The sequence below is a fragment of the Bryocella sp. genome (assembly GCF_058498515.1).
The window spans coordinates 1-56,325 of sequence record NZ_JBMHYI010000066.1 but is presented as its reverse complement, the minus strand read 5'-3'; the positions used below and the strand labels follow the sequence as shown (position 1 = coordinate 56,325).

Genomic DNA, 56,325 nt, shown 5'->3' with positions numbered 1-56,325 from the left:
CGCCGAAGTAGGCCAGAAAGCTGAGCAAGAACTTGGCCTTGAAGAGCAGGAAGAGCCAGCTCTTGGCCTTGAGGAGGAAGAGCGCGATGGGAGCGAAGGGCCCGAGGCGCTTGCTCCACTTGGCCTTCTGCGACTCTTCGGCGGCGAGACGGCTGTCGATCTGCGCGATGTGCTGGCGAATGCTGGCGGCCTGGCGGGTGTCTTCGGGAAGCCACTGCAGGGTGGAGGTCCAGCGCTCGCGGGCTTCCGTCCATTTCTGCGCCTGCTCCAGCTGCTGCGCCTGGGCGGCGACCACCGAAAGATGCGCTCCGTAGGTCAGGGTCTGGCAGTCCGGGCAGGCCAGTGTTCCATCCGACAGCCAGTGGCTGCAGTTGGGGCAGCTATGAATTACCTCCGGCGCAATGTTTTCGTTTCCAACCAACGTGGCAGACATACTCCTGAAGCCCTCGCTCTCTATCTTATTGGACACGAAGCGGCGCGGTTCGATGCGGCGAGGCGGAGGGGCCGCAGGCGGCCGTAACGATCACTCTCCCGGCGGCGAATCGACTAACCTGCACTCTTCATGGTGCTTTCATGGTGGTGTGCGGCGGTGCGGCGGCGGCAAAACCTCAAGCGGCGCTTGAAGCGGGGTTAACTCGCGGGGTTCACGCTGCAAGTGGAAGACTCAAAAGGAGAACCCCCCCTTTTTCCACCGCTCGTCTGCGACGCCACCTATACTTGCGGTGAGACGGATGCCAGCACATAACCCAATCCGGAAGCCCACGGCGAAGACGCCGGAGATCCCCGACAAGCTGTACTTCCGCATCGGGGATGTGGCTCGCATCTGCGAGGTGCCGGCGTATGTGCTTCGGTTCTGGGAGAGTGAGTTCCCGCAGCTGAAGCCGAACAAGGGCGGCACCGGCCAGCGGCTCTATCGCCGCAAGGATGTCGAAGTGGCGCTGCGCATCAAGACGCTGCTCTACGACCAGGGCTATACGATTCCCGGCGCGCGGCAGGTCTTCAAGGCAGAAGGCAAGGCGAAGGAGAGCACAACGTTTGCCGCCGAACCGGCAACGACAGCGACAGCGCCCGCACCTCCTCCCACATTGATGCCCGTGCGCGATGCGCAGCCCAGTGCGCAGGTGGCGTCCATCACGACGCTGCGCCGCGATGCCGCAATGCAGTTGTTGCGTGACGATCTTCGTGCGCTGGCGGCGATTCTCGCGCGACCGGTAAACCTGGAGAACGAGGCTACGCCAACGACCCCCGCCAAGCTGCGCACGATGCGGCCGCGGCTGGTGGAGCGGAGCGGCGAGAAGTCCGACAAGCCCAGCGAGCGGTTCCAGGGCGATCTCTTCACCACCGAATAGAAGCTCGCGCTAGCGGTTTTTCAGCTCCGAAATCTTCTCCGCCATGGCATGTTGCAGCGCGGGGATGTGCCCGACGAGTTCCATGAGCGCATTGCGTGCGCTGCGGAGCAAAGGAGAATCCACGGTCGCAATGCGAGTCATGACATCCGTCATGGAGACGACTCCGCGCGCGATCCTGAGCCGGTCTTTCTCCCACTTGTCGAGGGCTGCTTCATTGCCGGATTGCAGCATTTGCGCCAGAGCCTCTGCCAGCGAGACGGCGTCCTGAATGCCGGTGTTCATGCCTTGTCCACCGGCGGGACTGTGCACATGGGCAGCATCGCCGGCAAGCAGGATGCGACCGCTGCGAAGCTGCTTCGCCACGCGGTGATGGACGTGAAAGCGCGAAGACCATACGAGAGTCTTGACCTGCGCGGGTCGCGCCGACGGGCCGCGCTCCGAGAGGATCTGCTGAAACAGATCTGCCGGAGGATTTTGTGGAGCGTTCGTTTTGACGGTCGCGATGACGCGGAAGCGGTCCGGCGCTTGCGGCAGCGGTACGACGACGACGATGCCTTCGGGTGAGAGGAAGAGCTGCCCTTCGTCGTGACCCAGCGAGCAATCCATGGTCAGGTCGCCAAGGACGAACTCTTCCTCGTAGTCGCCGCCTTCGAAGGGAATTCCTGCAGCCTGGCGAACGATGCTGTGACCACCATCGCAAGCCACGACCCATCCGGCTTCCACGCTTTCGGTACGGTCGTCGTGCTGCAGCGTAAGCCGTACGCTGGCTGAGGCGGGCTCCGCTCTGACGACCTCGGCAGGACGCGTTACCTTGCCGCCGCGAGCTTCGAGCGCATCGAGCAGGAGAGCTTCGGTGCGGTCCTGCGGGATGATGAGCGCGAAGGGATACTTCGTCTCGCCGGCGAGGAGGCTGAGGTCAAACGAGGCGATCTCGCGATCGCGTTCGCGCACGTGAAACTGGTCTGCGCGAATGCCTTCAGCGAGAAGCTTCACCGTGACGCCGGAGGGCTCCAGCACCTCCAGCGTACGAGCATGCACCACCACGGCACGCGAGGTGTTCTGCTGGGCTGCGAGGCGGTCATAGACCGCCGGCCGGATGCCACGGCGAAGCAGTTCTTCCGCCAGTGCGAGGCCGGTGGGCCCAGCGCCCACGATGACGATGTCTTCCATTGGTGCTCCTGTTCTTCGCTCGACAACCCTACACGCCGGAGAGTCTACGGCATCAACATTAGAATGGAGAGACGCATGAGCGCATCTCCCACCGGGCAAAATCAGGCTGTAGCCTCAGCGCTTCCCGCGGAGAAGAAGACCCATACCGCGGGCTCGGCGGCGATGCTGCTGATGGCGAGTGCGCTGCTCTCCGGGTTGCTGGGGCTGGTGCGCATCAAGTATGTGAACTTCCTGTTTGGCGCAGGGCCCGCACAGGACGCGTACCGCGCGGCGTTCGCGCTGCCGGATCTGCTGGCCTACTTCCTCATCGGCGGCGCGGCGTCGATCTCGGTCATCACGATTCTGAACCGCTATCTTTCAGCGGGCGATGAGGAGGGCGCGGACCACGCGCTCTCGGTGATCCTGAACAACATGCTCGTGGTGCTGGGCGTGGGTGTGCTTCTGGCCGAGATCTTTGCGCCGCAGTTCATCTGGCTTGCGAACAAGGGCTTTCGCGGCGACGAGCTGCGCAGCGGTCTCGCGACCACGATGACGAGGATCATTCTTCCGGGGCAGGTGTTCTTCTTCTTCGGCAGCGTGATGGGCTCGCGCCTGCAGGTGCGGAAGATCTTCGTCTACCAGGCGATTGCTCCGCTGCTCTATAACCTGGGAATCCTTGCAGGTGCGTTCTTCCTGCATAAGCAGCTGGGGGTGGTGTCGCTCGCCGTGGGCGTTACGGGCGGCTTCCTCTTCGGCAACGCGCTGCTGAATTCGGTTGGTGCGTTCCGCTCCGGGCTGCGCTATACGCCGGTGGTGCGATTCAGCGACCCCGCTTTCAAGGAGTGGCTGCAGCTTTCGCTGCCGCTGATGATCGGTGTGTCGCTGGTGATGTTCGACCGCCAGTTCCTGAACTACTTCGCGTCGACGCGCGAGGGGGGGATCACGCTGATTGGCAATGCGAAGGACCTGTTCAACGCACCATTCAATGTGATCGGCCCCGCGGCGGGAGCGGCTTCGCTTCCCTTCTTCGCGTCGCTCTATCAACGCAAGATGGCGTGGGAGTTTTCGGCGTCGGTGACACGTGCGGTGTCGCGGCTGGCCTGCGTCGGCTTCCTCGTCTCGGCATGGATGATCGCCGTCGCACCGTGGCTGATGGACCTGTTCCGCGGAGGAAAATTCAACCGCGCGAATGCTGGCGCGACGACCCACCTGTTCGTATTGCTGGCGTTCACGCTGAGTATCTGGGCGGTGCAGGGTATCTACGCGCGTGCGTTCTACGCAGCGAGCGACACGAAGACGCCGGCGATCATTGGCACGGTGGTGACGGTGCTCTCGGCTCCGCTCTACTGGGCTCTCTTCCACACGCTCGATCTGACGGGCCTGGCGCTGGCTTCGGATCTCGGCATCCTCGTGCAGACGGGGACGCTGGCGGTTCTGCTGCATAAAAAGCGGCTGGTCTCGATTGCGCAGCTGGAGTTTGGAGAGATGGGGCGATCCGCGCTGGCTGCGCTGCTGGCCTTCGGTGCGGCTTACGCGGCAGCCCATGCGATGCCGTCCACCACCACGCATCCGGGCGACCTGATCACGATCATCATAGGCTCACTGGCTTGGGCGGTGGTGGCGTTCGTGGTGCTTACGGTGACGGGGTCGAAATTGCCGAAGCAGTTGGTGAGAAGCAAGTGAGTAGTGAATAGTGAGTAGTGAAGAAGGGCAAACGGCCAGCTTCAAGCCCCGATAGCTTCGTGGTGATTCGTTTCTCACTATTCACTGTTGTTCCACTATTGACTGTCTTTTATTGACTGTCTTTCGCTTCCTCATACTCTTCATGCCAGGCGAGCTGGATGGCTTCGAGGGTCTTCTCGTTGGACTTGGCGGGGTCGCCGACGAAGCCGGGGAGCTGGGTGACCCACTTGTGCAGGTCAGTGAAGCGGACGGAGTAGGGGTCGGTGTCGGGGAACATTTCCTGCAGTTGAATTCCAATTTCCAGTACGTCGGACCAGTCGATCTCGTGCGGCATAATTTCTCCTCGAGCTTCAGTCTACCGAAGGCTGCACGGGCCACTGGAGGGTGATGCCGTGGCCGTCTGGATCGCGGAAGCTGAGGGTGCGAAAGCCATACTTGGCGAGGCTGGGCGGATCGCAGGCGATGCCGGCGGCCTGGAGCTGTTGGTACGCTGCATCGACGTCGGGGCAACCGAAGAACAGCCACGCGCCGAAGCGCTGCTCGGGGCCGGCAGGGCGTTGGGGTGGGCGCTCGCCGGTGTCGTACTCGGTGTTGAGCATGAGGCGGACGTCGCGCTGACCGAGCATGCACCAGTGGAAGTGCTCGACGCCGTCGATGACTTCATAGGTGGGTGAGCGCGAGAGGACTTCCAGGCCTAGCAGCCCGGTGTAGAAGCGGACGGAGGTGGGCATATCGTAGACGCTGAGCAGCGTTTGGACATTCTGAACTGGGATGGACATGGCGGGGTCCTCGGAGTGGGAGTCTCGAAGTCTCAATATGCCGTCCGCGATAGAATAAATCCTGCGATGTCGACCGAAACCCAGCCCGTCCCTCCGGCCTCTCCGAGCTCGTCGCGCTTTGTTCCGCCGCCCGCGAGCGCGCGTCGGATGACCGCGAAGCGCCGTCTCATTGCGGCCTCGCGACGCATGCGCGAGCTCGCGTCCATTGGCTGGGCGCTTGCCGATACGGCGCACCCGTACATGGCGCAGATCGTGCCGATGCGGCGCTGCAACCTGGCCTGTACGTACTGCAACGAGTACGACGACCACTCCAAGCCTGTGGACCTGACCGAGATGGAGCGCCGCGTTGCGCACCTGGGTAAGCTGGGCACGTCGGTCATCACCATCTCCGGCGGCGAGCCATTGCTGCACCCTGAGATCGAAGGCGTGATCCGTGCGATCCGCAAGACCGGCGCGATTGCCGGCATGATCACGAACGGCTACCTGCTGATGCCGGAGAAGATCAAGGCGCTGAACGAGGCGGGGCTCGATCACCTGCAGATCTCGATCGACAACGTGATGCCGGATGAGGTCTCGAAGAAGTCGCTGAAGGTGCTGGACGCCAAGCTGCGCATGCTGGCCGAGCATGCCGACTTCCACGTGAACATCAACAGCGTGGTGGGCGGCGGTATTGCCGACCCGAACGATGCGTACGTCGTCTCCACGCGGGCGCTGGATCTGGGCTTCAGCTCGACCATCGGCATCATTCACGATGGGTCCGGGCAGCTGAAGGCGCTGGGAGCCGAGGAGCGCAAGACCTGGGACGCGGTGCGCAAGCTCACGCGACGCAGCTACTCGCGCTTCAACCACTTCCAGGAAGCCATCGCCAATGGCAAGCCGAACGACTGGCGCTGCCGCGCGGGCTCGCGCTACCTGTACGTGTGCGAGAACGGCCTGATTCACTATTGCTCGCAGCAGCGCGGCTACCCGGGCGTGCCGATTGCGGAGTACTCCGCTGAGGACGTGAAGCGGGAGTTCCTGACGGAGAAGTCCTGCGCGCCCAACTGCACCATCAGCTGCGTGCACCAGGTGAGTTACATCGACCACTGGCGGGGTGAGCAGTCGAATGCGATCACGCCGGGTGGCGCGGGGCATGGTGCTGATTCGGGGCTGGTGCAGATTCAGTAGGGCCGACTTATCGCACGCGGTCAAGAGCTAACGACAAATGCCGAACCCATTGGGTTCGGCCTTTGTGCTGACCGCGTGAGCGGCTGGCGATCCTCGCTGACGAGAAGCGCGCCTAACGCGCCACGTTCTTGTGCGCGGCCGGGGCTCCGCCTTCGTGGGCGGCTTCGGCCTGGGCCTGGTCGATGGCGGTGTAGAGCTGCATCACGTCCTTGACCTGGATCCAGTGGTGATTGGTGACGACGAGGATGGTGGGGGTCTCGCGGAGGCCTAGTTTGTCGCCGAGGGCGGAGTCAGCCTCGACTTCGCGGGTGAACTTACCGGTGGGGTCGACGACGAAGGGCAGCGACTTGCCGCCATGGTTCTTGAGGTAGGCTTCGGTGAACTGCTTCAGGTCGTCCTGGCTGGCGATGCGGAACTGCGAGGCGAAGACCTGGCGGCGGTAGTCGGTCGCGGCGTCGAAGCTGATGGTGTCCTGGATCCAGCGGGCGTAGATCGCCGCGGTGCGGCTCCAGATGTGGCCGGGGATGAGGAAGTCATGCCGCTCGAGCGGGATGTGATACTTCGCCACGGCCTCATGCACGATGGGGAAGGCGTGCGCGCACGCCGGGCACTCGAGGTCTTCCCACTCGATGACCGCGACCTTGGCGCCGGCCGGCGGCTTGAGCATCGAGGTGTCCTTGTAAGGCGACACCTGGTTGGGAGGGACAGAGGTCTGGGCAGCTGCGATTCCGCAGCCCGTTGCCAACGCTACAGCCAAAGCCAATGCACGATTCATACCCATGTGACGCAAGTGCCAGTCCTTTGCGAGCAAGCGTGCTCTCTGTGCATATTTGAACACAGGAGTGGCGGCCACTTCTCAGCGGCAAGCTAGAACCTGATGCGCGGCAAGTCCCGCGCGCCGTGCAGGACCCGACGGATCGAAACCGAGCTTTCGCCGATCCGGAAGAGGATCAGATATCGGCCAAACACGGCGACGCGAATTCCCGGGGCGATATCCGGGCGGGCTTCGTAGGCGAATGGATGCTGAGCGATCTCGTGGAATTCTTCCCGCAGCTCTCGGAGAAAGCTGGTGGCGCGGATCGGGCTGTCCCGCGCGATGTAATCTCCAATGTCAATGAGATCCCTTTCGACAGCCGGGGCGACCGTCAGTCGCATTTTCCGGGTGCATTCGAGGAGGAATAGCGGCTCTGGAGGCGGTCGAACATGGCATCGACATCGTCGATATCTTCGCCTGATTCGTCGGCTTCCCGCACCGCTCGCCGAAGTTCGATGGCGCTTGCCTCGCGTGAGGCCGTCCAGAGCGAGAGCGCATCGGCGACTGCCTCATCCGCGGAACGATACTCGCCTTCCTTGACTGCGAGACGAAGCTGGGAGGCCAGGTCTTCTGGGACAGAAACCGTAAGCGGCTCAGCCATAGGAGTTCTCCTGAGATCAATGTACTCCTGCGGTGCCTCAAGATTCGAGGGGTGCTATTCTCCCAGACAGCGAAGCGAAGGAAAACCGAAATGCTACCCGTACTGATTTCCCTCCAGATTGTTACCCTGCTGGCCCTCGTCGGGCTTTGGATCGCCTCGCGAAAGCCTGCGGCGAGTGTCCACGATCCACGGTTGGAGCAGATGCTGGGCGGGGATCTGCCTTCGCGGCTGACGCGGCTGGAGACCCAGGCTGAGGCCACGGAGCGGACGTTGCGGGCGGAGCTCGCACAGTCGCGCCAGGAGGCTGCTGCAGAGGCTACGCGCTCGCGTGAGGCGGCCGCAAATGCCGCAGGGGCGCTGCGCACCGAGTTGCTCGGGACAGTGAACACCCTCGGCAAGACGCTGAGCGACGGGTTGGAGAGCTTCCGCGCTGATAACAAGGCGGGCAATGAGGCGCTGAGGCTAGCAGTCGAGGCGCAGCTGAATACCCTCACGCAGCGGCTGAATGCCTTTGCGGCGGATCAGGCCCAGGGACAGGCCAACGCCCGCGAGGCTCTGCACCAGAGCCTTGGGGACCTGAGTGCGAAGCAGGCCGGCGAGCAGGAGAAACTGCGCGAGAGTGTGCAGCAGGGCCTCCAGAGCCTTCGTGACAGCAATGAGAAGAAGCTCGAGGAGATGCGGAACACCGTAGACGAGAAGCTTCAGAGCACGCTACAGACGCGGCTGACGGAGAGCTTTGGGCAGGTGACGGATCAGCTGGCGAAGGTACACAGCGGGCTGGGCGAGATGAATACCCTCTCGGCGGGGGTCAACGATCTGAACCGTATCTTCTCGAATGTGAAGTCGCGCGGCGGGTTTGCCGAGGTGCAGCTGGGCAAGCTGCTGGAACAGGTGCTGGCGCCAGGGCAGTATCTCGAGAATGCGCGGGTGAAGGCCAACACGCAGGAGGTTGTGGAGTACGCGGTCAAGTTCCCTGGCTCGACCGGAGGGGATGTGTTGCTGCCGATCGATGCGAAGTTTCCGCGCGAGGACTGGGAGCGGCTGGAGACGGCGTACGAGCACGGCGATCAGGCCGACATCGAGCAGGCACGCAGGGCCTTCGACGGCGCTATCCGCACCGAGGGCAAGCGCATCTGCTCGAAGTACATCAACGAGCCGGTGACGACGCCCTACGCGATCATGTTCCTGCCGACGGAGGGCTTGTATGCCGAGGTGCTGCGGCGCGACGGGCTGCAGGCTGAGCTGCACCAGCAATGCCGCGTGATGGTCGCCGGGCCGTCGAACCTCTATGCGCTGCTGACAAGCTTCCAGCTGGGCTTCCGGATGCTGAACCTGCAGAAAAAGGGCAACATGGTTTGGGACGTGCTGCGCTCGGCGCAGACGGAGTTCACCAAGTTCGGAGATCTGATGGAAAAGATGGACAAGCAGGTGGGAACAGTCCAGAACACCATCCGAGACTTGGGAGTGAGGACCCGGGCGATCAATCGCACGCTACGGGATGTGAGCACGGACGGGGCTGCGGGCGGCTCAGAGGCTCTGCCTGCGGCGATGCAAGGGAATTTCGATGGCTTGCTGCCGATGCTGGCGGCGAGCGACGAGGAATAGTTTCTCGGTGACTGGCCGGGATCAGTCGGCGGGGGACTGGCTCTGCTCGCGTTCCTGTGAACGGCGGTCCTTGGCCTTGCGTCGGAGGTCGGCGTGGCCGTTATCGCGCAGGAAGGTCTTGCGGCGGCACATGGCGCACTCCCAGGGAAAGAGGCCGAACTTGGGAAGCAGCGTCTCCTCGAAAAACCCTTTGCGGTTGATGCGGCGCATGGCGTTGGATCCGCAATGCATACAGGTCTTTTGCGTCAAGGGGTTGCTCCGCTTCCGTTCTCATTCTCTTGGCCATGAGGTATTGCTTCGGACTCCATGCTACCGGAAATTCATTCAGGGCGACAATTTCCTCCGATGGATGCAGGAACCACCGCACCGGTTTGCTTTACACCCGCAGACCACCTCTATATGCTCTTTCCTTGAGGCTTCCAGACGGCTCTGCGGCCAGCGGGTCCGCATCCCACTCCCAAACGGAACCTGATTAGGAGATTTGCAAGATGGCAGCAGTAGACGAGAAGGTGAAGCAGATTATTGTCGAGCAGCTTCAGGTGGACGAGGCAGAAGTGACGCCGGGCGCGAGCTTCCAGGAAGACCTCGGCGCTGATTCGCTCGACGTTGTCGAGCTCGTCATGCAGTTCGAAGAGGCCTTTGACATCCAGATCCCCGACGAGGACGCCGAGAAGATCAAGACTGTCAAGGATGCCGTCGACTACATCGAGAAGAACAAGAAGTAGTCTCCCCAACGAATTCGAAACTTGAGGTTCTGAAAGTAAGATGTTGCAACAGCGTCGCGTCGTCGTGACCGGCATGGGCCTCCTTTGCGGCGTGGGCAACACGCAAGACCGCATCTGGGAGTCCCTTCTCGCCGGCAAGAGTGGAATGGCTGAGATCACGCAGTTCGATCTCACCGGCCACTCCGTCCGCTTTGCGGCCGAGGTGAAGGACTTCGACCCGCATCAGTTCGTGGACAAGAAGGAGGCCCGGAAGATGGGCCGCTTCATCCACTTCGCCATGGCCGCAGCCCATGAGGCCATGGAGCACTCGGGGCTGAAGATCACCGAGGAGAATGCGGAGCGCGTCGGTGTTCACATCGGTTCGGGCATCGGTGGCTTCGATGTCATCGAGCGCGAACACACGCAGCTGATGAACCACGGGCCGCGCCGCATTTCTCCGTTCTTCATTCCTGCAACGATCGTGAACCTCGCTGCCGGGCACGTTTCCATCCGGTACGGAGCGAAGGGACCGAACGAAGCGACTGCGACGGCCTGCACCACGTCGGCGCATGCCATCGGCGATGCCTACCGCATCATCGAGCGCGGCGACGCGGACGCGATGCTGGCGGGCGGCACGGAGGCGGCGATCACTCCGCTTTCGGTTGGCGGATTCGCGGCAATGAAGGCACTCTCCACCCGCAACGACGATCCTACCCACGCCTGCCGGCCCTTCGATAAGGACCGCGACGGCTTCGTGGTGGGCGAAGGCGCGGGCATCCTCGTTCTCGAGGAGCTGGAGTTTGCCAAGGCGCGCGGAGCGAACATCCTGGCTGAGATCGTGGGCTATGGCATGAGCGCGGATGCGTTCCACATGACCGGCATGGCTCCTGAAGGCGATGGCTGCCGCCGTTCGATGACCAATGCGATCAAGTCTGCAGGGATTCGTCCCGATCAGATCGGCTATGTGAATGCCCACGCGACGTCGACGCCGCTGGGCGATGCCCTGGAGTCGCAGGGGATCGAGAACACCTTCGGTGAGCATGCCACCAGCCACAAGCTGCTGGTCAGCTCCTCCAAGTCCATGACCGGCCACCTTCTCGGCGGCGCGGGCGGACTGGAAGCCGGCATCACAGTGATGGCGCTGATCCACCAGATCGTTCCGCCGACGATCAATCTCGAGAACGTGGACCCGGTGTGCCGCCTGAACTACGTGCCCAACACGCCGCAGGAAGCGAAGATCGAGTACGCGCTGTCGAACAGCTTCGGTTTCGGCGGCACGAATGGCTCGCTGGTGTTCAAGCGCTGGACTGAATAGGCTTCACCATCAATGCATCGCGGTGACCCTGGCTTCGGCCGGGGTCTTTCCGTCTGCCGAGAGATTCATCGCAGTGTGATGTCTCGTCGTCCACGGATTACGTCCAAGAACGTAAGGAGAACCAGAACATGCCTTATCTGAAAGTTGGCGAGGAGAACTCCTCGGACATCTCGCTCTATTACGAAGACCGCGGCACTGGCCGGCCGGTGGTGCTGATCCATGGCTGGCCGCTCTCGGGCGCGAGCTGGGAGAAGCAGGGCGCGGCGCTGCTGGCCGCGGGCTACCGCGTCATCACCTACGACCGCCGTGGATTTGGCCGCAGCTCGCAGCCCTCCGAGGGCTACGAGTACGACACGCTGGCGAAGGACACCTACCTGCTGCTGGAGGCGCTGGACCTGAAGGACGTCGCGCTGGTGGGCTTCAGCATGGGCGGCGGCGAAGTGGCGCGCTACATGGGCAAGTACAACAACGGCCGCGTGACGAAGGTATGCTTCATGTCTTCGATCGCACCGGCGCTGCGCAAGGATGGCAATAACCCCGAGGGCATTGACCCGGCGATCTTCGAAGGCATCAAGCAGGCCATCGAGGCGGACCGTTACGTCCAGCTTGAGGGCTTCCTCAAGCTCTTCTACAACAAGAAGCTGGTGGGGGGCACGGACATCTCCGATGCGGCGATCCATGCGAGCTTCAACATCGGCTGCACTTCGAGCTACACGGCGTACCTAGCGTGTGTGGACGCGTGGCTGGAGGACTTCCGCGAGGACGTGGCGCAGATCAAGGTTCCAACGCTCATTATTCACGGTGACGAGGATCAGATTTTGCCGATCGAAGCGACCGGAGCGCGTATGCCTGCGCTGATTCCCGGCGCGACGCTGCATGTGGTCGAGGGCGGGCCGCACGGCCTGAACTGGACGCATGCGACCGAGGTCAATGTCGCGCTGCTGGAATTCCTGAAGTAGTTTGCAGATGGAGACGAAGCAAAGGCCAGCCATGCGGCTGGCCTTTATCTTGTCTCGTCGTCAGAGCTAGCTGGTGGCTGCCGTAAAGCCCACGGTGATGAGCAGACCGATGAGCCAGAGGCCACCGACGATCATCGCCGACGACGAGATCTTCTTCTTCGAGATGATCGCCATGCCGAGGACGAGAACCACGAGCGACCACAGGCCGAGCACGTCGAGGAAACGGCCTCCGGCTGCCATCCATTTGGGCGCCTCGCTGAGGTAGTAGCCGAGGTTGGTTCCGACGGGGTTCTGGAGGTCGAAGTTGTCGCCGCCGACGCCCGCGAAGAGCAGGATCGCACTCAGCACCCAGGTGAGCGCGCGCGGCAAGGCTGAGAACGCAGTGACCGCGAAGACCTGAGGAAACGTCGTCTGCGCGCCCAGGCCGAAGTTGAAGGCCGCCCAAAGAATGAGTGCCTCCAGCAGCATGAAGATCAGAACGAAGAGGAAGCTGCAGTAGGTGACGATGCGCGTGACGTTCGTGATCGTCGCGATCTGTGCGGCGCGCTGATCGGCAGGCAGGCTCTGCATCTGCGCCGCGCGCTCCGGGTTCTTCGCGATCTGGACCTGCGTGACAGTATCGAAGCCGACGGTTTTGTCGACCGTGGCGCTCCAACCCAAGACGAGCAGGACGAGCAGCACCAGCGGAAGCCAGCAGTTGGCGCTCTTCAGGATGTCGGTGAAGGTCTTCGAGGGCGCGACGAAGGTGTCGATGACACGCATCGGCTGCGAGATCGGGTGGGTGGGTTCCAGGGAAACGGCCGCATCAGACATGGGGTGGCCTCCTTCGCCGGCATGAGTTGTCGGATCGAAGAGAGTGTACCGCGTGGACCGCCTTCGTACTAGAAAAACAGCGCGGCCACAGGCCGCACTCTTCGGGGCGCGCTTAGTGACGATCGTCCTTCGGACGCATGGCGCGGCCAAGAGTGGTCAGCATGGCTACGGCGTAGGCCAGGCCGCGGCGAGCATCCTTAGAGGTGGCGCGGCGGAAGAGCTCCCACAGGCCAGGAGGGTCGGCATTGGGATCGCGGCGCTCGTGTACGGCGAAGGCAGGCTTAGGGATATTGCTCTTCTTCTCAGCACTTCCCTTGCCTGCGGTAGCAGGGGGCGCAGTCTTCGCCTCGGCTGCTTCCTTATCGCGTGCGAGCTTGGGGGCGGCGGCCTCGGACATCGAATGAGCGATACCATGCAGCATCTCCGGATCGATGGAAGCGAGGATGCGGGTAAGCGCGATGGCATTGCGCGAGGCCGCGATGGTCTCGGGGAGGGCCATGCCTGCGCCCAGCTTTTCCGCGAGCACATCGCTGCCTCCGACGACGGCGCGGAGTAGATCCAGGACACCCTGGTCGTGCGCGGCCTGCAGCAGGTCGTAGGCGGCGAGCAGTGCCTCGGCATGCTCGCGTGGTGCACGCGCCAACTCCCCCATCAGCTCGTCCTTGGGGTCGATGGGTTGCGGCTTGAAGGTAATCGGGTGGGCCATTACGCTCCTCTTTCAGAGACTCTTATGTTTTGGCAACTCACGCTTATGCGGACTGCGTGGTCTTGATCTGGACCAGCTTGTCGGCGGCCCTGGAGCCGGGCACGTGATAGTCGAGGCGGGCGCGCTTGAGCTCCACCTCTACGCCTCGCGTGGGGTTGCGGGTACCGTAGCGGAAGTTCTTCCGAGGCAGCGGGTTCTGGCCGAGCTCGTCGAGCATTGTGAGCTTCACGGAGAGCTCCTTGAAGGCCGGCGTGTGCGTTGCGCGGTCCACGTGCGAGCTGGTCATCTTGTTCACGGGATTGATCGTGGAGTTCATCGGCATGTACATCTGTTTGCCACTGACGCGATCCGTTACCACCACGCGCACGCGCGCGCTGCCGTAGGGGCTCTCGAGGAGCACGAAGCGGCCGTCGCTGAGGCCGCGCTCGACGGCAAGTTCAGGTGAGACTTCGACGAACGTATCAGGTGCGATCTCCTTGATCCCGGGGACGCGATAGGTCATGTTGCCCTGCTCGAAGTGCTCCAGCAGGCGGCCGTTATTGAGGTGGAGATCATAGGTCTCGTTCGCTTCTTCGCTGGGGCCGACGTAGTCGAGCGGCCAGAAGGTGGCCTTACCGTCCGGCAGCGCGAACTTCTCGGTGTAGAGCACCGGCGAGTCCGTGCCATCCTCCGCTACGGGCCACTGCAGCGACTTGTAGCCCTCAAGGCGCTCATAGCAGACTCCCGCGAAGGTGGGCGTGAGGTTCGCGACCTCGTCCATGACCTCGGAAGGATGCTTGTACTTCCATCCACCTGCGCCGCCAAGCTTCTGTGCAATGAGCTGGATGATCTCCCAGTCTGCCTTCGAATCCCCCACGGGCTCGAGGATCTTGTAGAGACGCTGGATGCGGCGCTCGGTGTTGGTGAAGGTGCCATCCTTCTCAATGGAGGCGCAGGCGGGCAGGACGAGATCGGCGTAGCGGCAGGTCTCCGAGAAGAAGATGTCCTGCACCACAAAGAACTCGAGCTTGGAGAAGGCCTCGGCGACGTCGGTTGCGTTGGCGTCGGAGGTGATGGTGTCCTCGCCCTTGATGTACATCGACTTCAGCTTGCCTTCGTGGATAGCTCTGATCATCTGGTGGTTGTCGAGGCCGACGGTGACGGGCAGCGTCACTCCCCAGGCGGCCTCGAACTTGCCACGGATGGTGGCGTCGTCGACCTTCTGATAGCCGGAGAAGACATCGGGCATGGAGCCCATGTCGCTGGCACCCTGTACGTTGTTGTGGCCGCGCAACGGAAAGCCTCCACGGCCTTCCTTGCCGAAGTTGCCGGTGGTGAGCAGCAGGTTGCAGATGGCGGTGGAGGTGTCCGAGCCGCCACAGTGTTGCGTAACTCCCATGGCCCAGCAGACGGCCACGCCATCGGCGGCAAGGATCTCCTCAGCCACCTGCTTGAGCACGGGTACCGGGATGCCGGTGACGGCTTCAGCATGTTCCAGCGTGTAGCCCTCAAGCGACTGCTGGAACTCCGGCCACTTGTTCACCCACTTGTCGATAAAGGCCTGGTCCTGGCGGCCGGTGTCGATGATGTACTTGGTGACTGCCTGCAGCCAGACCTCGTCGGTGGAGGGGCTGGGCTGCAGGAAGATGTCGGCGCGTTCGGCCATCTCGTTCTTGCGCAGGTCGGCGACGATGAGCTTCTGGCCGCGCCACTTATGGCTGCGTTTGATGCGCGTGGCCAGTACGGGATGGCTCTCCGCGGTGTTGGCTCCGATGATGATGACCAGGCCGGCCTTCTCGATGTCCGCAATGGAGCCGGAGTCTCCACCGATGCCGACGGTGCGCGAGAGGCCCTTCGAGGCCGGGGTCTGGCAGTAGCGGGAGCAGTTGTCGACGTTGTTGGTACCGATGACGGCGCGGGCGAGCTTCATCATGAGGAAGCTCTCCTCGTTGGTGCATTTGGAGGAGGCGATGAAGGCGAGAGCGTCGGGGCCGTACTGGTCCTTCACGCGGGTGAAGTTGTCGGCGACCATCTGGATCGCCTCGTCCCACTCGATCTCGACGAAGGTCTCGCCCTGGCCGGTGTTCACGCGCTTCAGCGGCTTGCGCAGGCGGTCGGGTGAGTTCACGAAGTCCCAGCCGAACTTGCCTTTGACGCAGGTGGAGATGCCGTTCGCGGGGCCGGGACCGGGCTCGACCTTGAGGATGTGGCGATCGCGGGTCCAGATGTCATACGTGCAGCCGACGCCGCAGTAGGTACATACCGTCTTGGTGCGCTTCACCTTCTGCGGGCGGAGGTGCGACTCGATCTCCGAAAGCTGCAGGATCGCGGGATAGCCGGTAGAGGGCTCGATGCCCTTCACCGCGTCGATCATGCCGTCCAAGGCTTTTTGAGGAAGTCCGGTGAGGTAGCCGGCGTGGCCGAGCATGGATTTTTCCATGAGCGCATTGCACGGGCAGACGGTGACGCAGTGGCCGCAGCTTACGCAGCTGGAGCCTTCGATCTGCTCGCCGCCATCCCACAGGACGCGGGGGACTTCGCGATCCCAGGCGATGGACAGCGTCTCGTTCACCTGCACGTTCTGGCAGGCCTCCACGCAACGGCCGCAAAGGATGCACTGGTCCGGATCGTAGCGATAGAAAGGGTTGGACATGTCCTTGCCGTAGGGCTTCTTCCGGAAGGGCCGAGCGTTGTGCTTCACCTCGAGATCGCCGGTGGTGTTGTGCATGGTGCAGTTGCCGTTGTTGTTGTCGCAGACGGTGCAATAGAGGTCGTGGTTTTCAAGCAGGCGGTCGAAGGCCTCGCGCTGGGCAACGTCCGCGCGATCGGTTTTTGTCGCGATCCGCATACCCGCGCCGACACGGGTCTCGCAGGCGCGCACGAGCTCGCCGTTGACCTCGACCATGCAGGTATCGCAGCTGCCGATGGTTCCCATGGCGGGCAGGTAGCAGACGTGCGGAATGCTAGGCTGCTCCAGCATCGCTGCGGCGCGGTTCACGGCCTCGATGAGCGGCTCGCCGGTCTGGGCATATACCTCGTAGCCATCAATGGTGATCTGCACGTCGGGGAAGAACTCCCGCGGCGTGTTCATCAGCGGCTTGTGGTTCTGGAGGCTCTGAGGCGTGAGCGAGCTATTGTCTGCCATGCTCGCTAGGATGCCACCGACGCACTACAGGATGCGAGCCCGCTTTTTGCCTGATGCGCACCGCTCCGCCCGGGGTTAGAATTTGGCAGCGTGTGCCTCGAGCAACTGCTCCGCGGCGCGCAGCCCGGAGCGGATGGCCGCGTGGACTGTTCCCCAGTGGCCGGTGATGTCGGTGTGCTCACCTGCCATGTAGAGAGTGCCATGCTCGGGCTGGGTCATCGCATGCGGGGCGTCCAGAGCTCCCGCGGCCACATAGCTGTAGGCGCCGCGCGAGAGCGGATCTGCCGTCCAATCATGTGCATGCGCGGACAGCAGATCGCCGCGTACGAAGGATTCGTCCACCTGGAAGATCTTCGCCAGCGTCGCGCAGGCCTCAGCGGCGAGCTGGTCCACGCTGCGCCCACTGAAGATCGCGGACCGTGGACCTCCGACCCAGCCAGTGAGGGTCGGTGAGGGCTCAGGTTCGGTGTGCGCCGTCCACCAGACGCTGGGCAGGCGGTTCGTTAACAGGAAACTCATCTGGCGGAGATCGTCGGGCGAGGCAGCGGATGATGCTTCCCACCAGCGGGAGCGGAAGACCAGCGTGATGCGCGCGGCGTCACCCATCTCCATGCGCCTGGCATGGGCGATCGCTGCAGGCTCGGGCTCGATCGTCAGGCCGCCGCGATTGACCTGTTGCAGCACACCGAGCGGCAGGGTGATGAGGCACTTCGGGGCGCGGAAGACGCCCTTTGAAGTGGTGACTTGGACTGCGCCTTGTTGCCAGCGGATCGACTCGACGGTGCAGCCAAGCTCGATGCGGCCGCTCAGGTCTCGAACGCGTGCGGCGAGGAACTCGGCCAGTTGCGCGTAACCACCATGAACATGCCAGGAGTTCGCGCCGCCGATCTCGTCCTCGGCCTTTTGCTGCACGCCCAGGCTCTTGACGCTGATCTTGGCGGCGTCCGCGGCGTTGAAGCCCTCGACATAGCTGGTGACTGCGGCGCGGGCGGAGTCGGGTACGTCGCTGGCACGAAGCCATTCGGCAAAGCTCAGATCCTCGCCTTCGTAGTCTTCGAGATTTTCGAGTGGAGCGAACATCTGCTCGGCTTGGTCGTCGTCTTCGCCGAGGCCGCCCTCGGGCGACTCGCGCAACATCTTGCCCTGGCGCTCGCTGGCGGTGACGCCGGCCTCTTCAATCAGCGACCAAAGCTCCTGCGCGTGGCCGTGGATGAACTCCGCGCCGAGCTCGACGACATCGCCTGAGGCTGCGCGGACGGACCACACACGGCCGCCGACGCGATCACGGGCTTCGAGGATGAGTACGCGGAGGTTGCGCTCGGCCAGGGCGCGTGCGGCGGTGAGACCGGCCATGCCCGCGCCAAGGATGAGGATGTCTGCGTCGAATGTGTGCTGCGCTTCCATGACGATTCAGATGCGACGCGGGGTGATCGGGCTCAGTGCGTCTTCTTCCAGGCCGCGTACTCAGCCAACGCGTGGGTGGGCGCGTTGCCGTACCAGCCATAGCCGTTGCGGCGCTCCAGCGAGATGTCCATCACGTCGTCGTGGATGGTCTTGTCGCGGTCGCCGAAGATGGGCTTCTGGGTGTCAAGCGCATAGTAGCGCGACCAGATGGGGCCTGCACCTTCCTTTGCCTCGAGATGCCGGCCGCCGGGTGTGTTGCGTCCCCCGGTGAAGATGTAGCCCATGATCTTGTGCGCCTCGAACCATGTGGCGGCGGCGTTCACGGCGCGGACCACCTCGGGCGAGGGATGATCGAGCGACATGAGGTACTCCATGACGCCGGCGGATTCGCCGGAGCTGAGCGAAGGCATCTCGTAGTTGCGGGCGGAGCAGGGCTCGAGTGTGAGCGGATCGTATTGCTGTCCCCAGATGGTGAGCTCGGTTCCCTTTCCGTTGGAGGAAGCCAGACGCACCTGGGTACTTAGGATCACGTCGAGCGACTTCGTCACCGCGGCCTTTGCGCGCGTGCGCAGCGGCACGGGAACGAAGCTCCAGTCTTCGGTGCTGGTTTGCTCTTCGGGGAGTTTGCGGCCCATGCGCTGCAGGGCGGCGGCCATCTCGGGATCGATGGGATCCGGCTCGCTGATCTGCTTCGTCCCCTTCGCGACGGCTGTCAGCACTTCGACGGTTTCGATCAGCGCGCCGTCGTTGAAGGTGATGGCGTCGTGATAGCCGCCTTCGAGGGGATAGATCTGCGGCCAGCCGCCGTTGGGATACTGCGCGGCGAGCAGGTACTCGATGCCATGCTTTGCGGCGGCGCGGTATTTGTCGCCGTCGGGCCCGGGCAGCGCGGCGCTCAGTTCGGCGAGGTAATGGATCTCGGTGTTGGTCGCATCATTGTCGAGCGTGGCGATGTAGTGCCAGTGCTCGTCGGCGGGATGATCGAAGTCGTCCGCGTTGCTTTGTGTCGGCGCGGCGTTGGCCGTCGCATAGCTCTGGCCGCGCTGGCGCAAAGATGCATCCATCTAGAGGTTCTTCGACCATCCACCGGACGGCGTCTGGAAGCTGAGGATTACATCCCCGATATGCCTGGCCTCATCGCTGGCGTAGAACGCGGGCTCGCGATGCAGCGGGATGGTGTGGGCGGAGTTGCTCTGCTGCGGCAGCGGAGGAATGGTCGCGAGTCCTCGGCGCTCGGCATCGATCGAGGCGCGGTCCGCAAGGTTGAGTTCGGTGGAGTGCTTGAGGTAGGCGAGCCATGCAGCACGCTGCGGCGCGGGTAGCACTTTGTTGATGCGCTCGGCATTGAGCGGCTCGACCGGTTTGCTGACACCGATAACCGAGGCGTGAAGACTTACGGCGAACGAAAGAGCGAGCAGCGAGCGCATCCGGATCATCCTAAGCCACAGGCTGTCTTGCACATTCTGCTTGTCGGCTTCGGGAGGGGAGACGTTACATCGCGATGAAAAGCCTCCGCATCCGGTCCCTCAGGGGCTGAATCCCCAGCGTTTTCCAGACGCATTGCGGCGGGGCCGGAGCCCCGTCCCTTCAAAGCGAAGTATGCGCAGGGCTTACAGCGGTTGGGGTCGAGGCACATGCGCGGGAACCGTGGCGTACCGCTTTGAAACAAATATGTACCTCTTGCGGAACCTGCCCAAAATTGAAGGCATTTTCTTATTTCCGACACCTCCAGTCCATGCCTGCCGACCATTCTGATGCCAGCACCGCAGAAGCGGTAGCTGGCAGGTCGGCGCAACGGAGGCGCGACACCCATGCAACTGACGTCGAGGATCACCAACAACTGGGATGAGCCGCTTGCAGGCGGCGAGCTGACCACGGGCGTCTCGCTGCATAGCCACACCAGCGTGTCCGAAGAGACCCTTAACTTCATCCATGCCCTGAGCCAGTGGATTCCCGGCGTAAAGAGCGTGGAGCAGCACTACCGCAAGCATGTGCGCAACAAGTTCGGCATCGAGCTGGACTTCGATCGCGCCAACTGGCGTCCTCCGCTGCAGCCGCGCATGGCGTGGGACCTGGAGTGCGGGCAGATCGAGAAGCTGGGCTTCAAGTCGCTGGTCTCGATCACCGATCACGACACGATGGAAGGCTGCTTCCTGCTGCGCACGCTGCCGGGCTCGCGCCACATTCCGATGTCGGTGGAGTGGTCGGCGCCGTTCGGGCAGAGCATCTTCCACCTCGGCATCCACAACGTGCCTTCGGCCGATGCCGTGACCTGGATGTCTCGCTTCGAGGCTTACACCCGCCAGCCCAACGACGAGATCCTGCTGCAGATGCTGCGCGAGCTGCATGATTCGCCGCAGATCCTGATCGTGCTGAACCACCCGCTGTGGGACCTGCACAAGGTGGGCGACTGCCTGCACACCTGCGAGGTGCTGCGCTTCCTGCAGCGCGCCGGTGAGACGATCCACGCGGTCGAGCTGAACGGCCTCCGCCACGCGCAGGAGAACCGCGAGGTGATCCGCCTGGCCCGCGATACGAACACGCTGCTGATCTCCGGTGGCGATCGGCACGGCCTGGAACCCAACGCGGTGCTGAACCTGACGCGCGCGAACACCTTCACGGAGTTCGTCGAAGAGATCCGCGTGGAGAAGCGCAGCCACCTGCACGTGATGGATCAGTACCAGGAGCGCTGGGAGCAGCGCATCGTAAGATCGACGCTCAATGCCGTGACGAACTTCCCGGAGTTCATGCCTGGCTGGCAGCGTTGGGATGAGCGTGTGTACCACCCCGATGCGAACGGCCAGATGCGCACCCTGCACTCTCTGTGGGCCGACGGACGGCCGCCACTGGCGGTACGTACGGCCATCGGTATCACGCGGCTGTTCGGCAAAGGGCCGGTCGCCGCTCCGCTCAGCCTGGCCTTCCCCCGCGTGAACGATGCGACGCGCGAGATGGAGTGGATCTAGCGAGACAGTGAATAGTGAGTAGTGAGTAGACGGGCAAGATATGGCCACCGGCAACCACCGGTGGCCTCACTCTTTGTGCAGCGATGCCCTCCGGAGCTAGGCGAAGTTCGCCGCGGAAAGCAGAAGCCGCCGGGCAGATCCCCGACGGCTTCGGTCTTTCCTCTACTCTCTGCTCACTGCCCTCTACTCACTGTCTCTGCTCTACTCCTGGGTCTGTTCGCGGATATCGATGTGCGTCTCGGTGAAGGGGCGCTTCATGAAGGTCGTCCAGAGGTAGTTGATGGAGTAGCGAGCGGCCATCGTGAACAGGCCTTCCTTGTTCAGGCGGCGGGCAGAGGAGAACATCTTCAGGTCGAAGGTGAAGCGGACCTCACCGACATCGTTGAGACGCCGTGCGATGTCCGTATCCTCGCCGTAGAAGGTGATCGCCGTGTTGAAGCCGCCGATGGACTCCAGCCCTTCGCGGGTGACCACGAAGTTGCCGCCCTGCACCATGGAGCCTACGCGCAGGATGTAGCGATTCATCGCGTAGGTGCACCAGGCCAACATGTAGAAGCCGTGCACGAAGACACGCTGCGAGGCGGTGAGATCGAAGTAGAGGAACGGACCGGAGAAGGAGACCAGCGGCCGGTCGGGGTTCTTCGGCGCTTCGGCGAAGGCTGCCTGCACCTTGGCCAGCCAGCCGGGCGTGAGGCGCGAGTCGGAGTCGATGTTCGCAATGAGATCGCCGGTGGAGGCTGCGAAGCCAGCCTGTCGGGCGTAGGTGAGCCCCTTGCGCGGCTCGTCCACGACGCGGACACCCGGGAAACGCAACGCGACCTCGCGCGTGCGATCGGTGCTGGCGTTGTTGACGACGATGATCTCCGTGCAGTCGCGCAACTCGGGAGTGATCTGCGCCTGGATCGATTCGAGGCACGCGGGGAGATAGGCCTCTTCGTTATAGGCCGGAATGACAAAGCTGAGGCGCATGCAGCAACGCTACCGGGCGATGGTTACAGGGGCGCGAATATTGTTGTGGACAAGGTTCCGGCGAAGGCACATCTGGGCGGACAGGGATGCTATTCTTCCGCCATCCAGCACATCGCGCCGGCCCAGTCGAGCTGCCGCCGTGGAGCCCGGTCTCTGCCGGGATACGCCGAGCCAACGGCTGCGGTGGAGTGGAAGGAGTGTCCGCATGGCGTCAACCCCGTGGAGCCCGTCGCCAGCCCAGCCGCCAGCGCCCCAGACCGCGGCCTACGAGCTGCGCCCGCTGTCGCTCGGCGAGATCCTGGATCGGATCTTCACCGTCTATCGCTCACGCTTCTGGCTCTTCTGTGGACTGATGACCGCCCCGGCACTTATTCGGATTCTGCTGGCCGGGGTCGCTGTCGCGCTGGCTCACTTTCTCCGCACATGGGCGACGCAGGCAACAATCTCACTCGTGACGATCGCCGTGGGGTACACGGCGAGCCTGATCGGGTTCCTCGTCTTCTCCGTTGCCAATGCGGCGCTGATGCATGCGCTCTATGAGACCTACCAGGGACGCGATGCCACGATCGCCGGATCCTTCAGCGCGGTCTCCGGCCGCTGGCTGCGGTACCTGGGCATCGGAGTGTGGCAGCTCTTCACCAGTGCGGGACTCTACCTGCTGTTTGTGGTGCCGGGACTGGTGGTCAGCACGCGCGCCACCGCCGGTCAGGACGCCACGATGATGATGGCTGGCGGGGGTCTCGTCATTCTCGGCGCGCTGGCAGGCATTCCTGTCGGAGTCATCCTGTACCTGCGCAACGCGCTGGCGATCCCGGCGTCCGTGCTCGAGAACCTTCCGGTCCGCGCTGCGATGCGCCGCAGCAAGGTGCTCACCAAGGGCGCCAAGGGAAAGCTCTTCGTGGTGCTGCTGGTGGCCTTCGCGATGTACCTGGTCGTCAGCATGCTGGAAGCTCCGCTGGGTTACCTGATCTTCATGGCGGCGATCAAGCACAAGGAGGCGCTGGGAGCGCAGGCCGTCAACCTCGTGATCGCGTTCCTCGGCATTAGCCTGGTGGGACCGATTGGGGCGCTTGGCCTGGGGCTGATGTACTTCGACCAGCGAGTACGCCAGGAGGCATGGGACCTGGAGCTGCTGCTGGGCGGTCCCCAGGCCGCGGGCGCAGCGACCATGGCCCCGACCACCGCAGTCGTAGTCGAGGACGGCCCCTGGGTTCAGCCTCCGCAGTCGCGCTTTATCACCTGGGATGAGGCGCAGCCGGAGCCGACGGGCGGAATCTATGAGGCGCTGGTCGCGCGGCCTCAGACTCCTCGAACGGCTCCGGAGCCTTCTACGCAGGACGCCTCCATGCAGGGCGAAGCGATACCGGGTACGAACGATCATGGCGAAGGCCTCTAGCTCAGGCGCCGGGCGGGCGCTCATAACGACTCTGGCTGCTGCGTTGGTCTGCGGCACGCCAGCTCTCGGCGAGTCGCTGCCTACCATCGCCGCGCCGGAGCTCCATCAGGAGATCGGCGCGATGCGGGCGCTGGTGGCTGCCTGCGCGGCAAATGCTGATGCCTGCGACGCGCAGAAGGTGGCCGCCGATGCGAACGTGGGAGAGCCCGGCAAAAAGGGCGGCTATGCGCAGCACTGGATCTGGCTGCGCACCGCGATGGGCGAAGCCCACAAGGCCAAGCCAGACGCGCGGGCCGCAGGCATGAAGGATGCGGCGGCGCGGCTCGATGAGCTGGATGGGGAGCTGGATGGCGCGGCCGGAGCCGCACACGCTGGGGCGTCTGATTCGGCCGAAGACTTTGCACGCAAACACGTCAACGCCGTCCTCGCGCAGCCGGAGTTCCAGGAGGTGAAGGGCACCTCGTGGCTGGACCGTGTGGCGGCGCGCTTCTGGCAGGCGATCGGGAGCCTATTTCAAGGGGCGGGCAAGATCGGCAACTCGACACCATGGCTGGCGCCACTGCTGGAGTGGGGCTTCTTCCTCAGCGCCGCGGCTGGGCTGGCCTTCGTGATTCTTCGCGCACTGGTGCAGCAGCGGCTGCAGGTGAAGCTCGCGGCGGGTCCGGCAGCCAATGCCGGCATTTGGGATCGCGAGTCCACCGACTGGGCTCGGCATGCGAACGAGCGGGGTGCCGCCGAGGATTGGCGCGAGGCGCTGCACGGACTCTATTGGGCTGCGATTCTGCACCTCGAGTCCAGGCGGGCGTGGCGGCATGATCCTTCGCGCACGCCGAGGGAATATGTCCGGCTGCTGGCTCCGGGAGGGGCTCAGCGCGAGTCGCTGGCACGGCTGACGCGGCTCTTCGAGCGCGTCTGGTATGGCCTCGAAAGCTCCAACGCCGCGGAGTATCGCGAGGCGCGTGCGCTCTATGAGCGCATCACGACGGCGACTGCCGAGACTCCGGTGCCCGGATCACTCGGCGGCGAGATCGCAGCTGGGGGAGCCGCATGAGCTACCGCCTGAGCCGGATGGACAAATGGCTACTGGGCTCGATTGCGGGGCTCACGCTGGCGATGGTGGTGGTCATCGCGCTGCTCGCTCCTGCCAGCAACAACAATGACCCGCGCCCGAGCACCTTCAACTCCGGCAGCCACGGAGCCAAGGCTGCGTTCCTTGCGCTGCAGGCCATGGGAGTACCCACCGAGCGTTGGGAGCGGCCGCTGGCGGACTTGAGCGATGAGGACGCCGCGCACACCACGCTCATCCTCGCCGACCCCACCTTTACAGACCAGCAGAGCAAAGAGCTGAGCAGCGAACTGCGACGGTTCGTCGAGCAGGGTGGCCGCGTGCTGACCACCGGATGGGGCGGAGCGCAGCTGCTGGACGGCAAGACGGAGTTCGTCAGCCAGCTGACCAAAGGTCTGTGCATCACCACACCCGAAGGCCCTGGAGAACTGGCGGCGGCCGGGGCTGTGCAGTTCGAGGCATACCTGCGCTGGACCAAGCCCGGCACGCAGTACCGCGTGGAGCAGCGCTGCGGGCTGGATCCTGTTGTTGTGCGATTCAACGTGGGATCCAAGGGCGGTGAGGCCATCTGGTGGACCGCAACCACGCCGCTGACCAACGGCGGCCTGAAGGATGAGGCCAACCTGCGGTTGCTGCTCGCCAGCCTGGGACCAGACCTCGGCCACGGGCGGCGCGTGTACTTCGATGAGTCGCTGCGCACCGCGCGGCAGTCTCTGTGGGATTATGCGCGCGGACTGCCGCTCACGTGGCTTTCGCTGCAGACCATTGTGATTGCCGTGCTGCTGCTCTTCAGCTACAGCCGCAGGCGCGGGCCGCTACGTTCGCCGATCATGCTGCCGCGCTCGTCGCCAGTGGAGTTCGCGGAGTCCATGGGCGACCTGTACGAGAGAGCAGGGGCGCGGATCGCCGCCATCGGTGCAACGCGGCGCAGACTGGACCGTGTGCTGCTGCGCGAGGCTGGGCTCTCGCAAGCCACGCTCGCCGATGGGTCCCGGGCTATCGCCGAAGCTCTGACAACGCGCCTGGGCGGGGACTGGAGCGGCCTCGCGAAGCTGCTCGAAGACGCGGCGGAAGCGGACGAGAAGAAATTGACTCGGCGCAGTACGCTGCACCTGGTCCGCGCGCTGCATGAGTACGAAGTCCGGCTGCACGCGATGCTTCGCCCCGAGCTTCGCAAAACGGCGCACAAGCAGAGCCCCATACCTCAGGCCGTCTTGTAGGTCACAATGGAGCACGCGGTTCCAGGAACGCACAAGACCCAACGCATCACCCACCGAGCAGGAGACACGACGAGCATGGCCAGCTACGAACCCGGCGCAGGAGTTGGAGTCGCCGCAGCTACTGAACTCTTTACCCGCGGACGCGATCAGATCGGGCGCATCATCGCCGGTCAGCAGGAGGCCGTCGAACAGGCCCTGGTGACGATGCTGTGTGGCGGCCATGCGCTGCTTGAGGGCGTTCCCGGAGTCGCGAAGACGCTTACCGTGAAGACGCTGGCGCGCTTCCTCGGCCTCGAGTTCCGCCGGGTGCAGGGCACGCCGGACATGATGCCCGCGGACATCCTGGGCACGAACATCTTCACGCCCGCGAGCGGCGACCAGCCGGGTAGCTTTCGCTTTCATCCCGGCCCGGTGTTCACGCAGTTCCTGCTTACCGACGAGATCAACCGCATGCCGCCGCGCACGCAGGCCGCGCTGCTGGAGTCCATGGAAGAGCGCCAGGTGACCGCCGACGGCGAGCGCTATGTACTCAACGATTTCTTCACCGTCTTCGCGACGCAGAATCCTGTCGAGTTTGAGGGTACGTATCCGCTGCCCGAAGCGCAGCTCGACCGCTTCCTGCTGAAGATCATGATCGACTACCCGAGCGCGGCGGATGAGCGCATCGTGCTGGAACGCCACCACGCCGCGCACACGACTGCTGCATTGGCGGAGACCCCGATCGAGCCCGTGCAGCAGGATCTGCTGGCCGCGGCGCGCCATGAGATTCGCAGCGTGCGCGTGGAGGACGACATCTTCAGCTACATGCTGGCCGTGGTGCGCCGCACGCGTGAGTGGCCGGCGATCTCGCTGGGCGCGAGCCCGCGTGCGAGCGCGGCGCTGCTGCTTACGTCGAAGGCGTTTGCGGCGCGCGAGGGCCGCGACTTTGTCGTGCCCGACGATGTGAAGGAAGCCGCGCTGCCGACGCTGCGTCATCGCCTGGTGCTGCGGCCTGAGGCGGAGCTCGAAGGCATGAACCCCGACCGCGTGTTGAGGGATGTGCTGGCAGCCACCCAGGTGCCCAAGTAGGCCGAGATCATGCGGACCCTGATCCCACCCGCCGCTACAGCCATCGCGCAGCCCATGGGCAAGCGCGTGCCATGGCTTGCGTTCGGACTGACGCCACGCGCGTTGTTTCTGTTCGCGGGCGGCCTGCTGCTCTCTATCCCGGCGTTCTATCATCCGCGAGCCATCGGCTTCATGTTTGCGTGGGACGTGCTTGTGGTCCTCGCCATCGTGGCGGACCTGCTGCAGCTTCCACGAGCGACAAGCTTCACCGTGCGGCGGACTTTTCTAGATTCGCCACAGCTTGGCGAGCCTACGCGCGTCGAGCTGGGCCTCACCCACACGGCGAACGCCGTGCTGCGCATGACCATGATCGATGACCTGCATCCTGGGTTGATCCTCGATCCTCAGCTGCAACGTCTCGAGGCCTTCCCTCGCGACGAAACCATCAGCGTCACGACGCTGCGTCCCAGCCAGCGCGGGGACTTCGCGTTGGGCAGCGTGTATCTGCGTTATCGCAGCGGGCTTGGCCTCGTGGAGCGTTGGGCTTCGGCGCTGCCTGCGGTCGATCGCATGGAAGGTCCGCAGCCGCAGCCTGTGCGGGTGTTTCCGGCGCATGAGGACAGCCGCGGATCGACGAAGTTTTACCTACTGCGGGCGCGGCAGATCGAGATGCAGCGACGCAAACTGCAGCTGCGCGGCATCGGCCGCGACTTCGACTCGCTGCGCGACTACCAGCCCGGCGACGAGCTGCGCAACGTGAGCTGGACCGCGACCGCGCGGCGAGGCAAGCTGGTCACGCGGCAGTTCACCGTGGAGCGATCGCAGCAGGTGTGGGTGGTGCTGGACGCGGGCCGCCTGTCGCGCACGGCCTTCGAGCTGCGGCGGTCCGTCAACGAAGCCGTGGCGGAGACCGATTCCGAGCGCGAGCGCGCGCATGCAATGACCGTGACGCAGCTCGACCAGGCGACCACCGCGGCGACGATGCTTTCGCAGGTGGTGTCCATCTCCGGCGACAAGTTTGGCATGATGACCTACGGCCGCAGCGTGCAGCAGTTGCTGATGCCGGGCTCGGGGCCGATGCACCTCCGTCTGCTGTTGGACTTGCTGAGCCAGACGCGCAGCGAGGCCGCCGAGGCCGATCATCTGAACGCCGTCGCGCGCATCAAGAACGTGCAACGCCGGCGCGGGCTGATTGTGTGGATCACCGAACTTGCCGACGCCGCAGGTCAGCCGGAGCTCGTCGTCGCAGCGAGTGAGCTCGCGCGCAGGCACCTCGTGGTGCTGGTGTTGCTGCATCATCCGGAGCTCGATGCCCTGGCTGCCAGCGAGCCGACGACGAGCGCGCAGATGTTCCATGCAGCGGCTGCTGAGGAGATGCTGGAGCGCCGCCGCGAGCGCATCGCGAGGCTCGAACGCGCGGGTGTGCTCATCGTCGAGACGACCGCTGAGGAGATCGGTGTGCAGGCGGTGAGCCAGTATCTCGAGGTGAAGGCGAAGGGAATGATTTAGGAGCAGCAGAACAGCGGAATAGCAGAACAGCAGAGTAGCTAAATCGGCATGCTGACGACGATTCGCGCCTATCACTGTTCTGCTGTTCTGCTCCTCTGCTCTTCTGCTGTACTTCGGCCGCCTAGCGCGAGCCACAAACAAAGGCCCGTGAACAACACGGCGCCGACGCCGAACTTGATGCCGACGGGGATGTGCGTTGGCGAGAGAAACGCTTCGAGCGTGCCTGCGATGATCAGCAGCGGAATCGTTCCGCTGACGAGCTGCACCGCGTCGACGCCTGCGACTGCAATCGAGTCTCGACGGCGCAGGTTGCCGGGGAAGAGGATGCCAGCTCCGAGCCGCAGCCCAGCTGCTCCGGCGAACATGATTGACGGCAGCTCCAGCGCGCCGTGCGCGGCGATGAAGCTCCACAAGCTGATGGCCATGTGATGCTGCGCGCAGATGACGGCGATGATGCCGAGCATCAGCCCATTGTTGAAGAGCGAATACAGCGTGAGCAGCCCGCCGGTGACGCCGCCGGCGAAGGTCATGAAGCAGACGAGGATGTTGTTCGTCATGATGAACGAAGAGGTCTCGGGCTTCATGCTGAGGATGCTGTCGGTCCACATCTTCTGCTTGTCGAGGTCGGCGATGCGCTCTGCACCGAAGAAGGCGACGCCGAACTCCGGCTTGACCATGGTGATGATCGCGCCGAGTGCGGCGGTCAGGAGCGTAATTGCGATTGCTGCATAGACGTAGCCCTTGAAGCGGCGGATGAGGCGAGGGTAACCGTGCGCCAGGAATCGCCAGATGGTGAGCGGCGAAATGCGCTGCCCGGAGTAGACATAGTTATGCGCGCGGCTGACTACCTGGTTGAGGTATTGTTCGATGGCGCGCGAGCCGCGGTCGGCGCGCGCCGCCGAAAGATCCGCCGCAGCCTGCCGGTAGAGCAGCCCGAAGTCGCGGAGCTCGCCATGCGTGAGCGAGCGAACGCCGTGCAATTCCGCCTGGCGGGCGAACGTCTCCAGCCGGCTCCAGTTATCCTTGCGTAGATTGATCCAAACGTTACTCAGCATAGGTTCAGGGCAGAGGTCAGAGCATGGGAAGCTTCGAGCGTCACCACTTTAGCGATCAGCTTAGCATCGACACGCCGGAGCAAGTGGATTTGCGCTTCAGCGTCGCGGGCATTGGAAGCCGGCTGGTCGCGGCGTTGCTCGACGGCCTGCTGATCCTGGCCTTCTTTTTCGCGGAGGGATTGATCCTGGTCGCGGTGGCGGCGGCCACGGCGGCAACCCGCTATGCAGGCCGTGGCGAATCGTGGATCGAACACTGGGCGACCGCAATTCTGGTCTTCCTCAACTTCCTCGTAGTGTGGGGATACTTCGCGATCTTCGAGGCGGTGTGGCGCGGGCAGACGCCGGGCAAACGGGTGATGAAGCTACGAGTCCTGAAGGACTCCGGGCGGCAGATCACGTTCTTCGAGGCCCTGGCGCGAAACCTGATGCGATTCGTGGATTACATGCCCGGCTTCTATCTCGTGGGCGTCATCACCATGCTGTGCAACAAGCGCAATAAGCGGCTGGGCGACCTTGTGGTCGGCACCATTGTGATCCATGAGCGTTTGGCGGACCAGCCGCTGATGGTGCAGCAGAACTCGCTGGTCGCTGCTCAGGCTCCGGCGTGGCAGGCGCAGCCTGTTCCGGCGATCTTTCCCGCCGACGCGATCGCGCGGCTGGGCCAGCAGGACCTCGTCGTCATTGATGCGTTCTTCGCGCGCGCGCTGGATCTTTCGCTCGAGACCCGTGCGGCCATGGCGCAACGGATCGCGCGGCAGATGGCCGAGCGGATGGATGTGCCTGTGCCGGAGGGCAATCCGGAGCGCGCGCTGGAGTCGATCCTGTATGCCATCCGCGGTGGAGCGCATTCGCTGCACTAAATCGAACCGTGAAGGCGAAACGAAACTCCAACGTCCCTGTCCGGGAGTGCATCTCACCCTGCAGGCGCGAGTCGCACTCTCGCCAGAGATGGGCCTCCCATGCTTTCCGCTGAAACTAAGCCGGCCGCTTCCAGCGACGGCGCCCCGGTCGATGCCTCGTCCAATCCTCGGGCCCGAACGAAGGACCACACCCTTACGCACGTCGATCCCCTGGCTCAGCGCATCTGGGACCAGGTTTCGCACTCTCCGCTGCATAGCCTGTGGGACCTGCAGGGCGTGCCGCCGTCGCTGATCGGCCGAAGGACGCTGAGCGCGCTGCTGGATGACAACCTGCTCTCGCGTGCTGCGGAGATGGGCTACTACTTCCTGTTCGCGCTCTTCCCGACGCTGGTGTGCGCCAGTGCGCTCGTGGGGCTGGTCGCCCAACGCGCGCGCGAGGTCTACGTGAACCTGCTGCAGTATCTCGCGCTGGTGGTTCCACCGACGGCGTACAACATGGTCATCGACACCTTCAACCAGACCACCGCCGCAGCTACGCGTGGCAAGCTGACCTTCGGCATCGTCGCGGCGCTGTGGTCGGCCTCGGTAGGTTTCTCGGCGATGCAGGACGGCATGAACACCGTCTACAAGGTGAAGGAGACAAGGCCGTACTGGAAGGCGCGTGGCTCGTCAATCCTGGTAACGGCGCTGCTCAGCCTCATCGTCACCGCCAACCTGAGCGTGCTGCTCCTGGCCGATGCTTCTGCGCGCTTCGCGCATGTGCGTATCTTCCACCGCTGGCTCGCGTGGGCCACCATCATCTCGATCCATGCGATCGCGACGCTCACCGTCCTTGCGCTGCTGATGCTGCTCTTCGCGGTGATCTATTACTTCGGCCCGGACCTGAAGAACAAAACGTGGCGATGGCTGACGCCCGGAGCTGCGATGGGCATCTCAGGATGGTTGCTCGCTTCCATCGGCCTGCGCATCTACCTGCATTACTTCAACACGTACTCGCTTACCTATGGCTCACTGGGCGCGGTGATTGTGCTGCTCACGTGGTTCTACCTCAGCGGACTGATGCTGCTGCTGGGCGCGGAGGTGAACTCAGAGATCGAGGCTGCGGTCGCCGAACGTGGCATGAAGAAGGCTGGGGAGATCCCGCAGCAAACAGCGGCTGAGCCGGGCACGCAGCCGGCGATTTGACGCTGAGCGGTTGCGGCTAAAAGTAAAGCGGCGAACCCGAGGCTCGCCGCTTGCCGCACGATTCGCTACTCCATGCCTTATTTCACCATCGGCTCCAGGATGTCATCGAGCCGATCCACCGTGCCAGGTACACGCTCGAAGTGCGGATAGCGCTCGCCACCGTGATAGTCGATGCGAATCGTCTTGTAGTAGCCCGTGTTTTCGACGATAAGCTCAACGGCGGGACCGTTGCCGACTGTGTCCTGAAGGGCCTGGTGCATGAGAGCCGCAGAGTATCCTCGACCGTTCACGGCGACGACATGGAAGCCCGGCGCGATGCCAGCTTTGTAGGCCGCGCCGCCTACGATCGCATCCTGCACGATGCCGTTCGAGTCAACTTCGAGACCGATGGAGTAGCGCGCGTCGATGCCACCCACGCCTGCGGAACTCTCGGTGAGCTGCGACCAGTAGTCGGGCTTGTCAGAGTAGGTGAGCTTGTAGCCTGAAAGCGCGTCGATGCCTGCCGTTTCCGGCGCGTGGAAGTCGTTGGAGTCCAAACGTGTGCGCAGGAAGGCTGCCCAGTCGTTGGGTACGACGGCGTTCAGGCCTTTGACGACGTCGTCGAAGTCATAGGGCACGACCATCGGGCCGGTATTGCCGTTGAGTCCATGGAATGCTGCTGCGAAATCATTCAACGACTTCTTGCCTTCGGTCTTGGAGCGGATGGTGAGGTCGACTTCGAGCCACAACAGCTCGCCCTCGTCGTAGAAATCCGTGTTGCGGCGGAAGTTGTCGAAGGCTCCGCCGGTTGTGTAAAGGATCTGCGCCATGGTCGCCGTGTCCTGGAGGTCGCGCCAGGTGCGCCCGGGGCGGGCATCGTTGAGGTACGCCGCGATGGTGGCGAGCCGGTCGCGATAGATGGCGTTGTTCCAGATGCCGCAACGCGCAGCGAGCACATCGCCGAGGTACTCGGTGAGGCCCTCGTAGACCCACAGCAGATTGCCCTTCATCGGGTCTTCGTAGTTACCCGTTGCGAGGCCGATGGGGCGGCGATACTTGCCGTTCCACGAGTGGGTAAACTCATGCGGCAGCAGCAGGCCATTGGCGATGAACTGATCGTCGTCGACAAAGGTCTTCTCGGCCACGCGGTCGTCGGACGACTGGTGGTGTTCGAGGCCAAAGTGCGCGACCTGGTCCGAAAGCGTGACGAGGAAGTGATACGAGTTGTAATGCCGCGACTTGTACAGCGAGCCCGTCTCGCGGATGAGCCGCGAGAACTCTGCGATGTGCTCGTCGGAGAGCTTGATGTCTTCCGGGCCGTCACCGGCGAGATCGAGGAAGTGCTTTGGCGTAATTTCGGGCGCGAGGGGGATCTCGCGGAACCAACGACCGGCGAGCACTGGCGAATCGATGAGTTGCTCCATCGAGACTGCGGCGTAGTGGATCAGTTGCCCACTTGAGTTTCCGTTGCCCGGCCTGGCGATCTCGATGGTTCCGGCGCCCGGTGCGTCCGACGGGGTCAGCGCGGTTCCGGCCTTCCAGTACATGGGCAGCATCACCGATGGCGTGACCATGCTCTTCGCGGGATCGACGCCATGCGGCGCGACGATGAGCGTGTTCCAGCTCAGCAATGCGAGGTTGTTGCTGGTTGATCCGCCGGCAGTGAATGAACCTCCCGAGACGGCGAGGAAGTCCATCGCGATGTTGAGCTTGGTGACGCCCTGCGGCACCGTCAGGTGATACGCATACATCTCCACCGGGTCGCGCTCCCACTTCACGCGCTCGCCACTTGGCGTACTTATGATAAAGCCGGCCTGGTTCTGGATGGGGCCGTCGGGCATGTGCTCGCCGGGGATCCACTTGGGGTACTCGAGCGTCAGCGGCCCCGGCTGGACCTCCAGCGTTTCCTTCGCGTGCAGAATGTGCCGTGGAGCATCGGTGAGGTCAACAGCCAGCGTGACGGAAGGAGTTTGTGCGATGAGGCTGCCAGCGGCAACCGTGAGAAGCGCTACGGAGGGAAACCGAAAAAACATGAGGCTTAGTTTACGCGCGGCGTGCGCGGCACCTCGGCCATCCATAGCTCGAAGGCGGATGGCCTTCTGCAACCAATCAGCCCTGAAGGCTCGCAAGGACGGACAAAGCCGCGCTTGCACCGGTGGAGGGGTGCGTGATCCGGCGCCATCAGTTCGCGAGCGGCCTCTCAGCTCGGTCGATGACGAGCACATCCATTGGACTCTTCGCGGGGCTGAGCCTCAGGCCCAGCTGCTCCGGAAGCGCCTGGAAGAGCCCTGGCGCCGGCTCAGCACCGGACGCAGCCGAAGCCTGCTGAGGAGGATGCCCCTGAAACTGCGAGTCATCCGGCGTAAACGTCAGATCAAAGTCAATTCTTCCTGTAATGCCGGTGTGGTCGGCTACTGGCCGGTCGAGCACGATCATCTGCATCATCGTGGTGAACTGCGCCAGGGTCGTGTTTCTTGCGGGAAGAACGAGGCCGTTTGCGCCGGGGTGAAACTCCAGACTCGGAAATGCGCTTGTGCTCGCACTCTTCGAGAGGTTATGCTGCCCTCCTTTGTCCACCGTGAGGGCATATACAGAGAGTTCGCGCTGTTCATGGTGAAAGGCGAGCCCGAAACGTTCGGTGAGTAGCTTCTGAAGCATGCCGATCCACTGTTTCACGCTTGGGTCGCCCTCGCCATTCGGAACACCGACGAGGTCGAACTTCTCCCCTTCGACCCAGACCGGACCGCCCACGATCTGGCGTGGATGAACGCTGTAAGAGATCTCGATCAGATCCGCGAACGAGACATTGTGAGCCATGTAGCGCCGTCCGACGATGCGAAAGTACTTCTGCGTGGTATTACCCGGATCAACGGGCTTGAGGGTGGCGACTTCGAAGCTCGGATCCGCATCTGCGGACATCGGTTTGGGGCTCTGGCAGGTCGCGACTTGCAGAGCAAACACGAGCCAGCTTGCGATAGCTATGACGACGGGCCACCGGCCCCTTCTGTGCAAAGCAATTCTCCGCATATGAGCCATCTCCTGGTTCTGGTACACAGGACGCACGTCCTGCGTTTGCGTTCGACGATATTTGCGATTGGGAGAGCCGAACAGCCGTCACCCATCCTGCTGTCACCATTTCGGTAGAATGACCGCACCCATGACTCTCTACGTCGTCGTTCTCGGTCTTATCGTTGTCACGCTGCTGGGCGTGTCTCTCGCGCGCCTGGGCAAGACGAAGACCAAGGCGGACTACCTGGTCGCGGGACGCTCCTTGCCGGCGTTTGTACTGGTCTTTACGCTGCTGTCGAGCTGGATCGGCTCCGGGTCGCTGCTGGGCGGAGCGGAGAATGCCTACAAGCATGGCTTCGCGGCGCTGTGGCAGGCTGCCGGAGGATGGGCCGGCCTGGCGCTGATCTACTTCATCGCTCCGCGGGCGCGGAAGTTTGCGCAGTTCACCATCCCGGACCTGCTGGAGGCGCGCTACAACCAGACGGCGCGCGTGCTGGGCGTCATCGCCGTATTGTTCGCCTACACCGCGATCACCAGCTACCAGTTCATCGGCGGCGGCGATATCATCCATCTGATTTTCCCGCAGATCACCTCGATCCATGGGCGTTACATCCTGGCGGCTTTCGTCATTGTCTTCACCGCCATCGCGGGGATGGGGTCGGTGGCCTATATGGATGTCGTGATCGGCATGCTGGCGACGGCGACCTTGATCGTCGCGCTACCGGTGCTGATCCATCTCGCCGGCGGCTGGAGCGGGGTGCAGGCGGCCCTGCCCGCCACACACTTCCAGCTCTTTGGCGACCTGCGGCCCGTCTCCAGCTACACGCGCACGCTGCCGGACGGGTCGCACGAGCAGGTGAAGTCGGCGCTGGCGATCTTCCTGCCGACGTGCCTGCTGATGCTCGGCAACCAGTCGATGTACCAGAAGTTCTTCTCCGCGAAGAGCGAGAAGGATGCCACGCGAGCCACGTTGGGCTGGATCGTCGGTACGGTGATCCTCGAGAGCGTCATCGTTGCCGTCGCGGTGGTGGGATCGGCGATCTTCCGAACCGGGGAGGTCGCGCAGAACCCTCGCGAGGTGTTGGCCTACACGGCGACGCACGCCTTCAACGGCAGCCCGCTGCTCCAGCTGCTGGGCGCGCTGCTGGTCGGGGCGATCTTCGCCAAGGTGGTCTCCACCGCCAATAACTACCTGTTCTCGCCGGCGACCAACCTGGTCAACGACATCTTTGTGCGCTACGTTCGCCCAGAGGGCTCGAACAGCGAGGTGCTGCTGGTGTCGCGCGCCATGGTGGTCCTGCTTGGGGCCTGGGCTTTGATTCAGTCCATCGCCGTCACCAGCGTGCTGGAGAAGAGCCTGCAGGCCTACACCATCTACTCCGCCGGGCTGACGCCGGTGATCCTGGCGGCGTTTTTCTGGAAGCGCGCCACCGCCTGGGGGGCTGTAGCCAGCATCGCGGCGGGAACCGTCGTAACGCTTGCGTGGGACCGCCTCGGGCCGCTTCTTCCCCCGGCGATCGGCCAGCAGGACGCCATCCTCCCAGCGTTGCTCGCCTCGCTGGTGGGACTGCTCGTCGTCAGCCTCCTCTCGCCGCGGCCCACACAGGAACAGCTCGCTCAATTTCAGGCGTAAGTCGTCACAACAGATGACTAGAACTCAGGCAATAATATTGGGGCGGATCGAAGCCCGCCGCATCTAAACCCGCACGTGGGAAGTTCCCACGAGGAGACGATCGATGTTTTCCATCCAGCCGCTTGCCGCCATGGACCTCAACAGCCCGCTGCTGCTGGCCCTCGCCGGCAGCTCGCCCGCCCAGCTCGAAGGCCTCAACCCGTCCCCTTTCTTCCCCGTAGCGGAAGCTCCGATGCCTCTCTTCGCGGCCCTCAACGACGAAGATGAAGACGAGGAGGAAGAGGATGAGGACGAAGATGACGACGATCTCGAAGACGATGAGGACTTCGAGGACGACGAGGATGAGGACGAAGATGACGACGAGGACGAGGATGACCTCGAGGACGATGACGAGGTTGAGGACGAAGAAGACGATGAGGACGAGGACGACCTCGAGGACGACGACTTCAATGACGACGCCGAGGATGAGGACGACCCGACCCTGAACGGTCGCCGTCGCCGTCCGACCGGCTATACCTTCTAGGTTTCTGTTGCGGATGCAGCGCGCCCGGCCTGGGCGCGCATCTCATCAGGCTGTGCGCGAAACGAACCCAACCCGCTCGCTCTCCAAGGCGCTGATCGCTGGCCTCGTCGCCGGTGTGGTCGCCACCGCAGCCAAGTCTCTGGCGGAACGCTTTTACCCTCCCCGCACCCATGGGGAGCCGGAGCCACCTGAGGAGCTCGCCGAGCGACTCGCAGGCCATAAGCTCTCTCCGCAGACGAAGCACATCGCAGCCGAGGGCCTTCACTGGGCCTTTGGAGCTGCAGCCGGTGCTGCCTACGGCGCGCTGGCGGAGTACTACCCCGCTGCCACCGCCAAGGAAGGCGCAGCCTTCGGGATGGCGCTGATGACGCTTACCCACGACACCGCGCTGCCCGCGCTTGATCTGGGCGCCGATCCAGAAGCTCAGACGCCCCGCGAGCACACCAGCGAGATCGCTTCCCATGTGCTGTACGGCGTGGTAGCGGAGAAGGTACGCGGCTGGGTGCGGCGGGCTATCGATTAGCCCCACCAGATTCCTGCTGACCGTTATTCGTAGTATCGGGCGAAGCTCGTATCGGTCTCGTACAGGGTGCAATCCTTTACGCGCACACGGCCGGAGGTCATCGTCGCGACGTGGTCGCTGGTCTTCTCGTAGAAGTACTTCGCCAGATTCTCGGCCGAGGGGTTCACGGTCGTGAACGGCTCCAGCTCGTTGATCATCTGGTGATCGAGGTACTCGACCGTCGGGCGTAGGACGTTCTTGAGCTCCTTGAAGTCCAGCAGAAGGCCGCTCGCGTCCAGCTCCTGGCCGACGAGCGTGACCAGCACGCGGTAGTTGTGACCGTGCGGGTTCTCGCACTTGCCTTTGTAGTTGCGCAGGAAGTGCCCGGAAGAAAAACCTGCCTGCACGGTGACTTCAAACATCGCTCTTGTCCACTCCCGCCGCGTCCCATCGCGTGGGCGCGGCACTCCTTCGACGCGAAGCGCGCCAACACTCATTGTAGATCGGTGCGGTCTAACGCGCCCTGCGGCGGCGCTCCGTGCGCTCGAGCTGCCGCTGTTCGGCGGCGCGCCGGTCTGCCTGCTCAAAGAGCGAGGACAGCGTGCCGCCCAGCGCTGCTATGAGCGAGAACAGAATCAGCCCGATGCCCATCATGCGCCACATCGGGGCGTCGCTCGGCGAGCCCGCGGTGTGCACGAAGCTGCTGAGGGAGATCAGCAGCGAGAGCAGGCCAAGGCCGCCCAACGTCGCTGCGAGGATGTAGAGATTGCGTCCCATGTTTCGGTTCCAGTTTAGCCGCTGCACCTAACTCTTGGTGGCAGCCGCGGTCTCCTCGAAGAAACGCTCGACCTCCGTGATGTCGTCTGTGCGCCGGTAGGGCGGCAGCGATTCAAGGAATGTGGCGCCATAGCGCGTGGTCCGAATACGGGGGTCGAGCAGCATCAGCACGCCACGGTCGTTCAGCGAACGGATAAGCCGGCCGAAGCCCTGTTTGAGTGCGATGACCGCCTGCGGGACTTGAAGATCGGAAAAGGCGTTGCCTCCGGACGCCGTGATGGCGTCGGTGCGGGCCTTGAGGATCGGGTCCGTGGGCACGGCAAAGGGAAGCTTGTCCACAATAACGCAACTCAGCTGCTCGCCCTGCACGTCGATGCCCTGCCAGAACGAACTGGTGCCGAAGAGCACCGCGTTCGGAGTGGAACGAAACTCCTCGACCAGCACATGACGCGGCGCCGAGCCTTGCAGGAGCAGGGGAAACGGCAGCTCCTGCAGCAGGCGGTCGTGCAGGTCGCGCATCTGCGCGTAGCTGGTGAAGAGGCAAAAAGCGCGGCCGCGCGTGATCCCCAGCACGCGGCGGATCTTCTCCTGCGCGTGGCGGACGAAGTCGGGGTGGCGTGGCTCGGGCATCGCGTTGGGCAAGTAGAGCAGCGCCTGCTTCGCGTAGTCGAAGTGCGAAGGGACGATGAGTTCCTTCGGCGCAGGGATACCCAGTCGGCGCTTGAGGTGAGCAAACCCCGGCGTCGTCTCGCCCGCGACGATGGCGCTCTTCTCTGCGACGGCCAGCGTGGCGGAGGTGAGCACGACGCTGGGGTAGCTCATGTAGAGCGTGTCCGCGAGCACGCCGGAGACGTCAATTGGCGTGGCCTGGAGGTGCGTCGAGTAGGCCTGAGGAGTCTCGAACGAGCGAGCCTGGCGCGCTGCATTACGCAGGTTGCCCGTGGCGCGGCGCTCGATCCAGAAGACGTTGTTCTGGTCTTCGCTCTCAAGCAGGAACTTGAGGTGCGCCTGGATGTCCTGCGCGCGCTTGCGCAGGCCGCTGGCCTCTTCGACTTCGCGCAGGCGTTCCAACTCACCGGACAGCCGTTCCAGCGCGTTGATCGCACCCATGTAGACATCGCCGCTGGACTCGAGAAAGTCTTCGCGGTCGTGGAACTCCATGCGTCCCAGCGGAGATCCCCCGGGAGAGTTGTTGCCGGGCAATGCGGCGAAGAACAGCCGCGCGCGCTGGCGGATCGTCTCGCACGCGCTGAGGATGGAGACCGTGTACACGCCCTTGGCCTTCAGCAGCGCCTCAACGTCGCGCGCCAGCTCCTCGAAGCGTGAGGTCGACAGCGCCACGCCGAAGTACTGCGAGGCCACATCCTCCAGCTCGTGTGCTTCGTCGAAGATCACCGCTGCGGCGTCAGGCAGGATGCCCACATCGCGCGCACCCTCGGCCTGCTGCTTGATCGCGAGATCCGCGAAGAAGAGGTGGTGGTTGACGATGATGATGTCCGACTCGATGGCCTTGCGACGCATTGTGGTGATGAAGCACTGCTCGAAGCTGGGGCAGCTCTGGCCGAGGCAGACCTCGCTGCGCGCGTCCATCTTGTGCCACAGCGGGGAATGCTCCTGCAGGGTGACGAGCTCGGCGCGGTCGCCGGTCTCGGTCTCGCGCTCCCAGTTGGAGATGCGGTGAAACTGCTCAACTTCCTCAAGCCCGCGCAGCAGCGGGTTGTCGCGCAGCGCATAGAGCTTCTGCCGGCAGAGGTAGTTGGCGCGGCCCTTCATGTAGCAGACATCCAAAGGGCCGAGCAGCGACTCGAGGAAGGGGATGTCCTTGAAGAACAGCTGCTCCTGCAGGTTCTTTGTCCCGGTCGAGATAATGATGCGCTGTCTCTGCTCGCGCGCGTGGCGCAGCGCCGGCAAGAGGTACGCGAGTGTCTTGCCGGTGCCCGTGCCGGCCTCGACGATGAGGTTGCGGCGTGAGGTCAGGGCTTCCTCCACCGCCTGCGCCATCTTGTACTGACCAGGGCGGTGCTCGAAGGCCAGCGAGGAGTTGGCGAGGATGCCGCCGGGGCGGAAGAACTCATGCAGCGACGGCAGGCGACGACGCTCCGAGGCAGCAGCCTCCAGCTTCTTCTCGAGCTTGCCTTCGATTTGGGGAAGCAGCGACATCAGGCTTTATGATAATCGCCATTTCTTCGCCCACTATTTCAATCGAATCCCGCAAGAAGCGCCGTGGCGGCAAACAGTAACGTGTCGCCGACATAGTTGATCCCCTTCACGGCGAGCGGCATGTGGATCTCGGTGATGAGGATTGGGATGTAGAAGAAGACCGTCAGCAGGGTAAGCACTACGCCCGCGACGGCTGCAGCGAGGCGACGATAACTGGGAATCATCAGTCCGGCTCCCGCTGCAAGCAGCGTCGCACCCACGAGATAGGCGATCAGCGTGGGTGCAGGAATCCATGCCGGGATGAGATCGTCCAGCGGAACGCCCGGCATATTCCGGGGAAAGAGAAAGTGCTCGATCGCATAGAAGACGAAGATGGCTGCAATCAGCGCTCGTCCTGTCGTGGCGAGGACCGCATCTGATCTGCTGCCTCGCGGTCCTACGCTCGCTGCCAGGACCATGGCACCCGCGGCAAAGCATACTTCGCGTACCGTGAGGATCCAGGACAACCGTTCATGCACGTGAGCCGGAAGGGCAGGAAGGTCCACCGTCACGACGATGATCAGGAACAGCAGCGCAAGCAGGAGCGCGGACCAGCGCACGCATCGCCACACCAGGAAACTGATGGCTGCAGCCAACAGCGCCACTCCGACAAAGTAGGTCCAGAACAGAGGCCCCGGCAGCCAGCGGGGCACGATGACCATCAGACTTCGTGCCAACAGGAAGTGCTCCGCGGAGAAGATTGCCAGGGCGACCGCCTCGAAGACCGGCCCCCACACCAGAATCCGGCCCACTCCAGAGGCCGCGCGGAACCTTGGGGCGACAAGGATGATTCCTGCAAGCAGCGCGGCCACTCCCGCGCCCATCATTCCGGAAACCTCTGCAGACATTGGCGTTCTCCTGTACTCGAGGTTCGAAACAGGTGCGAACCACAAGCTCGCTTGCGGCGGAAGCGCGATGGGTGGTTTCGAATGCACGAGAATATTACCGCGCGCCCCCCCCAAACGATCACCGGCGACGCCCGGGATGCGGCGATCCCACGGCCTGCGTTGACGCCGAACGTGCGACCATAGAAGAGATATGGCTCCGAAGCGTGGCACGACAAAGAGATTAGGCAAGAAGCACCGGCAAGCGAGCACGCGGCCGAAGCTGGGCCGCACCCCCACGCGCACCACCGAGAAGACCACCGCCGTCTCCCCGAAGAAGCGCAAAGAGATTGCGGCGAAGAAAGTCGCTGCCGAGAAGGCGGCGCGCATTCCGGCGCGCAGCCCGGAGTTCGAGCACAAACGGACGATCTCCAACAGCAGCTCACCCGATGCGGCTCCGCCGCGCACCCGCGCGAAGCGGCCCTTGCTCTCCGGAGCTGTGGGCACGGGCGACGAAGAGCGCGACTGGAAGGAAGCTGAGAAGCTTGCCTCGCGCCTGACGCTGGCGACGGACGTCGGACACCGCGAACCTTACCGCATGCCGCTGGTCGCCATCTGCGGCAGGCCGAATGTGGGCAAGTCCACGCTCTTCAATCGCCTCACCGAGACGCGCCGCTCCATCGTCGGCGATGAGCCCGGCATCACGCGCGACCGCATCTACGGCGAAGTCGAATGGGCAGGACGCACGGTTCGCCTGGTCGACACGGGTGGTGTGGTCCCCGACGATGAAGCGCTCATCCCCAGCGAGATCTTTCGCCAGGCGCAGGTCGCGCTCGAAGAGGCCGACGCCATCATCATGGTGGTCGATGGCCGCACGGAACTGGCCTCGCCGGACCGCGAACTCGCTCGGTTGCTGCTGCGCTCTGGCGGCCACAAGCCGCTGTTCCTCGCGGTGAACAAGGCTGACTCCGCGGAGATGTTTGCGCAGGCTGAGAACTTCCGCACGCTGGGCTTCAAGAACGTGCAGGCCATCAGCGCCGAGCACGGCAATGGCATCGGCGACCTGCTGGACGAGGTTTGGGCTGCGCTACCGCCCGAGTTCGTCGCCGAAGAGCCTGAAGAAGAGCAGGATGTGGAGGAGACGGAAGAGCTGGAGGACATGGACGGCGGCGGCGATCCGCTGCCTGGCGCGCAAGAGCCTCCCGAGGAAGCAGCACCCGGGCGCAGGCTGCGCTCACACGCCGAACACGTTCCCACCGAGACCAAGATCGCCATCATCGGCCGGCCGAACGTGGGCAAGAGCACGCTGCTCAATGCGCTCACCGGGACCGACCGCGCCATTGTCTCGCCGATTGCAGGCACAACGCGCGATGCGGTCGATGAGGTCGTCACGCGCGATGGCCACGACTTCCGTTTCATCGATACAGCCGGCATCCGCCGCAAGGGCAAGACCAAGCTGATGGCCGAGAAGCTTTCGGTGATCATGAGCCGCAAGCATCTTGAGGCCGCAGACGTGGCGCTGCTGGTGATCGACGCGGCCGAAGGCATCGCCGCGGCGGACGCGAACATTGGCGGCTACGCCCATGAGAGCGGTCGTAGCGTCATCATCATCGTGAACAAGTGGGACCTGATGACGAAGGCCGGCCCTGATGGCAGGCGCGCGTTCGATGGCGGCCCTGTCGCGGACAAGAAGGTCTACGAGCAGCAGGTGCGCGATTCGCTGAAGTTCCTGGATTATGCTCCGCTGCTCTTCATCTCGGCTGCGGAATCCAAGGGTATCGCCGAGGTCTTCAAGAAGATTGAGCTGGTCGCACGCGAGCGCCGCAAGCGTGTCTCTACCGGCGCCATGAATCGCTTCCTGGACAAGATCGACTTCCAGCGCGCCAGCGTGCCGATGAACAAGCGCGTGAAGATCTACTACATGACGCAGGCCGCGGTGGCGCCGCCGACGTTCGTGCTGTTCACTGACCGCGACGTGAAGCTGCACTTCAGCTACGAACGCTTCCTCGCCAACGAGATTCGCGACAGCTTCAAGTTCATTGGTTCGCCGATCTGGTTCAAGGTGAAGGCGCGCAACAAGAAGAAGGAAGAGTAACGCTGCGCGCGTGGCGAGAGCGCTTCGCGTGGCCTTCGTATTAGCCGGTGCGCCCGCGATGCGCCGCTCGCGCAATCATTGTCGCGGTGTACGCAGCGCCAAATCCATTGTCGATATTGACCACCGTCACGTTGGGGCTGCAGGAGTTCAGCATCCCCAACAGCGCGGTGACGCCTCCGAAAGACGTGCCATAACCCACGGATGTCGGCACGGCGATCACGGGCACGCCGACGAGTCCGCCGACGACTGAGGGCAGCGCGCCCTCCATCCCTGCACACACAATGACTGCGTCAGCCGCATCCAGTTCCTCGCGCACGGCGAGCAGGCGGTGCACGCCGGCTACACCCACGTCATACAGCCGCGTCACCTTCGCGCCGAAGGTCTCAGCGGTCACTGCAGCCTCTTCCGCAACGAGAAGGTCGCTCGTGCCCGCGCACACCACGGCGATGTGCCCCGTCGTCTGTTGATCGTGATGCCGAAGAGAGACAGTCCGCGCGACCGCATGGTGCTTCGCCGCTGGATGCTCGCTTACCAGCATCGCCGCTGTGTCCGGATCAACACGCGTCGCCAACACGTCTACGCCACTCGCTGCAAGCGAGCGGAAGATCTCGAGTACCTGCTGCGAAGTCTTTCCCGCGGCATAGATGACTTCAGGCAACCCGGAGCGCAGGCTGCGATGATGATCGACACGGGTGTGGCCGAGGTCTTCAAAGGGCATCGAGCGTAAGCGCGACGCCGCATCCACAGCGTTCATCGCGCCGCGCTCCACCTGCGAGAGTAGCTCCAGCAGCTGCGGCTTCGTCATTGCGACTCCGCTGGCTTGTTTGCATAGGCACCGATCGCCGCCTGCTGCACCAGCTTCACCGCAACACCGTGCGTCGCAGCAGCAGCGCGGCAGTCTTCGAACTCCGGCTGAGCGTTCAGCACCGCACCATCGCGCAGTCCAAGCTTGATGCGAATCTCGCCGAACTCGGTCTGCACGGTCTCGAAGCGCCGCTCCAGCACTACGCGATCTTCGCGACGTACGCGGAGGCCCAGCGTGCTGGTCTCGCGCAGCAGCAGGGACTGCAGCGCTTCGCTCGTTGCGTCGCTTGCAAGCACCGTGATCAGCGTGCCCGGCCTTCCCTTCTTCATGATGACCGAGGTCAGCATGACATCGAACGCTCCCTGCGCCAGCGCTAGCTCGGCAACGTTGGCCAGCAGCTGCGGCGAGAGATCATCGAGCGCCGCCTCGATCACCGTGACGGTCTCGGTGGATGAAACATTGTCCGCAGTCTCGCCTATGCTGAGCCGCAGCACGTTTGGGAATCCCTGCGGATTGCGCGTGCCCGCGCCATAGCCGATGCTCTCCACCTGCATCGCAGGCTGCGGACCGAAGTTTGCCTCCAACACGCGCAACAGCGCAGCACCCGTCGGTGTCACCAGCTCCTTCTGCACATGCGCAGAATACGTAGGGACGCCACGCAGAAGGTCGGCCGTCGCAGGGGCTGGCACAGGAAATGTCCCATGTGCGCACACCACCATGCCTCCGCCAACGTTCACTGGCGAGCAATGCCACTGTCCGACGTCGAGGTGATAAATCCCCGCACTGGCCGCAACGATATCGACGATCGCGTCCACTGCGCCCACTTCGTGGAAGTGGATCTTCTCAATGTCGACGCCATGGATCTTTGCCTCGGATGCACCCAGCAACTCAAACGCACGAATCGCAGTGCGCTTGATTGGCGCGGCGAGCGAAGCCGATTCGATGATATGACGGATCTCGGTCAATGACCGACCATGCGCGTGATCTTGCGAGTGGCTATGCTCATGCTCGTGCGAGTGATCCTGCGCATGATCATGATGGTGGCCGCTCTTGTGCTGATGTTGCGTTTGCGGATGATGCGAGTGGGTGCGCTCATCCTGCTCGGGCATCGCATCGTGTGCGTGAGGAGCCTCATCGGCGAGACGGTCTCCCTCCATCACGTGCACCTTTGTCGCCATGATGCCGCTGCGATCCACGCGCTCCACACGCAGCTTGGCGCCGATCTTCAACGCGGCGGTCGCTTCTTCCATCACGGCCAGCGGCACGCCGGCATCTAGCAGTGCGGCGAGAAACATGTCGCCGGAGATGCCGGCAAAGCAATCGAGATAGGCAATCTTCATAGGTCCTTAGTTCAGCCGCGAGTTTAGCGGGCGGGTGTTACCGCTGAGACCGGCAGCACATCATTCATCGAGCCGGAACGATAGCCCTGCGTGTCCAGCGTGGTGTAAGTGAAGCCCAGAGGCCGCAGCGCTCGCGTGATGGCATCCAACATTTCGATGCTCAGCGCACGCGCAAAATCCTCGCGAGCAATCTCCACGCGTGCGAGGTTACCGTGGTGCCGCACGCGCACCTGGGCAAAGCCTAATGTGTGCAGAGCCTCCTCGGCCTGCTCTACCTGCGCGAGCGCTTCCACCGTCACCGCGCGACCATATTCGATGCGCGACGACAGGCACGCGCTGGCAGGCTTGTCCGCAAGGCTGAGGCCTGCTTCGCGAGCGAGCGTGCGAATCTCCGCTTTCGTCAGCTTTGCTTCGGCAAGCGGAGCGAGTGCATGATGCATCGATGCCGCGCGTTGGCCGGGGCGAAACTCGCCATCGTCATCCAGGTTGCGGCCATAAGCGAGATGCGCAAAGCCCAGCTCCGCGCGGGCGGACTCCATGCGCGTGAACAGCTCATCCTTGCAGTGGAAGCAGCGTTGTGCATCGTTGCGCGCATAGTCTTCGTGCTCGAGTTCCGAGGTCTGCAAAATGCGTGTTGGGATGGCATGTTGCGCGGTAAAGGCCAGAGCCGCCGCGAGCTCGCGCCGCGGCAGAGATGCGGAGTCCGCAATCACCGCGAGCATGTGGTCACCAAGTTCGCGATGCGCTGCCCATGCGAGGAACGCCGAATCCGTGCCGCCCGAGTAGGCCACGAGCACTGAGCCCAGCGAGCGCAGATGCTCCGCAAGCTGCGCCGACTTCTCCGAGAGTGGATTCACTGACTGCATTCCGGTTGAGGGATCCCTGCCCTCCTTCAGGGTATGCTGGAGGCGTACCCACGGCCAAGTTTCTCCCTGTTGCCTGCGAATCTCTTCGATCCGCGGGACGTCGTGTCTTTCGAGGCCAACGGGCGATATCCCGCGAGGAGTGTGACGTTGCACCACGAGACCGCAACCATCAGTGACGGCCCCAAGACGTCGTTCTCACCCTCCTTCGGGCTGCGCGAGGGCGCGCTTTCGCCTATGGAGACGCTGGCGCAGTCCATCTCCACCATCGCGCCGAGCACGTCGCCGCCGGCCACGATTCCGTTGGTGTTTGCGCTTGCGGGCCAAGGGACGGCGATCGCTTATCTCATCGCGACGGTGCTGATGATCCTCGTCGGGCTGTGCGTCGCGTCGTTCGCGCGGGAGTCTTCGTCGCCAGGATCGTTGTATGTCTACACGAAACGCTCCCTGCCCGAGTGGTGCGCGGCGATCACGGCGTGGGCGCTCTTTTGCGCCTACATCGCGACGGCCTCGGCGGTCATTGGGGGTTTTCTCAAGTTCTCGTTCGTCTTCCTCGATCGGATCCCGGCGACGGCACATCTTCCACGCACGCTCACCTCGGTGGCGCTCGTCGCCATCGCAGCAGGTACGGCAACGTTCGTGGCGTACCGCGATGTGAGGATCTCCGCGCGGATGATGCTGTACATCGAGGCCGTCTCGGTGCTGCTGATTTCCATCGTCATTGGGGCGACCCTAATCGCTCATGGATGGCACTTCGACCATCGCCAGTCGGCTGTGGGCACGCTGCTGCGCTGGCCGTCGTCGCGAGGTGTAGGCCTCGGCGTGATGCTTGCCATCTTCAGCTTCGTGGGCTTCGAGAGCGCAACCACGCTCGGCGCGGAGGCGCAGAACCCGCTGCGTACGATTCCGCGGGCGGTCATCCAGAGCGCTATCCTTTCGGGCATCTTCTTCATCGTGTGCTGCTATGGCGAGGTGATGGGCTTTCAGACTTCGCCCGTGCCGCTGGATCAGAGCGACGCTCCATTCCACTTCCTCGCGTCGCTGGCGCATATCGGATTTGCGGCGTCGATCATCGATGCGGGCGTGCTCATAAGCGCCTTCGCCGCGACTCTTTCCTGCGTGATCGCAGGCTCACGCGTCCTGCTGCTGATGGCCCACGACGGGATGGCGCACAGCAGCCTGAAGCACACCAGCGAGAAGCACGAGACTCCCGGCTTCGCGAGCCTGCTTGCTGGCTTGCTGGCCTTCATCCCCGCCGCGCTGATGGCCCTGCGCGGAGCCACAGGCTCAGACATCTACAACTGGGCCGGCACCTTCGCCGTGTATGGCTTCCTCACGGCGTACGGCATGGTTGCCGTCGCGCTGCTCTTCCACCTGAAGAACATGGGCAAGCTCAGCCTCGGCAAGGTGTTTCTTACTGGCGCCGCCACGCTCGCGATGCTGGCCGCCATGGCGAGCAACTTCTATCCCGTACCGCCAGCGCCGCTGGTGTACTTCCCGTATTTCTATGGGGCTTACCTTGTGGTCGCAGTGGGTTGGTTCTTGGTGCATCGCCGCAGGAGCGAGGCACGCCTCTAGCTTGCGAGCATCTCGAGCAGCTTGGCTTCGTCGATCACCGGCACGCCGAGCTGCTCCGCCTTCTCGAGCTTCGAGCCCGCTTCTTCGCCTGCCACGACGTAGCTGGTCTTCTTCGAGACGGAGCCCGAGACCTTGCCGCCGGCGGACTCGATGCGCTCCTTGGCCTCTTCGCGCGTGAGCGTTGGCAGCGTGCCGGTGAGGACGAAGGTGAGGCCAGCGAAGGCGGTGCCGATCTCCTTCTTCTCTGCCTGCATGTCGACGCCCAGTACCCCCAGCGCGCGAACCAACTCGACGTTGCGTTCGATGGAGAAGAACTCGCGGATGGCCTCGGCGACCTTCGGCCCGACTTCGTTGACGGCGGTCAGATCCTCAAGGCTCGCAGCCTCGATGGCTTCAATGGCGCCGAAGTGCTGGGCGAGGAGTTGCGCCGTGCGCTCGCCCACAAAACGGATGCCGAGCCCGATCAGCACACGCGCGAGGCCCGCCGTCTTTGATCGCTCGATCTGCGCCAGCAGCGCGTCCGCAGTCTTTTCGCCGACACGCTCGAGACCCAGTAGCTGCTCACGCGTGAGGCGGTACAGGTCCGCGATGGAATGCACGATCGGCTCGCGCTCGACGACTGGCGCGCCCTCCTCGCTGACTTCCTCATCCTCGCCCAGTAGCGATGCCTTCTGCCCCAGCAGCTGCGCGACCATCGACTCGCCGAGGCCTTCGATGTTCATCACGCTGCGCGCTGCCCAGTGCAGCAGCTCCTCTCGCACGCGCGCCGGGCAGGCGTTGTTGACGCAACGCCAATCCACTTCGCCCTCGGCCTTCACCAGCTCCGTGCCGCAGACCGGGCAATGCGTGGGGAAGGTGATCTCGATAACTCCGCGAGGGTGCTTCGCGTCGTCAACCACCTCGGTGATCTTCGGAATGACGTCGCCGCCGCGTTCGACAGAGACGCTATCCCCGATACGAACGCCGAGCCGCGCAATCTCGTCCGCGTTGTGCAGCGTCGCGCGAGTAACGGTGGTTCCACCGATGAAGATCGGCGAAAGGCAAGCAACAGGGGTCACTTTTCCCGTGCGGCCCACCTGGAAGAGCACGCCCTCGAGCTTCGTGATGCCTGCACGCGCCGGGAACTTGTAGGCGATGGCCCAGCGCGGAGCCTTGCCCGTAAACCCCAAACGGCGCTGCTGCGTGATCGAGTCGACCTTGATCACCACGCCGTCGATCTCGTAGGGCAGAGTGTCGCGAACGGTCTCCGCCTCGGCGACGAACGCGAGCACGTCGTCGATGCTCACGACGGTTTTCGCATGCTTGTTGACCAGGAAACCGCAGGTGCGAAGGGCCGCGAGGGCGTCCGTCTGATAGGGAATGAACGATTCGCCTGCGTTCTCGCCCGGACCGCGCAACAGAAAGTACGCGAAATACTCCAGGCGGCGTTGCGCGACGATGTTCGGCTCGAGAGTGCGGATGGTTCCCGCCGCTGCGTTGCGCGGATTGGCCGCAGGAGCCATGCCCTGCGCGACTCGCTCCTCATTCATCTTTTCGAAGGCCTTTTGCGGCAGGACGACCTCGCCGCGCACTTCGAACTCCTGCGGTAAGCCTGAGGCCTTCAGTGCCTTCGCGCTGATATGGAGCGGCACGCTGCGGATGGTGCGCACGTTGCTCGTCACATCCTCGCCAATGCTTCCGTCGCCGCGTGTGACGCCGGACTTCAGCACGGCTTCGCCGTTCGAACCAGGAACATATGTGAGCGCCAGCGACAGCCCATCGAGCTTGAACTCGCAGACGAAGCGCGGCGTTTCGCCTGCCGCTAGGCCTCCCTGCACGCGATCGGCCCAGGCACGCAGCTCGTCGGCGTTGTAGGCGTTGTCGAGCGAGAGCATGGGGCGCGAGTGTGCGACCTTGACGAAGCCCTCCTTCGGCTTGCCGCCGACGCGTTGGGTCGGCGAGTCCGCGGTGACCAGGTCCGGATGCTCGGCCTCGAGGCGCTTCAACTCGTTCATCCGCGCATCGTACTGGGCGTCGGTCCACTCGGGCGCGTCCAGCACGTAATACAGGTACTCGTGGTGGCGCAGCTCCTCGCGGAGGGCCTCGATCTTCTGGTCGGGAGTCAGTTCTGCGTTGGTTTCGGTCTGGGGCTTGGCAGCCATGCACTTCGGATTATAGGGAGCGTTGGCCTGTCGGAATCGGGCTTTCGGGCGGTTCGGGTAAACTGATCTGCGGAGGTGGCGCGAATGGCCCACATGGTGTTTTGCACGAAGTACAAAGCCGAGATGGAGGGCCTGGACGAGCCGCCGTTCGACTCCGACTTCGGGCAGAAGATCTACAAGAACGTCTCCAAGAAGGCCTGGACCGAGTGGCTGGAGCGCCAGAAGATGCTGCTGAACGAGTACCGCCTGCAGCCCTGGACGCGCGAGGCGCAGGAGTTCCTCGTGGAGCAGATGAACGAGTTTTTCTTCGGCGCCGGTGGCGAACTGCCCAAGGAATACGTGGCTCCCGAGAAGTAGGCGGCGAAGATGAGGCTGGAGATTGGCTTGCCTGACTGGGAAGTGCGAGCGGAGGAACGCTCAGCGTATGTCTGGGTTTTGCAGGGCCAGCATATCTCCGGCACAAGCTTCGAGTTCACGACATCCGCCTCCGATCCAGCACAGAGAGCGCGGACGGAAGCTCTCGAGATCGAAGCCAATCTCCCCACCAGCAGAGTGGTGTAGACTGAATGTACCCCGCGCGAGGCTCACGCCTGGCGCTACAAGCAAGAAGTCGGGACGTGGCTCAGCCTGGTAGAGCGCACCCTTGGGGTGGGTGAGGTCGCTAGTTCGAATCTAGTCGTCCCGACCATTCATTTCTCCGCATCTCACCTATTTATCCCGGGTTGAAAGGTGCGCGCTGGGAAACATTTCTCTTGTTACTCGATATTCCAAAAGCGAAGTGCTGCGACGTCTTCATTGGGGAAATACCCATCGGTTCCGTTTTTCGTTCTCCGACTGAGAGATGCTCTAACTACGGGCTGGGACGAAAGAACGACCGCCCCGAGGAGATAGCCTTGTATGCGACGCGGAGACTGCGTCCCGGATTTCCTCGGCGCCGACCAGCACGCTGAGTTCGGTGGCGACCTCGCGCAGAGCGTCGGATTGGGCATAGAGTTCTTCGGAGGCAGCTGCGCTCTCTTCCGCGTTGGCAGCGTTCTTCTGGGTGCCCGCTTCGATCCGCTGAATGGCCCGGCTGATCTGATTGATGCCCGTATCCTGTTCCTGGCTGCCGAGTCCGACCTGCTCCACAAACACCTTCAGCCGGGAAAAGACATCGCTTACCTTTTGCCCGGATTCCACCAGCGAGCCTATCTTCTCCCGGCCGGCGTTGGAGTTCTGAAGCGACTCCTCGATGAGAACGCTGATCTCCTGAGCAGCCACGGCGCAACGCTGAGCCAAGTTGCGAACCTCCTCAGCGACGACCGCAAATCCCATTCCCGACTCTCCGGCTCGAGCCGCTTCGACGGCAGCGTTGAGGGCGAGGATATTCGTCTGGAAGGCAATCTTGTCGATGACCACGAGAGTCTTGGTGATCTTGCTGTTCGAGACGCCAATGGCATCCATGGCGAGGACGGAATCCGCCACGGCCTGGTTGCTGAGGGCGGCGTGTTCGGCTGCTTCCCCAACCAGCGCCAAAGCATTGTTCGCGCTTTGGGCATTGCGCTTGGCCATGGAGTTGATCTGCTCCGTGGAGGCGGAGGTCTCCTCAATCATCGCGGCCTGTTCGGAGGTGTCCTGGGCAAGGGTCTGGCTCGAGGACGAGACCTCCGTCGCGGCGCTCGATACCTGCTGGGATCCCTCGGATAACTTGCCTGCGACTTGCCGAAGCTGCTCCGCCAGGGCGCGGATGACGAACACCACAGCTCCACCGATAACGATACAGAGCAACACAAAGGCGGCCATGATCCAGCGCGCATGATTGACCTGGAGCAATGCATCGTCCGCAACGAGGGTCGTGTGCTCTTCCTCAACACCCATCACCTTCGTGCCAGCGTCGTCGATTTTCTGGAGCGTAGGTCCAACTTCTTTGGACGAGGTGTCGAACGCGCCGTCAAAATCACTTGCGGCGATCTGAGTGAGGAATTTTTGATACAGCGGACGCGAAGCCTCGAGGTCCGACTCCATGCCATCGAGGAGCGGCGCACTCTTCGCACCGGGCTTGAGAGTACGCAACTCGGCCAATTCACTGCGCAGTTCTGTTTCGTCTGCCGCATAGCTCTTCTTGTACGCATCGACGGCATCGGGGCCAAATTTCCGGGCCCGGAGCAGGATGCCCCGCTGCAGAAGGCGCAGATCGGAGGAGGTGCCGTTCATCTTGCCGGCTATGGCGAGCTTGTGGGCACTTACCCGGCCAAGGGCCTGGGTTGTGTCCGAGAGATTGCCCAGGATCACGACGGAAGTAATACTCGATCCGATAGCAAGGCAGGTAAGCAGCCCAAGAGTGAGATAGAGCTTCTTTTGGATTGTCATGGTCGTCGTGTGCATGAGGCCTCGGCTGCAATAAGTGGCGCTGAAGCAGCGATACCTGGAAAGATCAAGGATCGTCGACAAGATCAGCGGTTGCCTCTATCGGCGTCAACTGCAGAAGCTTGAACGATGTGGACGTTTAAGAGATGGTGGGCAGACGGAATTCGACGAGCACCCTAACATCACGAACGGAGCTGCGTGCGATTTCACTTTGGGACGGACGGTCATTTTATGCCCTGTGTCCGTAAACTGGACGAATTTCTGCGACTGGGTCATTACTTTCTGTCCCGAACAGAAGCACATACAGGTGCCAACCCCGGCCCCGCCGATAAGGCGGCCGAGGTTAAGCATGTCACCCACCCTTCGCACTTCCGCCCCTTCCTTGGGCCCCCACCGTAGCCTTCGCACACTCAGCTTGTTGCTGGCCGTGTCCGTCGCCAGCTCCTGTGTTGCCCAGAGCGCAGCCCCCGCCACCAAGACTTCAGCCGGCGAAGCCGGCGCTTCAGCAAAGCATCAGGATGCTGTCCGGGTGAGCCCCGCAGCCTCGAAGGCCGAACTGGAAGCGTTGAAGGATTCGCTTGCAAAACAGTATGCGCAGCAGCAAAAGCTGCTCGAAGCTGTTCAGGAGCAGAATCGGCTACTGGGCGAGAAGCTCGCGCAAGCCGAGCAGACTCTGTCTGCCGCTGAACAGAAGATCGACAGCGTCAAGAATGAACAGTCACCGGCGATCGCGAAGCTGCAGACCGAAGTCGCCGCGGTGCAAACCGCACAGGTCTCCACGTCAAAGTTCATTGCGGTCGAGAAGGCATTGTTGCCGGAGCTTCAGAACCCCTCGGCACTGCATTACAAGGGCGTGACACTTACTCCTGGCGGCTTTGTTGCCGTGGAGTCTTTGTATCGGGCGCACGCCGAGAACACGGATATGAGCACCTCCTGGGTGAGCATTCCGTACGACGCACAGAGCACATCATCGCTGAGCGAGTTCCGTATGTCATCGCGCAGCACCCGCCTTGGCCTCCTCTTCCAAGGCGCCAAGGGTAACAACAAGCTGACCGGTTACTTCGAGATCGACTTCCAGGCCACAGGCTACGGCGCCTCGGAAGTGCAATCCAACGCCTACAGCCCGCGCATGCGCCAGCTATGGGGACAAGTGGAGACGGCTCACAAACTGACCTTCACGGGCGGCCAGACGTGGTCGCTGCTGACCACGAACTACAAGGGCATCCATGTTCTCAACGAGTTCACGACTCCGCTGATCGATTGCAGCCAGTTCATCGGCCATGATTATGCGCGACAGGCTGCGTTTCGCGTGACCAAGGAATCGGCGAACGCAAAGTACACGATGGCTTTTTCTGTCGAGAACCCGGCGACTGTCGTTGTGATCCCGTCTAACGTCACCACCGCGGTTTCCGGAACCATCGTCGGTCTGTCCACTACTGGAATCGGTGTGCTCAGCAACACGACGTACTCGACGAACCTTGCGCCTGACCTCATCGCGAAGGTGGCCTTCGATCCCGGCTACGGCCACTTCGAGATAAAGGCCCTCGGCCGCACCTTCCGTGAACGCCAGATCCCGACGACCGCGGTACCGACAGGTACCAATGAGACGGTACTTGGCGGCGGTTTAGGAGCGGCCATGATCCTCCCGATCGTCGCTAAGCGCGTTGACTTCGTTGCCGATGGAATGTGGGGCAACGTAGGTCGCTACGGCGCGACCGCGACAGACGTCATTATCAAGCCGAGCGGCGGAATCTCCCCGGAGAAGAGCATCCACTTATTTGGCGGATTCCTCACCCACCCCACACCGAAACTCGATTGGTATGCGTTTGGCGGCGACGAGTATCTTAATCGCAACCACGGCTATGGGCTGCCCACCATCGACAACAGCAAATGCTTTGCCGAGGCTACCTTCTCCTGCTCCGCGAACGTGAAGAACCTTTCGGGAGTCACCACAGGCGTATGGTTCCGGCCCTACAAGGGCAGCTTCGGAACCGTTCAGTACGGTGCTGAATACAGCTACATCTCCAAGATCACCTGGTCTGGGATTGGTGGAGCGCCACGCGCTACGGAGAACGTGGCTGAAGGTTCCTTCCGCTACTACCTGCCGTAACTCTCACGCAAAATGGGACCGGCCTGGAAAAAAATCCAGGCCGGTCCCGTCTTGTACGTTGAGTCTTGCTTACTCAGTGCGAAGCGCGCCAAAGGAAGCAGGCTCGGTAACCTGGAGCAGCGCGGTGCTGCCCTGTCCAAGAGTGAAGTTATAGCCGATCGATTCGACACGGAACGTGCCGCCATTCGCCTGACCATTCTCAGAAAGGCTGGCCTTGGAGCCGAAGCCGTACAAGCCGCAGGCGCTGGCCGAGAAGATCGCGACCGACTGCTCGGTGTTGGTTGCGTCACAGGCGACAGAGCCGTTCTGGCTGACATTGGCGATCAAGCGCGCAAACGCACCCTGTTTGCGGTTGTAGCCGACAACGTCGCCGTTGGCAGACTCAATCGTCTTACCGGCCGGCGCATATTGATCGCCACCGATCTGGTCGATGGTGGGAGCGATGCCGCTGTCGTTCGCCAGAAAGTGTGGTGTGGCCGCCTGTTCGGAGAGACGATCATCGGCCAGGGCTCGCACCGAGAGGGAGACCGGAATGGTCTCGCCCTTCTCGCGCAGAGAGTCGAAGTGAACCGAAAGTGAAGAAGCGGTTTGTACAGCGTACGGAGTTGAGTTGAACTGGAAGGGATTGGCTGCAACCACATGTCCAAGCACCGTGGTGCCCTTGGGGATCAGTTGACCATCGGGAAGAACGATGACCTGCAGGGTTCTTGCGGTCACGGCATCGCCGGGCTTCGCTTTGCTGGCGTCGATCGTATGCGTGAACTGTACGGGAACGGCGGTAGTGGAGGGCACCGTAGCGGCCACGCAAACGGGAGACACCCCGAGGATGGAGAAGAAAACGGCGGCTGTGATGTTCGCGATCGGGCTTTGCATGATGGGAGCTCCTTTGGGAATTATATTTCCCTTTGTTAGTTAGACACCCAAAATACCCCAAGGTTTCTGACGCTTTGCTGACATTTCAGGACTGTCTCATCTTTGTACATACCAAAGGTAACCAACTCTCTTCCCACGCTGGACCGTTCGAGCCCGTATGAGGAGTTATATACGATGCATATCCTTGTAATCGAGGACGAAGTTCTTATGGCGGAGGCTCTCGCTGCAAGGCTGAAGAGCGAGGATCGTGAGTGCACCATCGCGACGACTGGAGAGGCTGGCCTGCAGCTGCTCAGGGCCGGCAGTTTCGATCTCATGGTGTTGGACGTGATGCTTCCTCGGCAGAGCGGCCTGGATGTGCTTCGTACGTTGCGCAGGGACGGGTTTACGCTGCCGACGCTGCTCCTCACCTCGCGCAATTCTATCGAAGATCGTGTCCTCGGCCTGGATGCGGGCGCCGACGATTACATGGTCAAGCCTTTTGCATTCCCAGAGCTGGAAGCTCGTATCCGGGCGCTGCTTCGTCGTGGAGCGCCTCATGCGTCCTCGTACCTCCATCTCGCGGATCTCGCTATAGACGTTGCAGGTCGCACCGCGACCCGTGGCGGGCATACGCTCGATCTCACCGAGCGCGAGTTCGACTTGCTCGAATACCTGCTGCGCAATCGTGGGACGGTTGTCTCGCGGCGGACGCTGGCCCGCGAGATATGGAAAGAGACCACGCGCCACACGTCGTTGGACAACGTCATCGATGTTCAGATTGGGCGACTCCGGCGCAAACTCGGCGAGCCACACAACCGACGACTGCTGCATACCGTGCGCGGCGTCGGCTATGTCCTGCGAGAGCCGGTGGAGTAATGCGCCACGTCTCGGCTACAAGGTTGAACGGCTCTTCTCCATCCTCGGCCGAAGCCAACCGTAAGATCGACGTCCAGTAGCAGAAGATCCCGCAGCTCAGTCGGGCAGGTGAAGAATAACGCCATCACCAACGACCTCACCTCGAACGTCGCAACCCTTCGCGGGCCTTCTTCCTTCTACCAGCAATTCAGCATCAATGGACCGACGGTGTAGAAGCAGCAGGTCTTGCGGGCTTATCCTGAGTTCACTTCAGTGACGGTTGCGGGAGCGCACGTCGTACGGGATGCGCTCCGAATTACTCCTGATCTAAACGACTACCGGCTGAAAGCCGGTAGGTTGGGGTTGCGACTGGAAGTCGCCTGAGTGCGGCTGAAGCCGCCTGCAAGGCTTCCGGCTGAGAGCCGGCTTAAGGCTCGGTGGGCGCG

51 protein-coding genes and 1 tRNA gene (1 of these 52 only partly in view) are annotated in these 56,325 nt (G+C 63.1%); 24 read left to right on the top strand and 28 right to left on the bottom strand.

The genetic code is table 11. The annotated features are described in order from the left end of the window. Positions 1-433, bottom strand: partial view of a site-2 protease family protein gene (locus AC5E6W_RS19325; protein WP_491753972.1) — the 5' portion only. 629 nt of this gene lie to the left of the window's left edge; the window shows 433 of its 1,062 coding nt (coding positions 1-433); the start codon lies at positions 431-433; its stop codon lies off the left edge, out of view. Between the two features lie 298 nt (positions 434-731). Between AC5E6W_RS19325 and AC5E6W_RS19320 the strand changes: the two genes are divergently transcribed. Continuing rightward, positions 732-1,349: a MerR family transcriptional regulator gene (locus tag AC5E6W_RS19320; protein WP_491753971.1), complete on the top strand. Its 618-nt coding sequence runs from the start codon at positions 732-734 to the stop codon at positions 1,347-1,349. A 9-nt stretch (positions 1,350-1,358) separates the two neighbouring features. Here AC5E6W_RS19320 and AC5E6W_RS19315 read toward each other — a convergent pair whose 3' ends face one another. Beyond that, positions 1,359-2,519: an FAD-dependent oxidoreductase gene (locus tag AC5E6W_RS19315; protein ID WP_491753970.1), complete on the bottom strand. Its 1,161-nt coding sequence runs from the start codon at positions 2,517-2,519 to the stop codon at positions 1,359-1,361. A 75-nt stretch (positions 2,520-2,594) separates the two neighbouring features. On the opposite strand from AC5E6W_RS19315, the gene AC5E6W_RS19310 reads away from it, so the two are divergent. Beyond that, positions 2,595-4,181: a lipid II flippase MurJ gene (locus AC5E6W_RS19310; protein ID WP_491753969.1), complete on the top strand. Its 1,587-nt coding sequence runs from the start codon at positions 2,595-2,597 to the stop codon at positions 4,179-4,181. A gap of 109 nt (positions 4,182-4,290) precedes the next feature. Here AC5E6W_RS19310 and iscX read toward each other — a convergent pair whose 3' ends face one another. Together iscX and AC5E6W_RS19300 are read right to left on the bottom strand one after the other, a co-directional pair. Further along, the gene (gene iscX / locus AC5E6W_RS19305; RefSeq protein WP_491753968.1) at positions 4,291-4,515 is read right to left on the bottom strand and encodes a Fe-S cluster assembly protein IscX; all 225 of its coding nucleotides are present in this window, start codon (positions 4,513-4,515) and stop codon (positions 4,291-4,293) included. Between the two features lie 16 nt (positions 4,516-4,531). Continuing rightward, positions 4,532-4,960, bottom strand: coding sequence for a VOC family protein (locus tag AC5E6W_RS19300; protein WP_491753967.1), 429 nt, complete (start codon positions 4,958-4,960; stop codon positions 4,532-4,534). A 147-nt stretch (positions 4,961-5,107) separates the two neighbouring features. On the opposite strand from AC5E6W_RS19300, the gene AC5E6W_RS19295 reads away from it, so the two are divergent. Then, positions 5,108-6,127, top strand: coding sequence for a radical SAM protein (locus AC5E6W_RS19295; protein WP_491754088.1), 1,020 nt, complete (start codon positions 5,108-5,110; stop codon positions 6,125-6,127). 112 nt (positions 6,128-6,239) lie between these two features. Here the strand turns inward: AC5E6W_RS19295 and AC5E6W_RS19290 are convergent, their stop codons facing one another. The 3 genes from AC5E6W_RS19290 to AC5E6W_RS19280 all read right to left on the bottom strand — a co-directional run bounded on the left by AC5E6W_RS19290 (position 6,240) and on the right by AC5E6W_RS19280 (position 7,542). Next, positions 6,240-6,890, bottom strand: coding sequence for a DsbA family protein (locus tag AC5E6W_RS19290; protein WP_491753966.1), 651 nt, complete (start codon positions 6,888-6,890; stop codon positions 6,240-6,242). A gap of 104 nt (positions 6,891-6,994) precedes the next feature. Further along, positions 6,995-7,282, bottom strand: coding sequence for a type II toxin-antitoxin system RelE/ParE family toxin (locus tag AC5E6W_RS19285; protein WP_491753965.1), 288 nt, complete (start codon positions 7,280-7,282; stop codon positions 6,995-6,997). Next, positions 7,273-7,542 carry a ribbon-helix-helix domain-containing protein gene (locus AC5E6W_RS19280; RefSeq protein WP_491753964.1) on the bottom strand — a complete coding sequence of 90 codons (270 nt, stop codon included), beginning with the start codon at positions 7,540-7,542 and terminating at the stop codon, positions 7,273-7,275. Before AC5E6W_RS19280 ends, AC5E6W_RS19285 begins: the two co-directional genes overlap by 10 nt. A gap of 90 nt (positions 7,543-7,632) precedes the next feature. Between AC5E6W_RS19280 and AC5E6W_RS19275 the strand changes: the two genes are divergently transcribed. Then, positions 7,633-9,147, top strand: a complete 1,515-nt coding sequence (locus AC5E6W_RS19275) for a DNA recombination protein RmuC (protein ID WP_491753963.1) — start codon at positions 7,633-7,635, stop codon at positions 9,145-9,147. 21 nt (positions 9,148-9,168) lie between these two features. Here AC5E6W_RS19275 and AC5E6W_RS19270 read toward each other — a convergent pair whose 3' ends face one another. Next, positions 9,169-9,357: a hypothetical protein gene (locus tag AC5E6W_RS19270; RefSeq protein ID WP_491753962.1), complete on the bottom strand. Its 189-nt coding sequence runs from the start codon at positions 9,355-9,357 to the stop codon at positions 9,169-9,171. A gap of 278 nt (positions 9,358-9,635) precedes the next feature. Between AC5E6W_RS19270 and AC5E6W_RS19265 the strand changes: the two genes are divergently transcribed. The 3 genes from AC5E6W_RS19265 to AC5E6W_RS19255 all read left to right on the top strand — a co-directional run bounded on the left by AC5E6W_RS19265 (position 9,636) and on the right by AC5E6W_RS19255 (position 12,125). Continuing rightward, positions 9,636-9,872, top strand: coding sequence for an acyl carrier protein (locus AC5E6W_RS19265; RefSeq protein ID WP_263369484.1), 237 nt, complete (start codon positions 9,636-9,638; stop codon positions 9,870-9,872). 40 nt (positions 9,873-9,912) lie between these two features. Next, complete coding sequence (fabF, locus tag AC5E6W_RS19260; RefSeq protein WP_491753961.1) at positions 9,913-11,166, top strand: beta-ketoacyl-ACP synthase II; 1,254 nt, start codon at positions 9,913-9,915, stop codon at positions 11,164-11,166. 128 nt (positions 11,167-11,294) lie between these two features. Further along, the gene (locus tag AC5E6W_RS19255; RefSeq protein WP_491753960.1) at positions 11,295-12,125 is read left to right on the top strand and encodes an alpha/beta fold hydrolase; all 831 of its coding nucleotides are present in this window, start codon (positions 11,295-11,297) and stop codon (positions 12,123-12,125) included. Between the two features lie 66 nt (positions 12,126-12,191). Here the strand turns inward: AC5E6W_RS19255 and AC5E6W_RS19250 are convergent, their stop codons facing one another. From AC5E6W_RS19250 to AC5E6W_RS19225, 6 genes are all read right to left on the bottom strand, one after another. Then, a complete protein-coding gene (locus AC5E6W_RS19250; protein WP_491753959.1) occupies positions 12,192-12,938 on the bottom strand; it encodes a YIP1 family protein in 747 nt (248 codons plus the stop codon). Between the two features lie 112 nt (positions 12,939-13,050). Next, positions 13,051-13,644: a helical membrane plugin domain-containing protein gene (locus tag AC5E6W_RS19245; protein ID WP_491753958.1), complete on the bottom strand. Its 594-nt coding sequence runs from the start codon at positions 13,642-13,644 to the stop codon at positions 13,051-13,053. 43 nt (positions 13,645-13,687) lie between these two features. Beyond that, positions 13,688-16,768, bottom strand: a complete 3,081-nt coding sequence (fdhF, locus tag AC5E6W_RS19240; protein WP_491753957.1) for a formate dehydrogenase subunit alpha — start codon at positions 16,766-16,768, stop codon at positions 13,688-13,690. 75 nt (positions 16,769-16,843) lie between these two features. Beyond that, positions 16,844-18,172 (bottom strand): flavin monoamine oxidase family protein, encoded by a 1,329-nt coding sequence (locus AC5E6W_RS19235; RefSeq protein ID WP_491753956.1) that lies wholly within the window; start codon positions 18,170-18,172, stop codon positions 16,844-16,846. A gap of 32 nt (positions 18,173-18,204) precedes the next feature. Then, positions 18,205-19,236 (bottom strand): pectate lyase, encoded by a 1,032-nt coding sequence (gene pelA, locus AC5E6W_RS19230; protein ID WP_491753955.1) that lies wholly within the window; start codon positions 19,234-19,236, stop codon positions 18,205-18,207. Further along, positions 19,237-19,599, bottom strand: coding sequence for a hypothetical protein (locus AC5E6W_RS19225; RefSeq protein ID WP_491753954.1), 363 nt, complete (start codon positions 19,597-19,599; stop codon positions 19,237-19,239). 384 nt (positions 19,600-19,983) lie between these two features. On the opposite strand from AC5E6W_RS19225, the gene AC5E6W_RS19220 reads away from it, so the two are divergent. Further along, positions 19,984-21,138: a PHP domain-containing protein gene (locus AC5E6W_RS19220; protein WP_491753953.1), complete on the top strand. Its 1,155-nt coding sequence runs from the start codon at positions 19,984-19,986 to the stop codon at positions 21,136-21,138. Positions 21,139-21,339: 201 nt separating this feature from the next. Here the strand turns inward: AC5E6W_RS19220 and AC5E6W_RS19215 are convergent, their stop codons facing one another. Continuing rightward, entirely contained in the window at positions 21,340-22,107 is a 768-nt protein-coding gene (locus AC5E6W_RS19215) for a glycosyltransferase family 2 protein (RefSeq protein ID WP_491753952.1), read from the bottom strand. A 205-nt stretch (positions 22,108-22,312) separates the two neighbouring features. Between AC5E6W_RS19215 and AC5E6W_RS19210 the strand changes: the two genes are divergently transcribed. The 5 genes from AC5E6W_RS19210 (at position 22,313) to AC5E6W_RS19190 (ending at position 28,345) form a co-directional block, all read left to right on the top strand. Continuing rightward, complete coding sequence (locus tag AC5E6W_RS19210) at positions 22,313-23,503, top strand: hypothetical protein (RefSeq protein ID WP_491753951.1); 1,191 nt, start codon at positions 22,313-22,315, stop codon at positions 23,501-23,503. Next, positions 23,487-24,554, top strand: a complete 1,068-nt coding sequence (locus AC5E6W_RS19205; protein WP_491753950.1) for a DUF4129 domain-containing protein — start codon at positions 23,487-23,489, stop codon at positions 24,552-24,554. The genes AC5E6W_RS19210 and AC5E6W_RS19205 overlap by 17 nt, the downstream gene beginning before the upstream one ends. Continuing rightward, positions 24,551-25,789, top strand: a complete 1,239-nt coding sequence (locus tag AC5E6W_RS19200) for a DUF4350 domain-containing protein (protein ID WP_491753949.1) — start codon at positions 24,551-24,553, stop codon at positions 25,787-25,789. The genes AC5E6W_RS19205 and AC5E6W_RS19200 overlap by 4 nt, the downstream gene beginning before the upstream one ends. A 75-nt stretch (positions 25,790-25,864) precedes the next feature. Then, the gene (locus AC5E6W_RS19195) at positions 25,865-26,857 is read left to right on the top strand and encodes an AAA family ATPase (RefSeq protein ID WP_491753948.1); all 993 of its coding nucleotides are present in this window, start codon (positions 25,865-25,867) and stop codon (positions 26,855-26,857) included. A gap of 9 nt (positions 26,858-26,866) precedes the next feature. After that, on the top strand, positions 26,867-28,345 hold the full coding sequence (locus tag AC5E6W_RS19190; RefSeq protein ID WP_491753947.1) for a DUF58 domain-containing protein: 1,479 nt from the start codon (positions 26,867-26,869) through the stop codon (positions 28,343-28,345). A gap of 71 nt (positions 28,346-28,416) precedes the next feature. On the opposite strand, the gene AC5E6W_RS19185 is transcribed toward AC5E6W_RS19190, so the two are convergent. Beyond that, a complete protein-coding gene (locus tag AC5E6W_RS19185; protein WP_491753946.1) occupies positions 28,417-29,400 on the bottom strand; it encodes a stage II sporulation protein M in 984 nt (327 codons plus the stop codon). A 23-nt stretch (positions 29,401-29,423) separates the two neighbouring features. Here AC5E6W_RS19185 and AC5E6W_RS19180 point away from each other — a divergent pair, with 23 nt between their 5' ends. Both AC5E6W_RS19180 and AC5E6W_RS19175 read left to right on the top strand, forming a co-directional pair. Continuing rightward, a complete protein-coding gene (locus AC5E6W_RS19180; protein WP_491753945.1) occupies positions 29,424-30,260 on the top strand; it encodes an RDD family protein in 837 nt (278 codons plus the stop codon). 99 nt (positions 30,261-30,359) lie between these two features. Continuing rightward, on the top strand, positions 30,360-31,445 hold the full coding sequence (locus AC5E6W_RS19175; RefSeq protein ID WP_491753944.1) for a YihY/virulence factor BrkB family protein: 1,086 nt from the start codon (positions 30,360-30,362) through the stop codon (positions 31,443-31,445). Positions 31,446-31,522: 77 nt separating this feature from the next. Here AC5E6W_RS19175 and AC5E6W_RS19170 read toward each other — a convergent pair whose 3' ends face one another. Together AC5E6W_RS19170 and AC5E6W_RS19165 are read right to left on the bottom strand one after the other, a co-directional pair. Beyond that, a complete protein-coding gene (locus AC5E6W_RS19170; RefSeq protein WP_491753943.1) occupies positions 31,523-33,457 on the bottom strand; it encodes a M61 family metallopeptidase in 1,935 nt (644 codons plus the stop codon). 148 nt (positions 33,458-33,605) lie between these two features. After that, positions 33,606-34,343, bottom strand: coding sequence for a TIGR03435 family protein (locus AC5E6W_RS19165; RefSeq protein ID WP_491753942.1), 738 nt, complete (start codon positions 34,341-34,343; stop codon positions 33,606-33,608). A gap of 238 nt (positions 34,344-34,581) precedes the next feature. On the opposite strand from AC5E6W_RS19165, the gene AC5E6W_RS19160 reads away from it, so the two are divergent. From AC5E6W_RS19160 to AC5E6W_RS19150, 3 genes are all read left to right on the top strand, one after another. Then, complete coding sequence (locus tag AC5E6W_RS19160; RefSeq protein ID WP_491753941.1) at positions 34,582-36,066, top strand: sodium:solute symporter family protein; 1,485 nt, start codon at positions 34,582-34,584, stop codon at positions 36,064-36,066. Between the two features lie 103 nt (positions 36,067-36,169). After that, entirely contained in the window at positions 36,170-36,589 is a 420-nt protein-coding gene (locus AC5E6W_RS19155) for a hypothetical protein (protein WP_491753940.1), read from the top strand. A 52-nt stretch (positions 36,590-36,641) separates the two neighbouring features. Next, positions 36,642-37,112 carry a DUF1440 domain-containing protein gene (locus tag AC5E6W_RS19150; protein ID WP_491753939.1) on the top strand — a complete coding sequence of 157 codons (471 nt, stop codon included), beginning with the start codon at positions 36,642-36,644 and terminating at the stop codon, positions 37,110-37,112. A 23-nt stretch (positions 37,113-37,135) separates the two neighbouring features. On the opposite strand, the gene queD is transcribed toward AC5E6W_RS19150, so the two are convergent. From queD to AC5E6W_RS19130, 4 genes are all read right to left on the bottom strand, one after another. Next, positions 37,136-37,513: a 6-carboxytetrahydropterin synthase QueD gene (gene queD, locus AC5E6W_RS19145; RefSeq protein ID WP_491753938.1), complete on the bottom strand. Its 378-nt coding sequence runs from the start codon at positions 37,511-37,513 to the stop codon at positions 37,136-37,138. A gap of 91 nt (positions 37,514-37,604) precedes the next feature. Beyond that, on the bottom strand, positions 37,605-37,868 hold the full coding sequence (locus tag AC5E6W_RS19140) for a hypothetical protein (RefSeq protein ID WP_491753937.1): 264 nt from the start codon (positions 37,866-37,868) through the stop codon (positions 37,605-37,607). Between the two features lie 27 nt (positions 37,869-37,895). Next, a complete protein-coding gene (gene yoaA, locus AC5E6W_RS19135; RefSeq protein ID WP_491753936.1) occupies positions 37,896-40,028 on the bottom strand; it encodes a DNA repair helicase YoaA in 2,133 nt (710 codons plus the stop codon). A 38-nt stretch (positions 40,029-40,066) separates the two neighbouring features. Further along, positions 40,067-40,915, bottom strand: a complete 849-nt coding sequence (locus AC5E6W_RS19130; RefSeq protein WP_491753935.1) for a DoxX-related protein — start codon at positions 40,913-40,915, stop codon at positions 40,067-40,069. Positions 40,916-41,105: 190 nt separating this feature from the next. Here AC5E6W_RS19130 and der point away from each other — a divergent pair, with 190 nt between their 5' ends. Continuing rightward, positions 41,106-42,986: a ribosome biogenesis GTPase Der gene (gene der / locus AC5E6W_RS19125; RefSeq protein WP_491753934.1), complete on the top strand. Its 1,881-nt coding sequence runs from the start codon at positions 41,106-41,108 to the stop codon at positions 42,984-42,986. Between the two features lie 40 nt (positions 42,987-43,026). Here der and larB read toward each other — a convergent pair whose 3' ends face one another. From larB to larE, 3 genes are read right to left on the bottom strand one after another with little or no spacing between them, the layout of a single operon-like run. Continuing rightward, entirely contained in the window at positions 43,027-43,791 is a 765-nt protein-coding gene (larB, locus tag AC5E6W_RS19120) for a nickel pincer cofactor biosynthesis protein LarB (RefSeq protein ID WP_491753933.1), read from the bottom strand. Further along, a complete protein-coding gene (gene larC, locus AC5E6W_RS19115; protein WP_491753932.1) occupies positions 43,788-45,131 on the bottom strand; it encodes a nickel pincer cofactor biosynthesis protein LarC in 1,344 nt (447 codons plus the stop codon). Before larC ends, larB begins: the two co-directional genes overlap by 4 nt. A gap of 23 nt (positions 45,132-45,154) precedes the next feature. Next, positions 45,155-45,997, bottom strand: a complete 843-nt coding sequence (gene larE, locus AC5E6W_RS19110; RefSeq protein WP_491753931.1) for an ATP-dependent sacrificial sulfur transferase LarE — start codon at positions 45,995-45,997, stop codon at positions 45,155-45,157. Positions 45,998-46,144: 147 nt separating this feature from the next. Here larE and AC5E6W_RS19105 point away from each other — a divergent pair, with 147 nt between their 5' ends. Continuing rightward, positions 46,145-47,572 carry an APC family permease gene (locus AC5E6W_RS19105; protein WP_491753930.1) on the top strand — a complete coding sequence of 476 codons (1,428 nt, stop codon included), beginning with the start codon at positions 46,145-46,147 and terminating at the stop codon, positions 47,570-47,572. Here the strand turns inward: AC5E6W_RS19105 and ligA are convergent. Beyond that, positions 47,569-49,713 carry an NAD-dependent DNA ligase LigA gene (ligA, locus tag AC5E6W_RS19100; RefSeq protein ID WP_491753929.1) on the bottom strand — a complete coding sequence of 715 codons (2,145 nt, stop codon included), beginning with the start codon at positions 49,711-49,713 and terminating at the stop codon, positions 47,569-47,571. The two genes, AC5E6W_RS19105 and ligA, sit on opposite strands and share 4 nt — an antisense overlap. Positions 49,714-49,797: 84 nt before the next feature. Between ligA and AC5E6W_RS19095 the strand changes: the two genes are divergently transcribed. Together AC5E6W_RS19095 and AC5E6W_RS19090 are read left to right on the top strand one after the other, a co-directional pair. Beyond that, positions 49,798-50,070, top strand: coding sequence for an oxidative damage protection protein (locus tag AC5E6W_RS19095; protein WP_491753928.1), 273 nt, complete (start codon positions 49,798-49,800; stop codon positions 50,068-50,070). A gap of 254 nt (positions 50,071-50,324) precedes the next feature. Then, positions 50,325-50,401, top strand: a tRNA-Pro gene (locus AC5E6W_RS19090). Between the two features lie 158 nt (positions 50,402-50,559). Here the strand turns inward: AC5E6W_RS19090 and AC5E6W_RS19085 are convergent. Next, the gene (locus AC5E6W_RS19085; RefSeq protein WP_491753927.1) at positions 50,560-52,077 is read right to left on the bottom strand and encodes a methyl-accepting chemotaxis protein; all 1,518 of its coding nucleotides are present in this window, start codon (positions 52,075-52,077) and stop codon (positions 50,560-50,562) included. A gap of 511 nt (positions 52,078-52,588) precedes the next feature. On the opposite strand from AC5E6W_RS19085, the gene AC5E6W_RS19080 reads away from it, so the two are divergent. Continuing rightward, positions 52,589-54,169, top strand: coding sequence for a hypothetical protein (locus tag AC5E6W_RS19080; RefSeq protein ID WP_491753926.1), 1,581 nt, complete (start codon positions 52,589-52,591; stop codon positions 54,167-54,169). A gap of 69 nt (positions 54,170-54,238) precedes the next feature. Here the strand turns inward: AC5E6W_RS19080 and AC5E6W_RS19075 are convergent, their stop codons facing one another. After that, positions 54,239-55,042 (bottom strand): hypothetical protein, encoded by an 804-nt coding sequence (locus tag AC5E6W_RS19075; RefSeq protein WP_491753925.1) that lies wholly within the window; start codon positions 55,040-55,042, stop codon positions 54,239-54,241. Between the two features lie 174 nt (positions 55,043-55,216). On the opposite strand from AC5E6W_RS19075, the gene AC5E6W_RS19070 reads away from it, so the two are divergent. Continuing rightward, positions 55,217-55,900 (top strand): response regulator transcription factor, encoded by a 684-nt coding sequence (locus AC5E6W_RS19070; RefSeq protein WP_491753924.1) that lies wholly within the window; start codon positions 55,217-55,219, stop codon positions 55,898-55,900. Positions 55,901-56,325: the final 425 nt, after the last annotated feature.

Coding starts and splice junctions, on each gene's coding strand:
- AC5E6W_RS19320 (WP_491753971.1), top strand. CDS start 732: ATGCCAGCACATAACCCAATCCGGAAGCCCACGGCGAAGACGCCGGAG.
- AC5E6W_RS19315 (WP_491753970.1), bottom strand. CDS start 2,519: ATGGAAGACATCGTCATCGTGGGCGCTGGGCCCACCGGCCTCGCACTG.
- AC5E6W_RS19310 (WP_491753969.1), top strand. CDS start 2,595: ATGAGCGCATCTCCCACCGGGCAAAATCAGGCTGTAGCCTCAGCGCTT.
- iscX (WP_491753968.1), bottom strand. CDS start 4,515: ATGCCGCACGAGATCGACTGGTCCGACGTACTGGAAATTGGAATTCAA.
- AC5E6W_RS19300 (WP_491753967.1), bottom strand. CDS start 4,960: ATGTCCATCCCAGTTCAGAATGTCCAAACGCTGCTCAGCGTCTACGAT.
- AC5E6W_RS19295 (WP_491754088.1), top strand. CDS start 5,108: ATGACCGCGAAGCGCCGTCTCATTGCGGCCTCGCGACGCATGCGCGAG.
- AC5E6W_RS19285 (WP_491753965.1), bottom strand. CDS start 7,282: ATGCGACTGACGGTCGCCCCGGCTGTCGAAAGGGATCTCATTGACATT.
- AC5E6W_RS19280 (WP_491753964.1), bottom strand. CDS start 7,542: ATGGCTGAGCCGCTTACGGTTTCTGTCCCAGAAGACCTGGCCTCCCAG.
- AC5E6W_RS19275 (WP_491753963.1), top strand. CDS start 7,633: ATGCTACCCGTACTGATTTCCCTCCAGATTGTTACCCTGCTGGCCCTC.
- AC5E6W_RS19270 (WP_491753962.1), bottom strand. CDS start 9,357: ATGCGCCGCATCAACCGCAAAGGGTTTTTCGAGGAGACGCTGCTTCCC.
- AC5E6W_RS19265 (WP_263369484.1), top strand. CDS start 9,636: ATGGCAGCAGTAGACGAGAAGGTGAAGCAGATTATTGTCGAGCAGCTT.
- fabF (WP_491753961.1), top strand. CDS start 9,913: ATGTTGCAACAGCGTCGCGTCGTCGTGACCGGCATGGGCCTCCTTTGC.
- AC5E6W_RS19255 (WP_491753960.1), top strand. CDS start 11,295: ATGCCTTATCTGAAAGTTGGCGAGGAGAACTCCTCGGACATCTCGCTC.
- AC5E6W_RS19250 (WP_491753959.1), bottom strand. CDS start 12,938: ATGTCTGATGCGGCCGTTTCCCTGGAACCCACCCACCCGATCTCGCAG.
- AC5E6W_RS19245 (WP_491753958.1), bottom strand. CDS start 13,644: ATGGCCCACCCGATTACCTTCAAGCCGCAACCCATCGACCCCAAGGAC.
- fdhF (WP_491753957.1), bottom strand. CDS start 16,768: ATGGCAGACAATAGCTCGCTCACGCCTCAGAGCCTCCAGAACCACAAG.
- AC5E6W_RS19235 (WP_491753956.1), bottom strand. CDS start 18,172: ATGGAAGCGCAGCACACATTCGACGCAGACATCCTCATCCTTGGCGCG.
- pelA (WP_491753955.1), bottom strand. CDS start 19,236: ATGGATGCATCTTTGCGCCAGCGCGGCCAGAGCTATGCGACGGCCAAC.
- AC5E6W_RS19225 (WP_491753954.1), bottom strand. CDS start 19,599: ATGCGCTCGCTGCTCGCTCTTTCGTTCGCCGTAAGTCTTCACGCCTCG.
- AC5E6W_RS19220 (WP_491753953.1), top strand. CDS start 19,984: ATGCAACTGACGTCGAGGATCACCAACAACTGGGATGAGCCGCTTGCA.
- AC5E6W_RS19215 (WP_491753952.1), bottom strand. CDS start 22,107: ATGCGCCTCAGCTTTGTCATTCCGGCCTATAACGAAGAGGCCTATCTC.
- AC5E6W_RS19210 (WP_491753951.1), top strand. CDS start 22,313: ATGGCGTCAACCCCGTGGAGCCCGTCGCCAGCCCAGCCGCCAGCGCCC.
- AC5E6W_RS19205 (WP_491753950.1), top strand. CDS start 23,487: ATGGCGAAGGCCTCTAGCTCAGGCGCCGGGCGGGCGCTCATAACGACT.
- AC5E6W_RS19200 (WP_491753949.1), top strand. CDS start 24,551: ATGAGCTACCGCCTGAGCCGGATGGACAAATGGCTACTGGGCTCGATT.
- AC5E6W_RS19195 (WP_491753948.1), top strand. CDS start 25,865: ATGGCCAGCTACGAACCCGGCGCAGGAGTTGGAGTCGCCGCAGCTACT.
- AC5E6W_RS19190 (WP_491753947.1), top strand. CDS start 26,867: ATGCGGACCCTGATCCCACCCGCCGCTACAGCCATCGCGCAGCCCATG.
- AC5E6W_RS19185 (WP_491753946.1), bottom strand. CDS start 29,400: ATGCTGAGTAACGTTTGGATCAATCTACGCAAGGATAACTGGAGCCGG.
- AC5E6W_RS19180 (WP_491753945.1), top strand. CDS start 29,424: ATGGGAAGCTTCGAGCGTCACCACTTTAGCGATCAGCTTAGCATCGAC.
- AC5E6W_RS19175 (WP_491753944.1), top strand. CDS start 30,360: ATGCTTTCCGCTGAAACTAAGCCGGCCGCTTCCAGCGACGGCGCCCCG.
- AC5E6W_RS19170 (WP_491753943.1), bottom strand. CDS start 33,457: ATGTTTTTTCGGTTTCCCTCCGTAGCGCTTCTCACGGTTGCCGCTGGC.
- AC5E6W_RS19165 (WP_491753942.1), bottom strand. CDS start 34,343: ATGTCCGCAGATGCGGATCCGAGCTTCGAAGTCGCCACCCTCAAGCCC.
- AC5E6W_RS19160 (WP_491753941.1), top strand. CDS start 34,582: ATGACTCTCTACGTCGTCGTTCTCGGTCTTATCGTTGTCACGCTGCTG.
- AC5E6W_RS19155 (WP_491753940.1), top strand. CDS start 36,170: ATGTTTTCCATCCAGCCGCTTGCCGCCATGGACCTCAACAGCCCGCTG.
- queD (WP_491753938.1), bottom strand. CDS start 37,513: ATGTTTGAAGTCACCGTGCAGGCAGGTTTTTCTTCCGGGCACTTCCTG.
- AC5E6W_RS19140 (WP_491753937.1), bottom strand. CDS start 37,868: ATGGGACGCAATCTCTACATCCTCGCAGCGACGTTGGGCGGCCTTGGC.
- yoaA (WP_491753936.1), bottom strand. CDS start 40,028: ATGTCGCTGCTTCCCCAAATCGAAGGCAAGCTCGAGAAGAAGCTGGAG.
- AC5E6W_RS19130 (WP_491753935.1), bottom strand. CDS start 40,915: ATGTCTGCAGAGGTTTCCGGAATGATGGGCGCGGGAGTGGCCGCGCTG.
- der (WP_491753934.1), top strand. CDS start 41,106: ATGGCTCCGAAGCGTGGCACGACAAAGAGATTAGGCAAGAAGCACCGG.
- larB (WP_491753933.1), bottom strand. CDS start 43,791: ATGACGAAGCCGCAGCTGCTGGAGCTACTCTCGCAGGTGGAGCGCGGC.
- larC (WP_491753932.1), bottom strand. CDS start 45,131: ATGAAGATTGCCTATCTCGATTGCTTTGCCGGCATCTCCGGCGACATG.
- larE (WP_491753931.1), bottom strand. CDS start 45,997: ATGCAGTCAGTGAATCCACTCTCGGAGAAGTCGGCGCAGCTTGCGGAG.
- ligA (WP_491753929.1), bottom strand. CDS start 49,713: ATGGCTGCCAAGCCCCAGACCGAAACCAACGCAGAACTGACTCCCGAC.
- AC5E6W_RS19095 (WP_491753928.1), top strand. CDS start 49,798: ATGGCCCACATGGTGTTTTGCACGAAGTACAAAGCCGAGATGGAGGGC.
- AC5E6W_RS19085 (WP_491753927.1), bottom strand. CDS start 52,077: ATGCACACGACGACCATGACAATCCAAAAGAAGCTCTATCTCACTCTT.
- AC5E6W_RS19075 (WP_491753925.1), bottom strand. CDS start 55,042: ATGCAAAGCCCGATCGCGAACATCACAGCCGCCGTTTTCTTCTCCATC.
- AC5E6W_RS19070 (WP_491753924.1), top strand. CDS start 55,217: ATGCATATCCTTGTAATCGAGGACGAAGTTCTTATGGCGGAGGCTCTC.